The 57,671-nt window shown below is 49.8% G+C and carries 59 protein-coding genes (2 of these 59 running past the window's edge); 30 read left to right on the forward strand and 29 right to left on the reverse strand.

The window, feature by feature from the left end; genetic code table 11:
* Positions 1-1,055: the 3' portion of a tyrosine-type recombinase/integrase gene (locus J1781_RS25535; RefSeq protein ID WP_217234399.1), read on the forward strand. 28 nt of this gene lie to the left of the window's left edge; the window shows 1,055 of its 1,083 coding nt (coding positions 29-1,083); its start codon lies beyond the left edge, outside the window; the stop codon is at positions 1,053-1,055.
* 323 nt (positions 1,056-1,378) lie between these two features.
* Here the strand turns inward: J1781_RS25535 and J1781_RS25540 are convergent, their stop codons facing one another.
* From J1781_RS25540 to ftnA, 4 genes are all read right to left on the reverse strand, one after another.
* Positions 1,379-1,714 carry a YebY family protein gene (locus J1781_RS25540; protein ID WP_129951771.1) on the reverse strand — a complete coding sequence of 112 codons (336 nt, stop codon included), beginning with the start codon at positions 1,712-1,714 and terminating at the stop codon, positions 1,379-1,381.
* A 49-nt stretch (positions 1,715-1,763) separates the two neighbouring features.
* Positions 1,764-2,648, reverse strand: a complete 885-nt coding sequence (gene copD, locus J1781_RS25545; protein ID WP_129990496.1) for a copper homeostasis membrane protein CopD — start codon at positions 2,646-2,648, stop codon at positions 1,764-1,766.
* A gap of 3 nt (positions 2,649-2,651) precedes the next feature.
* Positions 2,652-3,038, reverse strand: coding sequence for a copper homeostasis periplasmic binding protein CopC (copC, locus tag J1781_RS25550; RefSeq protein WP_205951570.1), 387 nt, complete (start codon positions 3,036-3,038; stop codon positions 2,652-2,654).
* 138 nt (positions 3,039-3,176) lie between these two features.
* Positions 3,177-3,683: a non-heme ferritin gene (gene ftnA / locus J1781_RS25555; protein ID WP_015697874.1), complete on the reverse strand. Its 507-nt coding sequence runs from the start codon at positions 3,681-3,683 to the stop codon at positions 3,177-3,179.
* 405 nt (positions 3,684-4,088) lie between these two features.
* Here ftnA and J1781_RS25560 point away from each other — a divergent pair, with 405 nt between their 5' ends.
* A complete protein-coding gene (locus tag J1781_RS25560; protein WP_013576177.1) occupies positions 4,089-4,319 on the forward strand; it encodes a DNA polymerase III subunit theta in 231 nt (76 codons plus the stop codon).
* 20 nt (positions 4,320-4,339) lie between these two features.
* Here the strand turns inward: J1781_RS25560 and pip are convergent, their stop codons facing one another.
* The 4 genes from pip to dbpA form a co-directional block, all read right to left on the reverse strand.
* The gene (gene pip, locus J1781_RS25565) at positions 4,340-5,296 is read right to left on the reverse strand and encodes a prolyl aminopeptidase (protein ID WP_217234400.1); all 957 of its coding nucleotides are present in this window, start codon (positions 5,294-5,296) and stop codon (positions 4,340-4,342) included.
* A 437-nt stretch (positions 5,297-5,733) separates the two neighbouring features.
* The gene (locus J1781_RS25570; protein ID WP_217234401.1) at positions 5,734-7,782 is read right to left on the reverse strand and encodes a S9 family peptidase; all 2,049 of its coding nucleotides are present in this window, start codon (positions 7,780-7,782) and stop codon (positions 5,734-5,736) included.
* A gap of 133 nt (positions 7,783-7,915) precedes the next feature.
* On the reverse strand, positions 7,916-8,281 hold the full coding sequence (gene yebF, locus J1781_RS25575; RefSeq protein ID WP_129951776.1) for a protein YebF: 366 nt from the start codon (positions 8,279-8,281) through the stop codon (positions 7,916-7,918).
* Positions 8,282-8,442: 161 nt separating this feature from the next.
* On the reverse strand, positions 8,443-9,825 hold the full coding sequence (gene dbpA, locus J1781_RS25580; RefSeq protein WP_129951777.1) for an ATP-dependent RNA helicase DbpA: 1,383 nt from the start codon (positions 9,823-9,825) through the stop codon (positions 8,443-8,445).
* Between the two features lie 258 nt (positions 9,826-10,083).
* Between dbpA and purT the strand changes: the two genes are divergently transcribed.
* Positions 10,084-11,262, forward strand: a complete 1,179-nt coding sequence (gene purT / locus J1781_RS25585; protein WP_129951778.1) for a formate-dependent phosphoribosylglycinamide formyltransferase — start codon at positions 10,084-10,086, stop codon at positions 11,260-11,262.
* Positions 11,263-11,352: 90 nt separating this feature from the next.
* On the opposite strand, the gene J1781_RS25590 is transcribed toward purT, so the two are convergent.
* On the reverse strand, positions 11,353-11,532 hold the full coding sequence (locus J1781_RS25590; protein ID WP_129951779.1) for a YoaH family protein: 180 nt from the start codon (positions 11,530-11,532) through the stop codon (positions 11,353-11,355).
* 161 nt (positions 11,533-11,693) lie between these two features.
* Here J1781_RS25590 and pabB point away from each other — a divergent pair, with 161 nt between their 5' ends.
* The 4 genes from pabB (at position 11,694) to J1781_RS25610 (ending at position 17,290) form a co-directional block, all read left to right on the forward strand.
* Complete coding sequence (pabB, locus tag J1781_RS25595; protein ID WP_217234402.1) at positions 11,694-13,073, forward strand: aminodeoxychorismate synthase component 1; 1,380 nt, start codon at positions 11,694-11,696, stop codon at positions 13,071-13,073.
* The gene (locus J1781_RS25600; RefSeq protein ID WP_129951781.1) at positions 13,070-13,672 is read left to right on the forward strand and encodes a CoA pyrophosphatase; all 603 of its coding nucleotides are present in this window, start codon (positions 13,070-13,072) and stop codon (positions 13,670-13,672) included. Before pabB ends, J1781_RS25600 begins: the two co-directional genes overlap by 4 nt.
* Before the next feature lie 207 nt (positions 13,673-13,879).
* A complete protein-coding gene (locus J1781_RS25605; protein WP_129951782.1) occupies positions 13,880-15,244 on the forward strand; it encodes an L-serine ammonia-lyase in 1,365 nt (454 codons plus the stop codon).
* Positions 15,245-15,697: 453 nt separating this feature from the next.
* Positions 15,698-17,290, forward strand: a complete 1,593-nt coding sequence (locus tag J1781_RS25610; RefSeq protein WP_217234403.1) for an EAL domain-containing protein — start codon at positions 15,698-15,700, stop codon at positions 17,288-17,290.
* Between the two features lie 76 nt (positions 17,291-17,366).
* Here J1781_RS25610 and J1781_RS25615 read toward each other — a convergent pair whose 3' ends face one another.
* On the reverse strand, positions 17,367-18,926 hold the full coding sequence (locus J1781_RS25615; protein WP_129951784.1) for a TerC family protein: 1,560 nt from the start codon (positions 18,924-18,926) through the stop codon (positions 17,367-17,369).
* Positions 18,927-19,518: 592 nt separating this feature from the next.
* Between J1781_RS25615 and manX the strand changes: the two genes are divergently transcribed.
* From manX to mntP, 5 genes are all read left to right on the forward strand, one after another.
* Positions 19,519-20,481, forward strand: a complete 963-nt coding sequence (manX, locus tag J1781_RS25620) for a PTS mannose transporter subunit IIAB (protein ID WP_129951785.1) — start codon at positions 19,519-19,521, stop codon at positions 20,479-20,481.
* A gap of 90 nt (positions 20,482-20,571) precedes the next feature.
* The gene (locus J1781_RS25625) at positions 20,572-21,369 is read left to right on the forward strand and encodes a PTS mannose/fructose/sorbose transporter subunit IIC (protein ID WP_101077145.1); all 798 of its coding nucleotides are present in this window, start codon (positions 20,572-20,574) and stop codon (positions 21,367-21,369) included.
* A gap of 11 nt (positions 21,370-21,380) precedes the next feature.
* A complete protein-coding gene (locus J1781_RS25630; RefSeq protein ID WP_129951786.1) occupies positions 21,381-22,223 on the forward strand; it encodes a PTS mannose transporter subunit IID in 843 nt (280 codons plus the stop codon).
* A gap of 108 nt (positions 22,224-22,331) precedes the next feature.
* A complete protein-coding gene (locus J1781_RS25635; RefSeq protein ID WP_129951787.1) occupies positions 22,332-22,790 on the forward strand; it encodes a DUF986 family protein in 459 nt (152 codons plus the stop codon).
* Positions 22,791-23,002: 212 nt separating this feature from the next.
* On the forward strand, positions 23,003-23,575 hold the full coding sequence (gene mntP / locus J1781_RS25640; protein WP_217139225.1) for a manganese efflux pump MntP: 573 nt from the start codon (positions 23,003-23,005) through the stop codon (positions 23,573-23,575).
* Here the strand turns inward: mntP and rlmA are convergent.
* On the reverse strand, positions 23,567-24,388 hold the full coding sequence (gene rlmA, locus J1781_RS25645) for a 23S rRNA (guanine(745)-N(1))-methyltransferase (RefSeq protein WP_217234404.1): 822 nt from the start codon (positions 24,386-24,388) through the stop codon (positions 23,567-23,569). The genes mntP and rlmA overlap by 9 nt on opposite strands.
* Positions 24,389-24,535: 147 nt before the next feature.
* Between rlmA and pgeF the strand changes: the two genes are divergently transcribed.
* Positions 24,536-25,237, forward strand: coding sequence for a peptidoglycan editing factor PgeF (gene pgeF, locus J1781_RS25650; RefSeq protein WP_129951790.1), 702 nt, complete (start codon positions 24,536-24,538; stop codon positions 25,235-25,237).
* Positions 25,238-25,296: 59 nt separating this feature from the next.
* On the opposite strand, the gene cspE is transcribed toward pgeF, so the two are convergent.
* From cspE to J1781_RS25665, 3 genes are all read right to left on the reverse strand, one after another.
* Positions 25,297-25,506, reverse strand: a complete 210-nt coding sequence (cspE, locus tag J1781_RS25655; protein WP_002221949.1) for a transcription antiterminator/RNA stability regulator CspE — start codon at positions 25,504-25,506, stop codon at positions 25,297-25,299.
* Positions 25,507-25,547: 41 nt separating this feature from the next.
* Positions 25,548-25,664 (reverse strand): DUF2627 domain-containing protein, encoded by a 117-nt coding sequence (locus J1781_RS25660; RefSeq protein WP_071823629.1) that lies wholly within the window; start codon positions 25,662-25,664, stop codon positions 25,548-25,550.
* Positions 25,665-26,779: 1,115 nt separating this feature from the next.
* Positions 26,780-27,769 (reverse strand): MBL fold metallo-hydrolase, encoded by a 990-nt coding sequence (locus tag J1781_RS25665; RefSeq protein ID WP_129951791.1) that lies wholly within the window; start codon positions 27,767-27,769, stop codon positions 26,780-26,782.
* A gap of 186 nt (positions 27,770-27,955) precedes the next feature.
* Here J1781_RS25665 and J1781_RS25670 point away from each other — a divergent pair, with 186 nt between their 5' ends.
* Positions 27,956-28,246, forward strand: coding sequence for a hypothetical protein (locus tag J1781_RS25670; RefSeq protein ID WP_217234405.1), 291 nt, complete (start codon positions 27,956-27,958; stop codon positions 28,244-28,246).
* Positions 28,247-28,307: 61 nt separating this feature from the next.
* Here the strand turns inward: J1781_RS25670 and J1781_RS25675 are convergent, their stop codons facing one another.
* From J1781_RS25675 to mgrB, 4 genes are all read right to left on the reverse strand, one after another.
* Positions 28,308-28,544, reverse strand: coding sequence for a DUF4060 family protein (locus J1781_RS25675; RefSeq protein ID WP_013576199.1), 237 nt, complete (start codon positions 28,542-28,544; stop codon positions 28,308-28,310).
* A 135-nt stretch (positions 28,545-28,679) separates the two neighbouring features.
* Positions 28,680-28,982 carry a phage protein NinX family protein gene (locus tag J1781_RS25680; protein WP_129952136.1) on the reverse strand — a complete coding sequence of 101 codons (303 nt, stop codon included), beginning with the start codon at positions 28,980-28,982 and terminating at the stop codon, positions 28,680-28,682.
* A 148-nt stretch (positions 28,983-29,130) separates the two neighbouring features.
* Positions 29,131-29,403, reverse strand: coding sequence for a YebO family protein (locus tag J1781_RS25685; protein ID WP_129951793.1), 273 nt, complete (start codon positions 29,401-29,403; stop codon positions 29,131-29,133).
* A gap of 117 nt (positions 29,404-29,520) precedes the next feature.
* On the reverse strand, positions 29,521-29,649 hold the full coding sequence (gene mgrB / locus J1781_RS26575; protein ID WP_455567032.1) for a PhoP/PhoQ regulatory lipoprotein MgrB: 129 nt from the start codon (positions 29,647-29,649) through the stop codon (positions 29,521-29,523).
* A gap of 785 nt (positions 29,650-30,434) precedes the next feature.
* On the opposite strand from mgrB, the gene J1781_RS25695 reads away from it, so the two are divergent.
* The gene (locus tag J1781_RS25695; protein ID WP_217234406.1) at positions 30,435-33,128 is read left to right on the forward strand and encodes an autotransporter YaiT-related protein; all 2,694 of its coding nucleotides are present in this window, start codon (positions 30,435-30,437) and stop codon (positions 33,126-33,128) included.
* Positions 33,129-33,314: 186 nt separating this feature from the next.
* Positions 33,315-33,551 (forward strand): YobH family protein, encoded by a 237-nt coding sequence (locus J1781_RS25700; RefSeq protein WP_129951795.1) that lies wholly within the window; start codon positions 33,315-33,317, stop codon positions 33,549-33,551.
* Positions 33,552-33,614: 63 nt separating this feature from the next.
* On the opposite strand, the gene J1781_RS25705 is transcribed toward J1781_RS25700, so the two are convergent.
* Positions 33,615-33,860 (reverse strand): DUF2766 family protein, encoded by a 246-nt coding sequence (locus J1781_RS25705; RefSeq protein WP_015697897.1) that lies wholly within the window; start codon positions 33,858-33,860, stop codon positions 33,615-33,617.
* A 201-nt stretch (positions 33,861-34,061) separates the two neighbouring features.
* Between J1781_RS25705 and J1781_RS25710 the strand changes: the two genes are divergently transcribed.
* The 3 genes from J1781_RS25710 (at position 34,062) to J1781_RS25720 (ending at position 36,380) form a co-directional block, all read left to right on the forward strand.
* Positions 34,062-34,253, forward strand: coding sequence for a YdfD/YebW family protein (locus J1781_RS25710; RefSeq protein ID WP_217157223.1), 192 nt, complete (start codon positions 34,062-34,064; stop codon positions 34,251-34,253).
* Positions 34,254-34,380: 127 nt separating this feature from the next.
* Positions 34,381-36,021 carry an ABC transporter substrate-binding protein gene (locus J1781_RS25715; protein WP_217234407.1) on the forward strand — a complete coding sequence of 547 codons (1,641 nt, stop codon included), beginning with the start codon at positions 34,381-34,383 and terminating at the stop codon, positions 36,019-36,021.
* Positions 36,022-36,164: 143 nt separating this feature from the next.
* On the forward strand, positions 36,165-36,380 hold the full coding sequence (locus J1781_RS25720) for a DUF2767 family protein (RefSeq protein ID WP_129951798.1): 216 nt from the start codon (positions 36,165-36,167) through the stop codon (positions 36,378-36,380).
* A 65-nt stretch (positions 36,381-36,445) separates the two neighbouring features.
* On the opposite strand, the gene J1781_RS25725 is transcribed toward J1781_RS25720, so the two are convergent.
* Entirely contained in the window at positions 36,446-36,736 is a 291-nt protein-coding gene (locus J1781_RS25725) for a hypothetical protein (RefSeq protein WP_129951799.1), read from the reverse strand.
* 334 nt (positions 36,737-37,070) lie between these two features.
* On the opposite strand from J1781_RS25725, the gene J1781_RS25730 reads away from it, so the two are divergent.
* Entirely contained in the window at positions 37,071-37,268 is a 198-nt protein-coding gene (locus J1781_RS25730) for a hypothetical protein (protein ID WP_129952137.1), read from the forward strand.
* Between the two features lie 44 nt (positions 37,269-37,312).
* Here the strand turns inward: J1781_RS25730 and J1781_RS25735 are convergent, their stop codons facing one another.
* From J1781_RS25735 to icd, 3 genes are all read right to left on the reverse strand, one after another.
* Complete coding sequence (locus J1781_RS25735) at positions 37,313-38,821, reverse strand: GGDEF domain-containing protein (protein WP_217139548.1); 1,509 nt, start codon at positions 38,819-38,821, stop codon at positions 37,313-37,315.
* Between the two features lie 377 nt (positions 38,822-39,198).
* Positions 39,199-39,684, reverse strand: a complete 486-nt coding sequence (locus J1781_RS25740) for an anti-virulence regulator CigR family protein (protein ID WP_217234408.1) — start codon at positions 39,682-39,684, stop codon at positions 39,199-39,201.
* Between the two features lie 191 nt (positions 39,685-39,875).
* Positions 39,876-41,129, reverse strand: a complete 1,254-nt coding sequence (gene icd, locus J1781_RS25745; RefSeq protein WP_015697904.1) for an NADP-dependent isocitrate dehydrogenase — start codon at positions 41,127-41,129, stop codon at positions 39,876-39,878.
* Between the two features lie 132 nt (positions 41,130-41,261).
* Between icd and rluE the strand changes: the two genes are divergently transcribed.
* The 9 genes from rluE to J1781_RS25790 all read left to right on the forward strand — a co-directional run bounded on the left by rluE (position 41,262) and on the right by J1781_RS25790 (position 50,446).
* Complete coding sequence (gene rluE, locus J1781_RS25750; RefSeq protein WP_129951801.1) at positions 41,262-41,888, forward strand: 23S rRNA pseudouridine(2457) synthase RluE; 627 nt, start codon at positions 41,262-41,264, stop codon at positions 41,886-41,888.
* On the forward strand, positions 41,881-42,327 hold the full coding sequence (locus tag J1781_RS25755) for an NUDIX hydrolase (RefSeq protein WP_129951802.1): 447 nt from the start codon (positions 41,881-41,883) through the stop codon (positions 42,325-42,327). Before rluE ends, J1781_RS25755 begins: the two co-directional genes overlap by 8 nt.
* A 247-nt stretch (positions 42,328-42,574) precedes the next feature.
* Positions 42,575-43,684 carry a tRNA 2-thiouridine(34) synthase MnmA gene (gene mnmA, locus J1781_RS25760; protein ID WP_129951803.1) on the forward strand — a complete coding sequence of 370 codons (1,110 nt, stop codon included), beginning with the start codon at positions 42,575-42,577 and terminating at the stop codon, positions 43,682-43,684.
* Positions 43,685-43,876: 192 nt separating this feature from the next.
* On the forward strand, positions 43,877-44,503 hold the full coding sequence (gene hflD, locus J1781_RS25765; RefSeq protein ID WP_015697908.1) for a high frequency lysogenization protein HflD: 627 nt from the start codon (positions 43,877-43,879) through the stop codon (positions 44,501-44,503).
* Between the two features lie 23 nt (positions 44,504-44,526).
* Complete coding sequence (purB, locus tag J1781_RS25770; RefSeq protein ID WP_217139230.1) at positions 44,527-45,897, forward strand: adenylosuccinate lyase; 1,371 nt, start codon at positions 44,527-44,529, stop codon at positions 45,895-45,897.
* 206 nt (positions 45,898-46,103) lie between these two features.
* Positions 46,104-46,778, forward strand: a complete 675-nt coding sequence (gene phoP / locus J1781_RS25775) for a two-component system response regulator PhoP (protein ID WP_129951805.1) — start codon at positions 46,104-46,106, stop codon at positions 46,776-46,778.
* A 26-nt stretch (positions 46,779-46,804) separates the two neighbouring features.
* A complete protein-coding gene (gene phoQ, locus J1781_RS25780; RefSeq protein WP_217157217.1) occupies positions 46,805-48,262 on the forward strand; it encodes a two-component system sensor histidine kinase PhoQ in 1,458 nt (485 codons plus the stop codon).
* Positions 48,263-48,421: 159 nt separating this feature from the next.
* Entirely contained in the window at positions 48,422-49,543 is a 1,122-nt protein-coding gene (locus J1781_RS25785) for a ribosomal protein uL16 3-hydroxylase (RefSeq protein ID WP_129951807.1), read from the forward strand.
* Between the two features lie 189 nt (positions 49,544-49,732).
* Positions 49,733-50,446, forward strand: coding sequence for a hypothetical protein (locus J1781_RS25790; RefSeq protein WP_217234409.1), 714 nt, complete (start codon positions 49,733-49,735; stop codon positions 50,444-50,446).
* 12 nt (positions 50,447-50,458) lie between these two features.
* On the opposite strand, the gene J1781_RS25795 is transcribed toward J1781_RS25790, so the two are convergent.
* The 6 genes from J1781_RS25795 to lolC form a co-directional block, all read right to left on the reverse strand.
* Positions 50,459-51,088, reverse strand: a complete 630-nt coding sequence (locus J1781_RS25795; protein ID WP_217139231.1) for a hypothetical protein — start codon at positions 51,086-51,088, stop codon at positions 50,459-50,461.
* A 198-nt stretch (positions 51,089-51,286) separates the two neighbouring features.
* A complete protein-coding gene (pepT, locus tag J1781_RS25800; protein ID WP_129951811.1) occupies positions 51,287-52,516 on the reverse strand; it encodes a peptidase T in 1,230 nt (409 codons plus the stop codon).
* 146 nt (positions 52,517-52,662) lie between these two features.
* Positions 52,663-53,490 carry a Sir2 family NAD+-dependent deacetylase gene (gene cobB, locus J1781_RS25805; RefSeq protein ID WP_129951812.1) on the reverse strand — a complete coding sequence of 276 codons (828 nt, stop codon included), beginning with the start codon at positions 53,488-53,490 and terminating at the stop codon, positions 52,663-52,665.
* A gap of 48 nt (positions 53,491-53,538) precedes the next feature.
* Entirely contained in the window at positions 53,539-54,789 is a 1,251-nt protein-coding gene (gene lolE / locus J1781_RS25810) for a lipoprotein-releasing ABC transporter permease subunit LolE (RefSeq protein ID WP_129951813.1), read from the reverse strand.
* A complete protein-coding gene (lolD, locus tag J1781_RS25815) occupies positions 54,789-55,493 on the reverse strand; it encodes a lipoprotein-releasing ABC transporter ATP-binding protein LolD (protein ID WP_129951814.1) in 705 nt (234 codons plus the stop codon). The genes lolE and lolD overlap by 1 nt, the downstream gene beginning before the upstream one ends.
* Positions 55,486-56,688 carry a lipoprotein-releasing ABC transporter permease subunit LolC gene (gene lolC, locus J1781_RS25820; RefSeq protein WP_129951815.1) on the reverse strand — a complete coding sequence of 401 codons (1,203 nt, stop codon included), beginning with the start codon at positions 56,686-56,688 and terminating at the stop codon, positions 55,486-55,488. The genes lolD and lolC overlap by 8 nt, the downstream gene beginning before the upstream one ends.
* Positions 56,689-56,926: 238 nt before the next feature.
* Here lolC and mfd point away from each other — a divergent pair, with 238 nt between their 5' ends.
* Positions 56,927-57,671, forward strand: partial view of a transcription-repair coupling factor gene (mfd, locus tag J1781_RS25825; protein WP_217234410.1) — the beginning only. The gene runs 2,699 nt beyond the window's last position; the window shows 745 of its 3,444 coding nt (coding positions 1-745); the start codon lies at positions 56,927-56,929; its stop codon lies off the right edge, out of view.

Here is a 57,671-nt window from a genome sequence, read left to right on the forward strand (position 1 = left end):
CAAATCTCCCGAAGAACCTGACCTATCGCCGCCACTACAAGTCATATTACTGGCGTAACCCGCTTACCAAGAAAGAATTCTCGCTCGGACAGATTTCGCGCAGGGATGCGATCTCTCAGGCCATAGAGGCAAATAACTTCATTGAACAGAGCTTCTCACCCATCGCCCTACTAGAGCGGCTGAAGGGCACCAACGAGTACACGATGAAATCTTGGCTGGAGCGTTATGACGTCCTATTTAAGCGGCGGAAACTGGCTGATAACACCTACAAGGTACGAAAGGGTCAGATTGCCATTATTGAAGAAAAAATGGGGGGAATGGTGTTAGGGAAAATCACAACAAGGCATATCGCTGATTTTCTCGAGATCTGGGTCGCACAGGACAAAAAAACGATGGCGGCCACCATGCGGTCGGTGTTGTCAGATATTTTCCGAGAGGCAATAGTCGAGGGGCATATTGAACAGAATCCAGTAACGTCAACGCGTGCCGCAAAGCCTGTAGTAAAGCGCGAACGGTTGGAATTAGATCAATACCTCGCAATAAGACGGAGTGCCGATTTGCTGCCGACATGGTTTGGTTTATCTATGGACTTAGCCCTTATCACCGGCCAGAGGCGAGAGGATATTGCGCTGATGCGTTTTGACCAGGTTGTGGATGGGAGGTTACTGATAGACCAGGGTAAAACTGGCGCAATGATATCCCTACCTCTTGACCTTGAATTACAAAGCGTTGGTTTGCGGTTGGGGACGGTAATTGATCGGTGCCGGCTGGCAAGCAGCACAGATTTCATGGTCAGCGCAGGAAGAAGGAAAAACAGTCCTGATGGATCTCTTCATCCTGACGGGTTAACAAAAAAGTTTGTGACAGCGCGTAGTTCTGCAGGAATAGAGTTCGAGGATAGCCCCCCGACATTTCATGAGATCCGGAGTCTGGCGGGTCGGTTGTACGAGAGGGAGAAAGGGAAAGAGTTTGCGAGGAAATTACTGGGGCATAAATCGGAGAAAATGACGGACAAATACCTTGATGCGAGAGGGAAAGAGTACGCGATGTTGTAAAAGACCGAATACAGGATTTCGTGTAATTTTCGTGTATTTTCGTTTTTACTGAAAATTTATCTTATAAATCAATAACATAAAAAAAGACCGAATACGATTCCTATATTCGGTCTAGGGAAATGGCTCTTGGGAGAGAGCCGTGCGCTAAAAGTTGGCATTAATGCAGGCGGTTAAGCCGTACAACTTAAAGCGTAGACGACAGATGGCTATTTTCCACCCAGTTTGAAACATAGTGATAATAACAATGATGTATTATTTTCATTGTGTGACAACATACGCAAAACATGGAAGTTACATCAGTCATTTATCGTCGGCACGGCCATTCAGCAAAGTGATCTCGCTTTGGCAATAAAGGGAGCCAGACTCATTTTCTGTCCCGGATTCTGCGGGTCATCAAGCCAGATTTTCTCCAACGGCACGGCCTGGACCTGATGGTTTTTGACCTGCTCTTTCGCCACATCATTCAGAGGATATTGCGCCAGCGTACTGTCGTTAATCACATACAGCGCATTACCGGGGCGGCATTGCAGCATCACTTCTTCACGGGTAAAAGCCCAGGTTTTACCGTATTGCAGACGGCTGATCGTTTCCAACTGGGGTGCCGCGAAACTGCTGGCAGATAAGGTCAGCAGCACGCAGGCTAGCAGTGTTTTCCTCATGATTTTTCCTCGATGATATTTAATTCCTGATACCTGTCAGATAACCCGTTCAGCGCGGTGCCAGTGTGGCAAACACACTCACCAGCAGTAAAACACCCAGCGCCAACCCCCATTCGAGCCAGGTCATCATGACAAAATAATGTTGTGCCCTGTCGGGATCTTTACTCATTAATGGCACCAGCCGGTAACGGTTAAACACAGCCACGGCCACCATCATCCCGACCATCAACACTTTGACCACCAGAAGGCGCTGGTAAAGTGATGTCATATCAGTCGGCCAGCGCTGTAAAATAATGGTCGTATTGATGATGCCGGTAAGGATAACCAGCGCGACGGCAGCCTGTCCCCAGAGCGAAAAACGGATAAGTGTGGCAAGCGCATACGGCCTTGCCGCAGGCTGTCGGGTATACCACATGCAAGTCAGTAACGGCAGTAGACACCCGAACCAGTAAGCCGCGCTGAGCAGATGCACCACATGATTGCTTCGCTGGATAACCCCAAGTATACCTTCATGCATCGCGGCATGGCCGACCAATGCCTGGCTCATCAGTAAACCGAATGAGCATAGGAAAATCAGCATATTCCGCACAGGCAGCCAGTCCATCAGAAGCACCAGCAACAGCGCGGCCGTCAGTAATAAATGCCAGCGCCAGACTTCACCAAATGCCGTTGTTAACACCAGCAACCAGACATTCAGGTTCAGCGCATCGCCCCATCCGTTGCCCATCAGCGCAGCCTGAATCGCCAGCATACCGACCGAAGTCACAGCCGCGACAAAAGCAGAGCAGATCATCAGGGTCTGGTTTTTGCGCAGCAACACAGCTGAGAAACCGGCAGGTGTCAGCAGCGAACAAAAAACACTCAACCCAAAGATTTGCATCAGCGAAGCAAAATGCGCAAAACGACACAGAACGAAAAGTACAGTCAGGCTCATCGCTTATTTAACAGTGAAGCTGTACTGACCGTGCGTTTTATGACCATCGACGGAGACAACGTTCCACGAAACAATATATTTTCCCGCATGCAACGCATCGGAGAGTGGCAGAACGGCCTGAGTATTATCATTCGCTGCCAGCGCCATTTTACCGGTTTTAACCGCTTTCTGGCTGGCATCCGTCAGGGTGATCTTGCTGAAATCAGGCTCGATGCCTTCACTGAATCCGAGAGACAGTTCAGTCGGGCTGACGGTTAAAACCGAATCTGCCGCAGGGGTTTCCGTTTTCAGATGAGCATGAGCAGAAGCTTGCTGTGAGATAAATCCGCTCAGCATAACGGCTGAGACTGTCAGGACACGGCAAAGAGAAGTGGTTTTTTTGAACACGATGATTCCTTGGCTTGCTTAACGATGAATTTATAACGCCGTCACTTTAGCGCAAACTGCCGTAAAACGTTTGCCAAAAAGACATAAAAAAACGCAGAGGCGGAAGCACTCTGCGTTTTTGTGGACACCCCTGATCGGAAATTAGCCTGCCGGGGTTTGTGCCACCATATTTTTGAGATCTTTATCAACGAAGAACAAACCGTTACCGGTATTGCTGACCAGTGCCAGTTTATCAAGGACAGATTTGAACAGCGTCTCTTCTTCATGCTGCTCAGCAACGTACCATTGCAGGAAGTTGAAGGAAGAATAATCTTTCAGCGTCATGGACAGATCAGCCAGTTCATTGATTTTCTGCGTGATCAGTTGCTCATGTTCGTAAGTTTGCTTGAACAGATCGGTCAGGGATTCAAAGGCAACCGGCGGAGCGGCAATCGCCCCCAGCAAAGGCAGAGCACCGGTATCGCTGACGTATTTGAACAGGCGATGCATATGGTCCATTTCTTCCATTGAATGCTGTTTCAGGAAAGCAGCGGCACCTTCGTAACCTTTGTCGCTGCACCATGCACTCATCTGCAAATATAAATTGGCAGAATAAAACTCGAGGTTCAGCTGTTCATTAAGCTGATCAATCATTTCTTTTTTAAGCACGGCACGGCTCCATAAATTAAATTAAAGCAGGTGGGGGATTTATTTATCTGCATTATGCCCGTATCAATACAAAATAAAAACACCCGATTCACATTAATATTCACCGCAATAACAATTTAATTTAAACCACTGATTTAATGAGTGTTTTTAAAAAATAAAATATCCAAAAATGATAATCATTAACATACAGAAGCGTATTAAAAAGGAATCATTCTTATTTGGGATATTAATTACCCCGCCTTATTGTAGATATTTATCATTTACCTTTTGTGAATGGTTCTTATTCACTCATTAGAATTATCCGCATTCTTTGTTAGCTGCGCGGAAATAAAAGCAAAATCGCAATATTCACGCTGACCCCAGCCTCGGGTACAATGTGGCAAAATCGATCATCAGGAAGCAGTTATGAGCATCAATCTGGCTGAAATCAGCAAAGAAGAAATGGATCGTATCAACGTCGATCTTGCGGCCTCCGCGGTGGCCTTTAAAGAACGCTACAACATGCCGGTTGTCGCTGAGATGGCTGAACGCGAGCAGCCTGCGCATCTGCGCACCTATTTTCGGGAACGGGTGATGTTTTATCGCGGGGAATCACATAAGTTCTCCCGCTTACCTTATGAGCCAAAGCAAAAGTAAACGGGAGTCGCAGGGGAAGGTTAGCGCCGCGCGGCGAAACGCTGGTTGGTACGGATCAGTTGATCGAGAATGCCGGGCTCGTCGAACGAATGCCCTGCCCCCTCAATGATGTGCAACTCCGCTTCCGGCCATACCTGCGCCAGATCCCACGCATTTTGCACCTGGCATGCCATATCATATCGACCATGCACAATGACGGCCGGAATGTGGCGAATACGTTCGACATTTTTCAACAACTGGTCATCACTTTCCAGAAAACCCAGATGCGTAAAATAGTGGTTTTCAATACGGGCAAACGCCAGCGCGAAATTGTCCTCACCAAAGGATGCCGCACCTTCCGCAGGCAGCAGCGTCACGGTTTCCCCTTCCCACAGGCTCCAGATTTTAGCGGCCTCAAGCTGAACAGCGCGATCGCCGGATGTCAGACGGGCCCGGTAAGAAGCAATCACGTTTTTACGTTCTTCTTGCGAAAGAATCGACAAAATACGTTGCCACTTTTCCGGGAAGAAACGGGAAGCCCCGTCCTGATAATACCAGGACAGCTCCTGCTTACGTAACGTGAAGATCCCACGCAATACCATCTCGCTGACATGTTCAGGATGCGTCTGAGCATACGCCAGCGCCAGCGTTGAACCCCATGAACCCCCAAACACCAGCCATTGGTCAACGCTGGCCATTTTACGCAAACGCTCAATATCTTCGACCAGATGCCAGGTTGTATTGTTTTCCAGACTGGCGTGCGGTTTTGAGCGTCCGCATCCACGCTGGTCAAACAGCATGACGTCGTAATCATTGGGATCAAACAATTGACGGTGTACCGATGAACAGCCGCCACCGGGCCCGCCGTGGAGAAATACTGCTGGCTTGCCTTTCGGGTTTCCGCTGCGCTCCCAGTAAATTTGGTGACCATCCCCCGTATCAAGCATGCCACTGGCATAAGCTTCCCTGGGCGGATACAACCCTTTTAATTTTGGCATGACATTTCCTGTTCTATTTGGCCAGTGTATTGATTGATGTGCATTCATCTTCATAACAGCGCATCGGCTAGCCCACGACAAGATGTTATGAGCAAAAATCGTTATTTTGCATGCCGTTCGCATACTTATCGTGCAGTTTCACTTACCGCCCCGGCCGTAACATCGATAAAGCAGCCAGGCAGGAGCGAAGAAAATTCACAAAGACGCTTGCAACCGGAGCGGTTTAAGCAGTAAATAGCAGAGCAACCCAATCCACCAGCTTTAAGAGAGGCGAATATGAGTAAAGGAATGGATAGCAAAAAAAATGCGAAGAAAAAGCCACTGAAGACCCCGGCCGAAAAAAAGGCTGAGAAAAAAGCCAAGAAAGCTTCTGCTTAACAATGGACTTCGTAGAATAAACCCGCCGAGAGCGGGTTTTTTTATTTCCCCTTCATACTTCAGCCCACAGAGGCGTTGTCTGCCAGGGCGAGCACAAAAGCATATTCCAGCGCGATATCTTCGTAAGCTTTGAATCGTCCGGATTTCCCGCCGTGGCCGGAATCCATATCGGTATGCATTAACAACAGGTTATCGTCGGTTTTGAGCTCGCGTAATTTTGCTACCCATTTTGCTGGCTCCCAGTATTGTACCTGCGAATCATGCAAGCCGGTGGTGACCAGCATATGCGGATAGGCCTGTGCGCGAACCTGATCATACGGGCTGTATTGCAGCATATAATCATAATATGCTTTGTCGTTCGGGTTGCCCCACTCGTCATATTCACCGGTGGTCAGGGGAATGGATTCATCAAGCATGGTGGTCACCACGTCAACGAACGGCACCTGCGCTACAATGCCGTGATACAACTCTGGCGCCTGATTAACGATCACCCCCATCAGCAATCCACCCGCACTGCCACCCATGGCGTAAACCTGTCCGGCGTCACCGTAGCCTTCCGCGACCAGTTCTTTGGTCACATCAATGAAGTCATGGAATGTGTTAAGTTTATTGAACAGCTTGCCATCGTCATACCATTGCTGGCCCAGTTCTGCGCCACCGCGGATGTGCGCCAGTGCGAAAACAAATCCTCTGTCGAGTAAACTCAGGCGGCTCCCGCTGAAAGCCGGATCCATACTGCTGCCATAGGATCCGTAACCGTAAACCAGTAACGGGTTTTCATTCGGCTTGAACAGTTCACGGCGATACACCAGTGACACCGGGACTTTCACTCCGTCACGGGCCGTAACCCAGACACGTTCGCTACGATAATTTGCCGCATCAAAATCTTTCACTTCCTGCTGCTTGAGCAACGTACGGTCATGCGTATCCAGATCGAGTTCAAACAGTGAGCTCGGCATAGTCATTGAAGAATAACCATAGCGCAGCAATACGGTGTCCGGATCGGGGTTATACGCCAGCCAGGTGGTATAGGTCGGATCGTCAAATGCCAGCGATTTTTCTTCCCCTGTTTTCCAGTGAATCTGACGCAACTGCGTCAGTCCCTGATGGCGTTCTTCCACCACCAGCCAGTCACGGAACAGGCTGAAGCCTTCAAGCATCACTTCGATACGCGGCGCAATCAGCGTTTGCCAGCGGGCTTCGACACCGTCTTCGCTTTTATATAAGCCGAAGTTTTTGCCATCTTTATTAGAGCGGATGTAAAAATGCCCGAGGTAATGATCGAGAGCATATTCATGATCTTTACGGCGCGAGAGGAATACCTGTGGTTTAGCCTGCGGATCATCGGCATCGAGCAGCAGTATCTCTGAGGTTGTGGTGCTGTCCAGATGGATCAGGATATATTTTTCTGACGTGGTTTTATCCAGTCCGACGTAAAACGTATCGTCTTTTTCTTCATATACCAGCTTGTCAGTTTTCGGATCGGTGCCGATCACGTGCCGGTAAACCTGATACGGCAACAGGGTTTTCTTATGTTTGCGGACGTAATACAGCGTTTGTGAATCGTTCGCCCACTCACTGCTGCCGGAGGTGTTTTTCAGCAGATCCTCCGTCCAGGTTTCATCATCGAGCTTTTTGATGCGGATGTCATACTGGCGGCGGGAAAGAAAATCTTCCGCCACCGCCATCAGCTGATTATCAGGGCTGATATCGAGACCGCCCAGCGTGTAAAACTCGCTGTCTTTGGCCCGCTCATTACCATCGATCAGCGTGCTCCAATTTTCATATTCTGCTGCAGGCTGGCGCAGATAAATGGCGTATTCGTTGCCCGGCTCATAACGGGTCTGATAGCGGTAACGATGTTTGACGTAGGGAACGGAATGATCCTGTTGCGCGATGCGTGCAACCATTTCGCCGTACAGGGTTTCGCGCAATGCCTGATGCGGTTGCATGGCCAGCCCGGTAAATTCGTTTTCGGCCGTCAGATAAGCCAGAACCTGAGGATCGGCGCGGTCATCATCACGCAGCCAGTAATAATTATCGACACGGTCATCGCCGTGGACGCTCAAAATTTGCGGGCGTTTTTCAGCCTTTGGAGGTGTCATCATCTCGGGATCTCTTTGTCCTCTTTGTGGTGTGATAAGAGTGACAGGTTTAGACGGGGAAACCAAGAGACGTCGATGCAGGGGAAATAATGCGTCCGCGAAGAAATCACGGACGCAATCAGAGCCTTAATACCGGCTATAACGGCGCGCTATAGCTGATTTCGCCTATCTGGCAGTTAAGGGTTACCTGGTAGGTTTTATCTGTGTGATCACCGCGCACGGTTAACGGGACATTCCATTTTGCATTACTGCCGCTGATGCTGTCAGTCACCACCCAGGCCACCGGCGTGGACGTCCCAAGCGCTTTTTTATCTGCATCCCAGCGCGGGATACGGTTTTGCAGGAAATCACGTTTAACCAGAGCAGCCACATCCTCTTTGGTTGCCGTGGAACAAGGCGTTACGGTTGCCGTTCTCACTTCAGGCTCATCAGCCTGCGCAATCTGGCTCAGCCCGCTCATGCCTGCCGCTGCGACCACAACGCCCAAGATTATCTTTTTCATCGTTCGTCTTCCCAGTCTTTGTCGTTCATTCAGTTGACCCTGCCGGACAATATCCCTACATAACGCATGGTCATAATGTGCGTTAGTTAATATAATCCTCAACAAGGCAATAACACAACATTAACAATAAGACGCCCGACATAAAGCGAAAAGAAACGCTGTTAACGCAAGATAATGGCTTTGCAGTTTTTGCCTTTGATCTTCCCTTCCTGCAAACGTTGCAACGCCTTCTTCGCGCTCTTCTGACGAATCGCAACGTAAGCGTGAACTGGGAACATATCAATTTTTCCTACTTCAGCGGCGGTCAGCCCGGCATCACCGGTCAGCGCGCCCAAAATATCACCGGGGCGGATTTTGGCTTTACGGCCACCGTCAATGCATAACGTTGCCATTTCAGGGTCAAGCGCCACCGGGGCCGCGGCCAGGGCCTGAGCGGCTGGCTGCCAGGTAAAGCGCTGACGCGTATAATCTTCCAGCGCTGTCACACGCGGCATCTCCTGCGGCGTGACCAGGCTGACTGCCAGTCCGCGGGTGCCTGCACGGCCGGTACGGCCCACGCGGTGAACATGAACTTCCGGGTCGAAAGACAGTTCGTAATTAATGACCAGACCCAACTGTTTGATATCCAGCCCGCGCGCGGCAACGTCTGTCGCCACCAGTACGCGGCAACTGCCGTTGGAGAACCGCACCAGTACGCGGTCGCGGTCGCGCTGCTCAAGGTCGCCGTTCAGCGCCAGGGCGCTGATGCCTTTCGCTGTCAGGGCGTCACACACCTCCTGACAGTCGCGTTTAGTGTTACAGAACACTACGCAGGAAGCAGGCTGATGCTGATACAGCACGGCGGCCAGCAGCAATAAACGCTGATGTTTGTCGGCTTCGATGAAAATCTGCTGGATATCCGCAATGTCATCTTCGCCTTCGATTTCTACTTTCAACGGCTGACGCTGGAATTTAGAACTGATACGCTCAATACCGTCGGGATAGGTAGCTGAAAACAGCAACGTCTGACGATCCTGCGGTGTATAACTGACCACATCTTCAATATCTTCGCTAAAACCCATATCCAGCATACGGTCCGCTTCATCCAGCACCAGCACTTTCAGTTCGTCCAGTTTCAGCGTGCCTTTACGCAGGTGCTCCTGAATACGGCCCGGCGTACCCACCACAATGTGTGGCGGATGGACCAGCGATTCAAGCTGTGGCCCGATAGCCTGACCGCCGCACAGAGTGAGGATTTTGATGTTTTGGGTAAAACGCGCCAGACGGCGTAATTCTTTGCTGACCTGATCGGCCAGTTCACGTGTCGGACACAGCACCAGCGCCTGAGCAACAAACTGCGAAACAATAATGCTGTTCAGTAAACCGATACCGAAAGCGGCTGTTTTACCGCTGCCGGTTTTGGCTTTGGCGCGGACATCCTGCCCCTGCAGGATGGCGGGCAATGATGCTTCCTGAATCGGGGTCATTTCGGTGTAACCCAGTTCATTCAGGTTAGAAAGTTGCTCAGCGGGCAATGTCAGGGCAGAAAAGGAATGCGTGCTCAAGGCGATAACTCTTTATGTGAGGCAAAAATCGGGGCAGCGGCAGGAAGCCTGGCGCCATGGTTTGGCTAAATGATAACAGAGACGCCCGCCGGCTGCCTTAACCGACAGAAAATGGCTAAAAAAATCCTGTAAATTCCGCTTTTATTCCACGCCTGAATCAATCAATGGCACTGCGCAATCGTTTTCGCTGGCAATAATTTCAGATATACTTTGCACCGAAATTCTTATTTTCCCTCACACAGATCTGGGTACGAAGCTATGTTAACCATTGGTACTGCACTGCGCACCGGCGCCACCCGCGTCATGTTATTAGGCTCTGGCGAACTGGGCAAAGAAGTGGCAATTGAATGCCAGCGTCTTGGTCTGGAAGTGATTGCAGTTGATCGCTACGCCGATGCACCTGCGATGCAGGTTGCCCATCGCAGCCATGTTATTAACATGCTGGACGGCGATGCACTGAAACAGGTTATCGAAAGCGAACGCCCTGATTTTATCGTGCCAGAAATCGAAGCGATTGCCACCAGCATGCTGGTCGAGCTGGAAAAACGGGGCCACAACGTCGTGCCTTGTGCTGAAGCAACCCGCCTGACCATGAACCGCGAAGGCATCCGTCGTCTGGCAGCCGAAACGCTGAATCTGCCCACCTCCACTTATCAGTTTGCTGATGATGAAGCCTCTTTCCGTCAGGCGATCGACGCCATCGGCTACCCGTGTATTATCAAACCGGTAATGAGTTCTTCAGGCAAAGGTCAGAGCCTGATCCGCGGGGCTGATCAGTTGCAGCCGGCGTGGGATTACGCCCAGCAAGGCGGCCGTGCAGGCGGCGGACGTGTCATTGTTGAAGGTCTGGTGAAATTTGATTTTGAAATCACCCTGCTGACTATCAGCGCCGTGGACGGCATTCATTTCTGTGCTCCTATCGGACACCGTCAGGAAGACGGCGATTACCGCGAATCCTGGCAGCCGCAGCAAATGACAGATCTGGCATTGCAACGCGCCAGGGATATCGCCGAGAAAGTCGTAAAAGCGCTGGGCGGTAAAGGTCTGTTTGGCGTTGAACTGTTTGTATGTGGCGATGATGTGATCTTCAGCGAAGTATCCCCCCGTCCGCACGACACCGGTATGGTGACGCTGATTTCTCAGGATTTGTCAGAGTTCGCCCTGCATGTGCGCGCATTCCTCGGCCTGCCGGTGGGCCATATCCGCCAGTTCGGCCCTTCCGCTTCTGCCGTTATTCTGCCGGAACTGACCAGCAGCAACGTGACGTTTACCGGCCTGGAAAATGCACTGACCGGTTACAACCAGATCCGTCTGTTCGGTAAGCCGGAAATCAGCGGCAAGCGTCGTCTGGGTGTGGCGCTGGCAATTGCGGACAACGTTGAGGACGCCGTGGAACAGGCCAAACAGGCTGCGGCTGCGGTAGTCGTTAAAGGCTAAGCCATTTCCGACGCTGAGATGAAAAAAAACCGGACGCCTGAAAAGGGTCCGGTTTTTCTTTGCGGGAAAGAAGCTCCCCCGGCTCAGTACTTATTCGTCTTCGTCATCAAAAATGACGGTCACACGGTCGCCTTTATGCGTTTCGCGAATTTCTTCTGCTACGGTCGCAATGGCTTCGCCGCTGCTCATACCGGTTTCCATTAACTGGCGGATACGATCGGCGGCCTGTTCTTGTTCATGATGTGATAATGAAGGCATACCTGTCAGCATGGGAGTGTCCTGTTGTACGGGTGATAATGAAAGCCCGCGCAGGGCGGGGTTGCACAGTATACGCCTTATTAACGCAAATCGCCTGCGCTGCTTTCAGGCAGGCCGATCTGTGTTAGGATCCGAGAAAATACGTCATTGCGCCAGAGAAACCCGTATCCGTCATGCAATCCGCTCAGCCCGTTGTTTTCCATTCACTACCCTATCAGCCCGACGCATTAACTGAAGGGTTTGCGCCGCTTTCAGTTTTGCCATGGGCCATGTTGCTGCATTCCGGTTCGGCACAGCATCAGCATAATCGTTTCGATATTCTGGTCGCCGATCCGCTGATCACGCTCACCACACGTGGCGCGATAACACAGATTGAGCACAACGGCATGACCGAAACGCGGGAAGAAGATCCGTTTGCATTACTGGAAGAGCAACTGACGGTAGCCGGTTTACAGGCAGAACGTACCGCAGATTTTCCTTTTCTGGGCGGTGCACTGGGCCTGTTTGGTTATGATCTGGGACGTCGTATAGAAACACTGCCGGAAACGGCTGCGCGGGATATTAACCTGCCGGATATGGCGGTGGGGATTTATAACTGGGCCCTGATTGCTGATCACCATTTACAGCGTCTGACGCTGATTTGTCACGGTGACATTTCTGAACGTTTAGGTTGGCTGACAGAGTATCAGCGCCCCGCTGCTCCCCGGGCATTTTTCCGTTTACATGCGCCATGGCGGGCGAATATGTGCCGTGAGGAATACGGTGAAAAATTCCGTAAGATTCATGAATACATTCACAGCGGTGATTGCTACCAGATTAACCTGGCGCAACGGTTTTCAACAGAATACAGTGGCGACGAATGGCAGGCTTTCCTGCGCCTCAGTCAGGCTAACCGTGCCCCTTTCTCCGCATTTCTGCGTCTCGCGGAAAATGCCGTTCTTTGCCTTTCACCTGAGCGTTTTATCTGGCTTAAAGACGGGCAGATCCAGACCCGGCCAATTAAAGGTACTATGCCCCGCTGCGCAGATCCGACTGAGGATGCACGGCAGGCAGAACGGCTGGCCGCATCGGAAAAGGATCGCGCCGAAAACCTGATGATTGTCGATTTGCTGCGTAATGATATTGGTCGCGTGGCGATACCCGGCAGTGTAAGGGTCCCGGAACTGTTCGTAGTCGAGCCCTTCCCCGCCGTACACCATCTGGTCAGCACTGTCACCGCACGTTTGCCGGAAACCTGTCACGCCAGCGCCTTGCTGCGTGCCTGTTTCCCCGGCGGCTCGATTACCGGTGCACCCAAAGTACGCGCCATGGAAATCATTGAGGAACTTGAACCACAACGGCGCAACGGCTATTGCGGCAGCATTGCGTATCTGAGCTGCTGCGGCACGATGGACAGCAACATTACCATCCGCACGCTGCTCACCGCGCAGGGTAAAATTTACTGCTGGGCGGGCGGCGGGATCGTCGCAGACAGTCAGGAACAGGCGGAATATCAGGAAACTTTTGATAAAATCGCCCGTATTCTGCCCGAATTAGGAGACATACAGCCGTGACGCTGCAGGCACAACACACGCCCTTACCGACGTTTTCACCTGCTGTGGAAGATTTCATTCTGCGTTTTCAGTTGCAGCCGCCGCGCAGGCCCGCTGCAGCCTTGCGCGGAACCCGCCATGCTGCTGTGTTGATACCGATTATCTGCCGTCCGGAACCCACCCTTTTACTGACGCGCCGCGCCGATCAGTTGCGTAAACACCCTGGTCAGGTAGCGTTTCCGGGGGGTGCAGCAGATGCGACCGATGCATCCATTATTGCGACCGCATTACGTGAAGCACATGAAGAGGTCGCGATCCCGCCTGAACAGGTTTATGTATTAGGAACATTATCACCGCAGGACAGCAGCAGCGGTTTCCAGGTCACACCGGTTATCGGACTGCTGCCTGTGGATGTTCCGCTACATCCGGCTGAAGATGAAGTTGCCGAATTGTTTGAAATGCCGTTGCGGGAAGCGTTTGATCTGACACGTTATTACCCTCTGGATATTCACCGCCGAGGCATTCATCACCGGGTGTATCTATCCTGGTATCAGCAGCAATTTGTCTGGGGACTGACGGCGGGAATCATTCGTCAGTTGGCCCGGCAGGTTGAAGCCTGAGCCCGCTGATTACATTTCGATCACACTTTTGCATCAAATAAGTTTATTTCATGCGAAAAATGAAACTTTTGCCTCTCAGCCCTTTTAAACTATAAGTCTATCCATAGGAATAAGAGACCCGTCCATAAAGACAGTCTCTGATGTTTTTTCATTTATGGAAGCCAGGGATCCCGTTCCCTGCCGCAATCTATTACAGGAGTATTCGACGTGATTAGCGTTTTCGACATGTTCAAGGTCGGGATTGGCCCTTCCAGTTCCCACACTTTGGGCCCGATGAAAGCAGGGAAACAGTTCGCTGATGATCTGCTGGAAAAGGGCATGATGCCTGCCGTTACGCGTGTCGCCGTGGACGTTTTTGGTTCTTTGTCACTCACCGGTAAAGGCCACCACACTGATATCGCCATTATTTTAGGTCTGGCGGGTAACCAGCCAGATACCGTCGACATCGACGGCATTCCCCATTTTATCCGCGACGTTGAGCAACGAGAGCGCCTGCCGCTGGGCGGAACCCACCATGAAGTCGATTTCCCACGCGATACCGGTATGGTGTTCCGCGGGGAGAATTTGCCACGCCATGAAAACGCCATGCAGATTCACGCTTTTGCTGGCGACAAAATGATTTACAGCAAGACCTATTACTCAGTCGGCGGCGGCTTTATCGTTGATGACGAGCATTTCGGTCAGCCGGTGCTGGATGAAGTGACCGTGCCCTACAGCTTTAATTCGGCCAGCGAAATGCTGGCAAAATGTAAAGAAACCGGATTGTCATTATCCGGTCTGATGATGAAGAATGAGCTGGCGCAGCACAGTAAGCAGGACATTGAGCAGTATTTTGAGAAAATCTGGCACACCATGCAGGCCTGTATTGATCGCGGCCTGAACACCGAAGGCGTTCTGCCCGGCCCGCTGCGGGTACCGCGTCGGGCTTCTGCCCTGCGCCGGATGCTGGTGTCTAACGATAAACTCTCCAGTGATCCGATGAACGTGATCGACTGGGTGAATATGTTTGCCCTCGCGGTTAACGAAGAAAACGCGGCAGGCGGACGTGTCGTGACGGCACCAACCAATGGCGCATGCGGCATTGTGCCTGCGGTGCTGGCGTATTATGACCAGTTCATTCAGTCGGTCAGTCCGGACATTTATCTGCGCTATTTCCTGACTTCCGGCGCTATCGGTATCTTGTATAAAATGAACGCATCGATTTCAGGCGCAGAAGTCGGCTGTCAGGGTGAAGTCGGGGTAGCCTGTTCAATGGCGGCGGCAGGCCTGACGGAATTGTTGGGCGGCAGCCCGGAACAGGTGTGTGTCGCGGCCGAAATTGGTATGGAACATAATCTGGGATTAACCTGTGACCCGGTTGCCGGACAGGTTCAGGTGCCCTGCATAGAACGCAATGCTATCGCGTCAGTAAAAGCCATTAACGCTGCCAGAATGGCGTTACGCCGTACCAGTGAGCCGAGAGTTTCACTGGATAAAGTCATTGAGACGATGTATGAAACCGGTAAGGATATGAATTCCAAATACCGGGAAACCTCACGCGGGGGTCTGGCGATTAAGGTTCAGTGCGACTGATTCGGTCAAAAATGAGATTTTCCTGCGGTATGTTCAGGTTGTATAATTTTCGACCTGCTTACCACAGGAAATACCCCCTGGCGGGTAGCCAGCAGCAATAAAACCTTCGCTAACAACAACCCGTTGTATTATCAATAAAAAAGGGTAGTGAGACTTGCATTATACCCTGCAGGTACGGCATGCTGATTTCCGCCTGTTTTTCCCAGTCCGAACCTCTTCTTATTACATCTGCTAAATGTCGGAAATGGCCAGGAAAAACCCAAGTGACACTGTCACCTGCACTATTTTTTTGATTTGAACAGAGAAATATACGGAGTTTGCTGCAACTCAGGCCGGGCGGCAGACGATTTACAGCGACTCTCTATAAAAACGAAATGGCTGTTACGCATCGGTAACCCTTTAAAAATAATAATTTTGAGCCTGCATTTAACACGGGATAAAAGGATTAGAACGATGCTGTTCTCCCAGACCGGACTTGCGAAATATCGTTACTATCGCATTGCGCTCGCCAGTGCGATGGGAATATGTACGCTGCTTCTCACGCTGGGCATTCGTATCTACGAACAAGCTCAGGTTATCGCCAAAGATCAGCAGCGGGTAGCGTTTCACACCGTTGAAAAACTGGAAAAATTGCTTGAGCCCGCATCTCCGGCCGGCAAAGTAATGCCTTTCGATACCACGCTCAGCTGTAACGTGCTGCAGCCCTTGTTGCAACAAACCGTTGCACGGATGCAAACATTGCGTTCAATCAGTCTCGTCAGCAACGGCATTATTACTTGTTCAAGCCTGGTAGGTTCGCTGGATCTGAATTTTAACGACACCCTGCCTGCGTTCGCACAAGGCAAAACCCAGCTTGAGTTACGCGCGTCGAAATGGAGCCGTGTCGATACACCGACGCTGGTTTTATGGCATCCGGCGGCACCGGATAATCTTAACGGCGAACTGTTTATCTATAACATCGGCATCTTGTCGAATTTCCTGCTGGAACCCCAACCGCCTTATGCCAGCCACATAGTCCTCAACGTCGGGCAGCGAAATCTCGAATACGGCAAAAAGGCCATCGCCAGTTCCAGCGCCTTGCCGCAACCGCCTCTGCTGAGTGTCCGCTCGGGAAAATATGATTTTTCGGTCTCTATTTATGGAGATCAAGCCAGCACCCTGGCATGGAAGGAACTCTTTTCACATCTGCCGCTGTCAGTTCTGATAAGCCTGCTGACAGCAACAGCCGTTTATCTGTTCTCAGGCAGCCGCATCAGCCTGGCTTATCCGATCAGCCACGGCATTTCCAAGCGCGAGTTTAAAGTCTATTGCCAGCCCATTATCAACAGCACGGACGGCCGCTGTATCGGGGTGGAAACGCTGATGCGCTGGAAGAACCGCCGTCAGGAATGGGTATCGCCTGACGTATTTATCCCTCTGGCTGAACAGCACGGCTTAATCATTGCGCTGACACGCTATCTTATTAAGACAGTGGCTGAAAATTTGTCAGTCTTTCCTGCAACGCCGGGTTTTTACGTCAGTATCAATGTTGCAGCACAGCACTTCACGAATATGGAAATTGTTGATGACATCCGAAAGCTGTGGCTTCCGGCGCAGCCATCAGTTTCTCTCATGCTGGAACTGACGGAGCGGACACGGTTACAGGAATTACGTGCTGCCGAAATTTCACAATTAAAAGAAATGGGAATTCTGCTGGCCATTGATGATTTCGGGACAGGCCACAGTTCACTGAGCTATTTAAAAACCCTTAATCCCGATGTGCTGAAAATCGATCAGGCTTTTACGGCTTCAATTGGCACGGATGCGATTAACGCAACCGTCACGGATACCATCATCACGCTGGCGCAGCGCCTCAATTTGAAGCTGATTGCCGAAGGTGTGGAAACCCGTGAGCAGGTGGATTATCTGCGTGAGCGCAGGGTTGACTCCTTACAGGGCTATTATTTTGCCCGCCCGATGCCTATTGATGTGTTCCCGATCTGGCTTGAGCGGTATAAAAAATCAAAGCAGAACATGGAATTGCAGGATAAGACAGATCCGACCTGAAGACGAAAAACAGTTTTATCCGACGCAAAAAAACGGCGACCTGAGTCGCCGTTTTACATCCCGAAATAAATCCCCGTTACTGGTCTTCATCCCATTTTTCGTCGGATGTCAGATGCCTGATACGCACCCGTTCAATACGGTATTCCGACACTTCAAGGATTTCAAAGTGCAGTGATGCCATTTCAATCACTTCCCCCACAACCGGCATCTGGCCTGATTTCGACAGCAGCAGCCCGGCAAGAGAAGCAAAGTCGTCGTCCGCATTCACCAACGTTTTGACGTCCAGAATTTGTTGCAACAGGTGTAAATCCGTTCCGCCTTTAGCAATCCAGGCATCACCATCAGCCACGACGTCCGGTGTTTCATCTTCGTCCGGGAATTCGCCTGCGATAGCCTCCAGTACGTCCAGCGGCGTCACCAGCCCCTGAATTACACCAAATTCATTACTGACCATCACCAGAAGCCCTCTGGCTTTGCGCAAAACCGCCAGCAGTTTGATGACATCCATTGTTTCCGGCACCACAATCGGCGGCGTTCTTTCCGCAAAAGCAATAATGCTTTCACCGTTTTCCAGCGCCACCAGCAGGTCTTTCGCGCGTACCACACCGATCACATCATCCAGCGAATAACGGCAAATCGGAAACAAACTGTGCGGTGTATCGAGAAGCTGACTGCGGATTTCATCCGGCGACTTCTCGCAGTCTACCCAGGAAATTTCGGTACGTGGCGTCATGATACTGCGCAGGGAACGTGACGCCAGCGTCAGTACGCCGGTGATCATATGCCGTTCTTCTTCAGCAAAGGTTTCACTGACCGGCACGACATCGCCATCAGGTTCATCTTCATGCTCATGCCGGCGTTTTCCGCCCATCAGTCGTTGAATGGCTTCCGCTGTACGTTCACGCATCGGGCGACTGGACTGGCTTTTCAGGAAGTTACGGCGCGCAATCTGGTTGAACAATTCAATCAGGATGGAGAAACCAATTGCAGCGTACAGGTAACCTTTCGGAATATGGAATCCGAAGCCTTCAGCAATCAGACTCAGGCCGATCATCAGCAGGAAGCTGAGACACAGCACCACCACGGTCGGATGGTTATTCACGAAGCGAGTCAGTGATTTGGACGCCAGCAGCATCACGCCCATCGCGATCACTACCGCAGTCATCATCACGGCCAGATTATTCACCATACCCACCGCAGTGATCACCGCGTCCAGCGAGAATACCGCGTCGAGCACCACGATCTGCGCCACTACTGCCCAGAAACTGGCGTAGCCTCGGTTCGGTGTGCCCTGCCCGTCATGCCCTTCCAGCCGCTCATGCAGCTCGGTAGTGGCTTTAAAAAGCAGGAATATCCCCCCGACTAACAAGATCAGATCGCGGCCTGAGAAACTAAATTGCGCAATACTGAACAGCGGTGTGGTCAGTTTCACCATCCAGGAAATCAGTGACAGCAAACCTAAACGCATGACCAATGCCAGCGAGAGGCCGATAATACGGGCTTTATCACGCTGCTTCGGCGGCAGTTTATCGGCAAGAATCGCGATGAAAACCAGGTTATCGATGCCCAGAACAATTTCCAGCACGACAAGCGTCAGCAAACCGACCCAGATTGAAGGGTCCATCAAAAATTCCATATCAGACTCCGCAATGAGTTAAAGAAAAAAGACGCACGAAAACGCGATACACCAGGCTGTCAGATGACCGTCCGGAGGTATGGGCTGCATAAAAAGCAGATGAAAGCGGTTTCAGTGCGGCAGAAATCAGGCCCATCGGGGCAGATTTGCCAGTAAAAATGAGGTGAAAAAGCGAAGGATAGCGACGTCGGTGACAGTCCATAGGGTGGGCTGAGGCCCGGTACTCCTGTTCAATTATTCGGAAAATCACTCTATCAGGAATGATTATGTGAAGAAAGAGTGTTTTTTTACCTCCGGCATCAATTTGAAACATCTATGCTGTTTTAATGTGCAATGTGAAACCGTATTCACAATACGTCTTTCAATAACGGACAGTCGTCACAAAAATTATTTTTTCGCACACTAAAATAAATCACGTCGCACAACCCGATGAGGTTCTGCCATTTTACAGTTTTGCAGTCTTATCAGAAATTAAGGAAAGTCAGGAAGCAGGGAATGCCCTGTCCGCCTCAGGAATAAAAACGGGCGGATATCATCAGCACCATTACTTATGTGCATAACTCTTTCCGAGAGTTAACAGAGGAGGTAGCGAGTGAGTATTGCTATTATCATCGGCACGCACGGGTCAGCGGCTGAGCAGTTGCTGAAAACAGCGGAAATGATTTTAGGTGAACAGGATAATGTCGCCTTTATTGATTTCGTTCCCGGCGAGAACGCCGAAACCCTGATCGAAAAGTACACGGCAAAGTTGGGCGGTTTAGACACCAGCAACGGCGTCCTTTTCCTGGTCGACACCTGGGGTGGCAGCCCGTTCAATGCCGCCAGCCGTATTGTTGTCGATAAAGAAAATTACGAAGTTGTCACCGGTGTTAACATCCCGATGCTGGCAGAGACTTTCATGGCCCGCGATGACAACCCTTCTTTTGCAGAACTGGTCGCCATTGCAGTGGAAACGGGGCGTATCGGCGTAAAAGCGCTGAAAACACCGGAACCTGCAGCTCAAGCCCCTGCCGCCGCTCCGGCGCCGAAAGCAGCCGCTCCGGTGCAACCTGCCGGCCCGAACGATCATATGAAGATCGGCCTTGCCCGAATCGATGATCGTTTGATCCATGGCCAGGTCGCGACCCGCTGGACCAAAGAAACCAACGTGACCCGCATTATTGTTGTCAGCGACGAAGTGGCTGCCGATACCGTGCGTAAAACGTTGCTCACTCAGGTTGCCCCTCCTGGTGTTACCGCACACGTTGTCGATGTTGCGAAAGCTATCCGTGTTTGGGATAACCCAAAATACGCGGGTGACCGCGTTATGTTGCTGTTCACTAACCCGACAGATGTTTTACGTCTGGTTGAAGGAGGTGTGAACATTACCTCCGTAAATATCGGGGGTATGGCCTTCCGTCAGGGCAAAACTCAGGTGAATAACGCCGTGTCTGTCGACGAAAAAGATATCGAAGCATTCAGGAAACTGAATGAAAAAGGTATCGAACTTGAAGTGCGCAAAGTCTCTACTGACTCACGCCTCAAGATGATGGATCTCATTAATAAAATGAATTAATAAGCGCATTGCTGTTGGCAGATTCCCTCAACGTTATCTGTCTGGTGTGCCTGTTTATACTCAGCGTCCTTTGGTCATAGGAGAAGTGCAATGGAGATCACCACACTACAAATTGTGCTGATATTTATTGTTGCATGTATTGCCGGGATGGGTTCGATCCTGGATGAATTTCAGTTTCACCGTCCGTTAGTCGCCTGTACCTTGATCGGTTTTGTTCTTGGTGATGTGAAAACCGGGATCATCATCGGCGGTACTCTGGAAATGATCGCACTTGGCTGGATGAACATCGGTGCTGCTGTCGCGCCAGATGCCGCCCTCGCCTCTATCATTTCTACCATTCTGGTTATCGCAGGCGGACAATCCGTCGGCGCGGGTATCGCACTGGCGATCCCGCTGGCAGCAGCAGGCCAGGTATTAACCATCATCGTTCGTACCATCACCGTCGCCTTCCAGCACGCAGCGGATAAAGCGGCTGAAAAAGGGAATCTGAACGCGATTAGCTGGATCCACGTTTCAGCACTGGTTCTGCAGGCAATGCGTATCGCCATCCCTGCCGTGATTGTTGCTGTTTCCGTGGGTACTGCGATTGTTCATGACTTGCTGGCATCTATCCCGGAAGTGGTCACCAACGGTCTGAACATCGCCGGTGGTATGATCGTCGTGGTAGGTTATGCCATGGTCATTAACATGATGCGTGCTGGCTATCTGATGCCATTCTTCTACCTCGGTTTCGTGACTGCTGCATTCACCAACTTCAACCTGGTTGCACTGGGTGTGATTGGTGTGGTGATGGCGGTTCTTTACATCCAGTTGAGCCCGAAATACAACAAATCCGCGCAAGCGGCGGCGGCACCGGGTGTTAACGATCTCGATAACGAATTGGATTAAGGGTGAAGGACATGGTTGATAAAACTGAAGTTAAAAAACTCACGGCCAGCGATATTCGCGGTGTGTTTATGCGCTCCAACCTTTTCCAGGGGTCATGGAACTTCGAACGTATGCAGGCGTTAGGCTTCTGCTTCTGTATGGTGCCTGCAATTCGTCGTCTGTATCCTGAGAATAACGATGACCGTAAAGCGGCCATCAAACGCCACCTGGAATTCTTCAATACCCATCCTTACGTTGCTGCCCCGGTTCTGGGTGTGACGCTGGCGATGGAAGAACAGCGTGCCAATGGTGCACCTATCGACGACGCGGCCATCAACGGCCTGAAAGTCGGTCTGATGGGGCCTCTGGCCGGTGTGGGTGACCCGATCTTCTGGGGTACTGTGCGTCCGGTGTTTGCTGCATTGGGGGCGGGTATCGCCATGACCGGCAGTCTGCTGGGTCCGTTGCTGTTCTTCGTTCTGTTTAACCTTGTACGCCTGTTGACCCGCTACTACGGTGTGTCTTATGGCTACAAAAAAGGTGTCGATATCGTTAACGATATGGGCGGCGGCTTCCTGCAAAAACTGACTGAGGGGGCGTCTATTCTCGGCCTCTTTGTCATGGGGGCGCTGGTTAACAAATGGACGCACGTTAACATTCCGCTGGTGGTGTCGAAAATCACTGACCAGACGGGCCATACCACCGTCACCACGGTACAGAGTATTCTGGACCAACTGATGCCGGGTCTGGTGCCATTGCTGCTGACCTTCGGTTGCATGTGGCTGTTGCGTAAGAAAGTGAATGCGTTGTGGATCATCGTTGGCTTCTTTGCCATCGGTATCTTCGGTTACTGGATTGGCCTGTTAGGTCTCTGATAACCTTCAAAACCGGGGGAAATTTTCCCCCGGTTTTTTTATGTCTGCTATTGATGTCTTTGTGATTTTCATTTTGTTTTGGCCTGATGGCTGTAAGCCGGAGTTTTCATGTCTGTAACCGATATCGTCCTCGCCCTCTTTACCCTCCTGTTACTTGCCTACGCTATCTATGACGAATTCATCATGGGCACACGCAATGGCAAAACGCGCCTGCGGGTCAACCTGCGCCGCCGCAACAGACTCGATTCGATTATCTTCATCGGTCTTCTGGCTATTCTTCTCTATAATAATATCCATGCGAATGGCACCGCTATTACCAATTATTTATTGATCGGCCTGGGGCTGATTGCTTTTTATCTCTCTTTTATTCGCTGGCCAAAAATACTGTTCAAACCGGAGGGGTTTTATTTCGCCAACACCTTCATCACCTATGATCGGATCCGCAGTATGAATCTTTCGGAAGACGGCATCCTGGTATTTGAATTAGAACAGAAAAAGTTATTGATACGTGTAAACGAACTGGATGACCTTGAAAAAATATACAAAATTATGGTTAACAATCAATAAGTTACAATAAATACACGCATTGTTAACTATAGCACAATGCATACTTACGAGAGATTTAATTAACCTTACCCTTTAAAGTGTCGTTAATTACGCTGTCCCTGAAATTCTATTCCCCTCCAAACTACAGCGTTATTTAAAACCCTATTTTATTTGGTGTTGTCCCCGATAAAAAGAGTGTGGTAAGGTTTCGCCGTCATTTGGGGGCTACTCTCGTGAATATATCCGCTACGCTTATTCTTGCTTTTGGCATGTCTATGGACGCCTTTGCTGTGTCAGTCGGTAAAGGAGCTACCCTCGACCGTCCCTGCTTTCGGGAAGCCTTTCGTACGGGTCTTATTTTTGGTGTTATAGAAGCCATCACACCGCTGATTGGCTGGTCTCTGGGACTGGTAGCCAGCCGGTACATCATGCAATGGAGCCAGTGGGTCGCATTTACCCTGCTGTTGATTCTGGGTGTACGCATGATCATCGAAGGGCTGAAAAATAATCCGGAAGAGAACCTGACGACGGCAACCCGTCATAGTTTCTGGATCCTGGCGGCTACAGCTGTCTGCACCAGCCTTGATGCGTTGGCGATCGGTGTTGGCTTAGCCTTTCTTGATGTGAACATCATACATACTGCGCTGCTCATCGGTATGGCGACCACGGTGATGTCAACGCTTGGGATGATGCTCGGACGTTTTATCGGCCCGCTGCTAGGCAAATGGGCCGAAATTCTGGGAGGTGCAGTGCTGATCGCAATAGGATTAAACATCCTGCTGGAGCATCTGGGTTATTTACGCTGAGGGACGCTGATGTATTCTGATGAGAAAGTCTGTCTCGCATTCAAAGGCCGTCTGAGCCTTTAAGCTGGTCATCACTGCTTCTGTCGCCCGCCATGCGAATGGCGTCATCTGCAATAAATTAAATGCCTCTTCTCCGGAAAGCTTCATGCCATAGGCGAGTGTTTCAGTGCTTATCCGGTCAAAACCTTCCAGCCGTTCATCAAGATCAGTGTGCAGTTGTACATCCTGATAAATCAGCCCTTTCAGTTGGTATAAGTGACGCGGCCCTGGCGCCACCGTGATCACCAACCCGCCCGGTTTTATCGCCCGGTACAATTCCTGCGTCTTACAGGGTGCATAAATGCGAATAACTGCATCCAGCGAACCATCAGCAAAAGGCAAGCGATGGCTGGAGGCCACACAAAATGACACATCGCGATATCGTCTGGAGGCATAACGGATGGCAACTTTCGCCACATCCAGCCCGAAAACTTTCAACGCACGCTGCGGCATCAGCCTCTCAGCGAATGCTGCCGTGTAATACCCTTCTCCGCAGCCAATATCCAGCAATGTGTCTGCAGTTTGCGGGATGGCTTTATCAAGAATATCAGTCAGACGGTCCCGCAGAGGCTGATAGTGTCCGGCATCCAGGAATGCACGACGTGATACCATCATCTCTGTGCTGTCACCGGGCTGCTTTGAACGTTTATGCTGCACGGGCATCAGATTGACGTACCCCTCTTTCGCATTATCAAACTGATGATTAGCCGGACAACGCCATTGCTGACCGGTCAGCGTAAGCGGCTGGAAACAAAGCGGGCACTGATAAGTCATGCGGAAAACCTGCAAGAAAAGTCTGAGGGAGCGAAGATTCGCAATAGTGTTAAGTCTAAAGAAGGTGTTCCGGTGTTGCAACAGCTGGAAAATCCCGTTCAAAGGCGGCTACACTGGTTCCATAACATTTTTCTAACGAGAAACGAGATGAGTGACCACTCAGCTTTACTCCGTCAAATTCCCGGTATTGTGCATGGCTTCGGCGATAAACAGGCGCTACTCCCTGAGCATCTGCGCCGCTATGAAGCAACCCGGCCCGAAAAAAAACAGGTACACGGCACACGGATTGTGGATGTTACAGTCCCGGGCCAGCAATGCGGCGAAGCCGACGGTTTCATCACAGCAACACCAGGCATTCTTCTGGCCGTTTTCACTGCGGACTGTTTGCCGGTGATTTTCTGTCGTAAAGATGGCAAAGAAATAGCGGCAGTACACGCAGGTTGGCGCGGGCTGATCGATGGCATTCTGGAAAAGATGGCACAGCGGATTAATCAGTCGGGTGATACAGCACAGTGGGTTGCCTCTGTCGGCCCGGCGGCGGGGGCGTGCTGTTATGAGGTCAGTCAGGAACTGATTGATGCCTTTATACAACGTGTCGATTTACCTTCTGAACTCATCACACCATACCAACGTCATCTTGATCTGGCTGCCATTGCCGAAGCCAAATTGCGGGCGTTGGGGTTCGCAGACGTTGATCATACCGGCAGTTGTACAATTTGCTCGCCCGATTCGGCAGGAACCGGATTCAGGTATACCAGTTTTCGCCGTAACAGCCATCAGCGGGCACAAAACCCGACACATCCGGGTATCAGTGGCCGTAACCAACAGTCAGGAATTATGATCCTCTGAGCTTCAGCGGCAGACACAAAAAAACCCGCCTTGGCGGGTTTTTTTACAGCGAAGGCTGCTTAGATTGCAGTTACGTTAACTGCTGACGGGCCTTTCTGGCCGTCCTGGATTTCGAACTCTACGTTCTGGCCTTCAGCCAGAGTTTTGAAGCCGTTACCCTGGATTGCAGAGAAGTGTACAAACACGTCTTTGCTGCCATCAGCAGGAGTAATGAAACCGAAACCTTTAGACTCGTTGAACCACTTAACTTGACCTTTGATCTTTGCCATCTTGAGTATTTCCTTTGGATTGTTTAAACCGCCCAGCGGCGTTACATAGACAAACTAGAGTCGTTACTGCTTGAGGCACTAAGATTAGAATCGGCAGAGAAGCGGTATTCAACGTGAACGTCTTTACTCAGAACTTCTATACTGAAAATGCCACACATATACAGAACTGTACCTCGTTTTACCCAGATGCGTTATCACATACTCTGAATTCGATGGCAAGCCATTTTTAATCAGTGATGGACATGTCGCACATATTTGAGCCGGTTAAAGGCACTTCGTGTTCAGTTAAGCTGAAATATGTTGATAGACATGCTTTTTTCTGCTTTGCAGTTTTACCTGCATATCAAACAAAACAATAACGACCTGTTTTGATTATTGATCATTTAATGCAGAACCGTAAGCGTAAACCTCACCTTTATTTGAATTTTTATTGTCTGCGTCACCCCAAACTCTCCACGCCAGCCCCCACAGCGTATCGCTACACAGGCCTTACAGCACGGGGTAGCGCCGGTGGCGGCGCATCATGGAGCGCTTACGGAGACGTGTACAACACACAAGACCTATGCCGAAAGTCAATGCCTGCCAATATGACTGGTTATGCAATAATCAATTACGCCATAGATGGATAAAATGGTGCAAAACAAACGGTGAAAATCATTAAACGCACCTTTTGTGTGCACCTGTACTTCCTGTCCTGATAATAGTAAAACCCAGCTGACTTCAGGGAAAATGAATTCCAAATCCGGACGCCCTCTAATGGCGATTTTTTATAGTGTCGATTTTGACATTATAATGAATTAAAGTTTGCGACTTGGTTAAATTAACATAACAGTTTGCAAACACTCACCGCAGACTTATTCAGATATTAAATATCAATATGAAAAACTAATATTAATTACCGTGATCCAAATCCCATATTAGCCTTCTACTGATAAGCGGCTGAGTGCGTTACCTGCCCGAAGGCAGCAGCGGGGATGAAGCACAACCCGCAGCCCGGCAGGCTTAACAAAGAGCAAGCAAGCGATTGTTTTTAAAAGATAAATACCACCTTTACTCATGAGGGGAAATTTCTGATAGCCTCATAACAAGATATTGAATTTCGTTAAAATTGCCTTAGAAATGGGTATTTAACCCGCAGCAACCTGATAATTAACATTCGCATAACACCTACGGAATGTAAGTGCTATTTGAACCCTCGCATCAAGTGATAATACTTCTCATTCGATAAATAAAATGTCTGCTTACCTGTCTCTGATGACTAAGGAAATGATATTCAATCTTTAGAAATGCTTGCACCGATTTTTAAAGGTTTAAATTCGATTTCAGGCGATTTACTTTGACTTATGGCTTCGGCTAATTCAGCCAATGGCTGGTCCAGAGATTCATCGGCTAATTCAAAAACACCCCAATGAATGGGAACCGCTTTTTTACAACGCAGCTCTGTAAACACCGTAACAGCCTGCTGAGGGTCCATATGTTGCGCACTCATGAACCATCGTGGTGCATAGGCACCGACAGGAATTGCCGCTAAATCGAAAGGTCCCAGACGTTGTCCGATCACGTCGAACTGGTTGCTGTAACCGCTGTCGCCGGAAAAAAAGAACTGTAAACCGGGATGGCTGACCACCCATCCACACCAGAGAGACCGGTTTCGATCCCATAATGTCCGCATACTCCAGTGACGTGCCGGGACAGCCGTAATCGTCAGTTCGCCAAACTGATGCTCATCCCACCAGTCCAGTTCCTCGACATAATGCGCTCCGCGCCGCTTAAGCCACCGCTTCATGCCCAAAGGCACGATAAATTGCACATGCGGAAATCGTCGTAATAGCTTACGAACCGTTGCACGGTCAAGATGGTCATAGTGATTGTGAGATAACAGAACAACATCTATCGGCGGGAGTGCTTCTACCGTCGCCGCCACCGGTGTTTTTCGCTTAGGCCCGTAGAAACTCATTGGCGAAGCGCGATCAGACAGGGCGGGGTCCATCAGAATGTAGCGCCCGGCAACACGCAGCAGTAAACAGGCATGTCCTAAAAACCACAAACGATCATCAGACCCGCTAAAATCGGCAGTCTGCCACCACTGGCTGGTAAATTGTTCGTAACCTTTCTCAGGAGGCGCTGGCAGGCGGAGCGCCTTACGCTCTTTCCGCCAGCGTTTGAGATCACCCTCCTGACGGTTATGGGGCTCAGCATTGGTAAAACCATCTGGTGTGTGATGTGTTTTTGACGGATTGTAATAGGGGTTTTTAGCTGACATAAGGCTCCATGAGATCACTTTTTAGTGGCGGCAGCGTAAAGCCATGATACGGATCAATTAGCATATTTACTGAACACACTACAGAGCGAAAGTGAAAAATTATGTGGCAATTCAGGCACGCCGGGGGGTTAAGAAAATCTTAATAACTTCATGTTTCACTGTAGATGTTCAAAAAGGAGATGACTTATGATCACGAACACTAAGAGTGAACGTAAACACTTTGCGTCAAGGCTGACCCATATTATGCAGATCCAGACACAATATGGACGGTTATGGCTGCGTTCCCGCTTTCGCCGGATGACCGTTCCGGCATCAGTCAAACTCTTCCTGCTGGCCCTGCTGGGGCTGTCAGCTTTGGTTATCACGGGTACATTGCTGCTGATCTTCGATGCCATCGCACTGATGTCACATATTCTGAAACGGCCTTTCTATCGGGGCAACTTGCGGCAACGTTGTCTGATGAGAAAGCCTGTATAACGAAAAACCGTGGCGGATATCTCCGGCACGGTTTGAGGGAACGGGAACATTTGACTGACTGTCAGGCAGGCATACCGCAAAGTTTGGTCAGATTTCTGGCGCCGATCATGAGGGTAGCAACATAGGACTGTCTGCGGGTCACAACTTCGACCGCGACACGCGCATCTTTATATTTGATGAGATAGGTTGAAGGCCAGCCCTGCCGGCGTTTGCCGTAGGCTTTTTCATGACTGTCGATAGCTGCATGGGCAACCACCAGATGGGAGAGAGTTTTATCACCTTTAATGATGCGCTTCATAATGGACTCCGCCTTAGACACAACTGTCAAAATGAGGAAACATTAATCACTTGATACGCATCGCTTTATGCGACGCTTATTCGAATCACTTCTTTGCAAAACTTTGTCACTCTGTGAGTATCTCTGCGCTTTTGTTTATGCGCAAGTCTTACTAAGCAGGAAACACACCATAGCGGCACGAAGCGGCCGTTTGCTTTGCGCCTGCCACTGCCCCTGAGGACTGCTTATTTCAGCCAGCCAGAGAGGATCGCTTTGTAACTCTTTAAAATTAATACTGATTCTGTTGGCGCAAATGATCGGCCACGCATCGGAGGGGTTGTTGCAATAATCTTTGCCTTTCATTCCGCCATAGGGATACCACTTCTCAGGCTCCTCTCCGGTCAGTAAGGCTATGTTGTGGTTCACTTCGCTGTCATTTTCTTCAGACCATTTGATCATCAGTTGTTCCATCCTGCAAGGCACATGCGTGGAGACTACCGGAGAAATAAGACAGTTTTATGAAAGTGATGATGCAGAACGAGAAGGGAAAATAGGACCAAAGTGCATACGGGCAATACCCGCCGGGAGGCGGGTTAACAAAACCAAATTATCTTTCGGGAATAAAGCCACGCAGGCTGAGTGCAGAATCATCATCTGCCTCAACAGGAGACACGTTAGTCTTCACCTGTGCAGCCAGAATCTTAAGTAATTCTGTCTGCTGGCGTTGCTGCTCAGCGATCTCCTGTAACAGAGCAACCTGTTCATTTGCCCTGACACTGGCGCGGCTAATAAAAAACCATACCAATACAAACAACAGTGCTGAAAGTGCACACAGCACCAATGAAGCCAGGCTGTTTTGGCCCATTGCGAAATCAAACATTGACTACCCTACCACTGACTGTTCAGAGCGTTCATCTTACCATCCCCGACAGGTCAGGGAAGCCATTCGCAAAAAAACAGGGTTTTCTTACCCAACCGTAAGCCGTGCTGACATCCGTCAAAAAGGGATGAATGAGGTAATTGCACATACGCCCAGATCAAAGTTGCCCCCCTGATCACAGTAACTGTTTAGGGCCAGCAGATACAGGCCGATGCAAATGAGCAGGAAAAGAACGAACGTGACGATCCTCCGGACATTGAAAACAGGCTTTTTCAATTTAATGGCAGGTCTCTTTTGGTTTAAAAAACGTCTATCAGGGCTCAAAGGCGACGTCCGGCATTTGACTGAACAGGAGGACATAATACGACGAATATCCTAAACAACAATATAACGAAGCGATAGCTTTTACGTGCGATACAATGTGTAATAATCACATACGTAAATCAAACAATAAAATGTATAAGTTTTATCTATAAATAGAGCGACAATCCGTGTTTGATCTTGGTCAAGCAAAGTCATGTTTACGTGCCTGCGCTTCTGATAACTCACCTTTGATAATTTCTATAAAATAGACATCTTAATAAAACCCCCAGGCATTTTTATAAAGAAAGAACAGAACGTGAAATTATTAACGCATTCCCGGAAAATTTTAAAAACAAATATCTCCCCTAAACCTTACACTGACAAGATAGCCGGGCTTGTGCCTGGTGTTACATCCCAGAATCTGAGACAGGTAAGTCTTACCCAAGTCTACTCGCATGCGTGCTTTATCACTGCTATTTAGAAACAGATAAAGAAATTATTGGTTTTACAGTTGATTAATAAACCCAATAATATTGCGCTCATCTTTAAATAAAGTGACTTTTTGCGGATATTTCCAGGAACTTCCTTGTTGAATTATACCACCCGTTAAAATATCATCCCGCCGTCGAACAGTTCTTCTGTCTCTTCAGTTATATAAATGAAAGCATAATGGCTGAATTATTTTTCAGCTGATTCATGCTGACTATTTTTTGTTGAGGGATTAATAAATGCATGCATGGAATAAAAAGTTCTTCGTTTCTAAAATAGCGCTAGCCTGCGCTGTTGCAGTCGCGGCCCCCGTAGCAATGTCAGCCGATATTTCTGGCACCGTTTACGATACGTTCTATCATGACTCCACGCTGGCGGGTCATATCGGATATCGTGGGTATGTAGATAATGATGGGGCTGACACCCGCTATACTGGCGGAGACATCGACTCTTCTATCAATAATGCTGTCGTTAATGGTGTTATTTCCACTCATTATCTCGGTTTTGATAGCAATAACAGCAACACGTTGAATATCACCAATACCACGGTTAACGGCATGATCACCTCTGAGTGCATGACAAGTGATTGCGGCACAACCCGTAATGATTATGACCAGTCTCCTTTGCAATTGATCATTGATAACTCCACCATTAATGATACTTACGAACACTTCGATTATGACGTTACTGATGATAATAAAATTCGCGACCATGAATCCCTGAATACCTACGATATGGGTGTTGCAGTGACATTGAATCAGGAAAGTAACATCGTTATCGAAAATAACTCTCACGTCGCGGGCATTGCACTGACGCAAGGCTACGAGTGGGCTGATACAGACAGTAATAACAGTAATACTTTTGATAATACCCTGACGGTAAATGATTCCGTGCTGACTTCGGGTTCTTACACAGAATTACAAACCAGCGGTTTCTACGGCCAGTCGGATAAGCCAAGTGATTACGGTAATATCAGCGCGGCGGGTATTCCGGCTGATGATATTGCGTTATCTGTTGTTGCCAGTGCAACCGCTGATAATGCAATGAAAACCAATGCCATATTCAATAATTCAACCATTGCAGGTGATGTCGATTTTGTCAGCACCTTCGACGAAGGTTATTATGTCGGTGGTCATGACAGCAATACCGATGGCGTGCCGGATACCAATGGTTGGGATGATACAGATGAACTGAATCTGACGCTGGACAATGGCAGCAAATGGGTTGGTGCAGCCACTTCTGAAGTTCAGATGGATTCAGCCTTGTATGACCACAGCACTAACAGCATCTGGCCGGGCTCTGTCTTCAGCAGTACCACCGGCTATCTGACGGGTGATGATGTTTATCAAAGCGGTCTGTTTAATGTCGCGCTAAACAACGGTTCCGAATGGGACACGACTAAAACGTCAAATATTGACAACCTGACGGTTAATAACCGGTCTCAGGTCAATGTCGTTGAATCTGGCCTGCTGGCAGATCACATCTCTCTGACCAATGCATCAACGCTGAAAATTGCTGCACACGGCGATGTTAAAACAGATGTACTGAACCTGAACTCAGGCAGTCAGGCATCGCTGACTGAAGAAAGCGCCTCTCTTTATGCCAACACCATTGTAGTCGGTAGCGGTTCTGAGCTGAACCTGGATTTAGGGCAGATTGATACTCATAACATGGTTCTGACTGATAGCGGTACTTTCGATATCGGAAGTCGTGAGTATGTCCTTAACGCCGACATGAATAATGCACGTGACAAAACTGCCGCAGATTATATTTATGATCAGGGCACCCTCGGTATCAACTCCGATGGTCATCTGGCCGTGAATGGCGTAACAAACGGCAATTATCAGGTCCGTATCGATAACGCGACAGGTGAAGGCCAGGTTGCTGATTATCAAAATAAAGAGCTGATCCGTATCTACGGCGGCAATGCGACCTTTACTCATGCTAACACCGCTGATCTGGGTGCTTATCGTTATCAGGCAGAGCAGTACGACGATACCGTAGTACTGGCCAGGCAAGGTATTACCTCTACCGCTAATGCTGCCCTGAGCCTGCCTTCTTCCAATGCTGCAACCTGGCATATGGAACAAGACACGTTAGAAGCCCGCATGAACAGTTCACGTCACACCCAAGGCAATGATAAAGGAGGTGTATGGGTCAACTACTTCGGCGGTCAGCAAAACGGCGACAACGGCGTGATTGATTACGATCAGGACGTCAATGGCGTCATGGTTGGTTTGGATAAAGTCACCGAAGGGGGCGGCGAGCGGCAGTGGCTGGTAGGTATGGCTGCAAGCTTCGCGAAATCCAGCCTGTCTATGGATAATGCGGATGCGGATACTGACAGCCAGTCAGCACGTGTTTACGCCAGTCTGGACTTCAACACCGGCGCATTCTTTGATACTTCCCTGAGCTACAGCCACTTCAGCAACTCAACAGACAGCACCATGAGTAACGGTCAGCAAGTATCAGGTGATAGCTCCACTGATGCCTGGGGCTTTGGTCTGAAAGTGGGTTATGACTGGCAATTCGCACCTCAGGCTTATTTGACGCCTTACGCAAGTATGACTGGCGTGTTTATCGGCGATGATGATTACAGCATGAGCAACAATATGCATGTCAGTGATCAGGCTTATGACAGCATACGTTATGAACTGGGTGGTAATCTGGGTTATTCCTTCGATCTGGGTGCAGGTCAGGCAGTCAGCCCTTACGCCACGCTGGCGTATGTGTATGAGGATGCTAACAACGACGCAAACATCAATGGCGACCGTATCGACAATGGCGTTGATGGTTCCGCTGTCCGCGTTGGCTTAGGGGGGCAGTTCGACATGAGCAAAAACTTCACCGTTTACGCAGGGGCTAATTACCTTGGTGGCAGCGATGTTGACCAGCCGTGGGCAGCTAATCTGGGTATGAAATACCGCTGGTAATCTTCCCGGTCTGAATAGCATTCTTCAGTAATTTATTGGCCTCTTTTCAGGGGCCAATTTTTTTTTAGCATCTTCACGGTTTTGCTGATTAGGATTCTGCTGCAGTGACATTTTCCTGGAAATAAATTCTACTATGCTTATCAACCTCCTGAATCGTTCAGGACAAGGGATTTAGGGAGTTACAGAATGGGCATAATTAAAACCATCATCGTGCTGGCCGTCATTTACGCGATTTTTCTTTTCTCGGGTTATGGCGTGACAGTTGGCAGCAATGAGAATGCTGCAGGGCTGGGTCTGAAATGCCAGTACTTAACAGCAAGAGGAATTGTCAGCTCGCAATATATTCACTCTGACAGTGGCGTCATCGGCGTGGCAAACTGCCCCATTTTCAAGCGGGTGGGTGAAGTGGTCGACAATAAATAGGCCGGATATTTTTACGTTGTACAGCGTTGTCATGCCCGCAAATGCAGGCATGGCAACGATTTGTCAGCTATCGTGCTTCGTGAATTTCAGCTCGATCAAGGAAATGGCTTTCTCAATAGCACGCTTTGTCACAGGATCAGCTCCGGCAGGATGCTTGCTGAAATCAATACTTTTCAGCTGATGAGACATTTTCTCGCGCACTTCCGCTGGCGCAATAATTTCAATCACATCCAGTATTTGTTTAATTACCAGCTGGCATGCAACCAGATCGGATTCGATTTCCTGTTCTCTGTTCAAAGACTCGGACATGAGCTGCTCCTTTCATAACGGTCATTCATAAAAATTATGGCCGCGAGGATATCACGCTCTTTCCTGAAATTCTCTTTTCTGCATCGTTACGTTTTTGCGGTTAAACAATGCGGATAAATAAGCAGCAAACGCGCCTCGCCGGATGTTGCCAGGCGCATAATAGTTCTATGCTTAACAGGATGACAAAAAAGGAGAGGCGCTATGTTCGCACTTGTTTTGACTATTTGTTATCTGGGCGGAGGATGTGAAGAGTTAGTGGTTGATGCCTTTAATACTCAGAAACAATGCACGGTCGCTATGCATCAGCAAGGGCTGCGCCAGGCTGGCTGTTATCCCATCGAAGATTTTATCGATGGTTACTGGATCCCTGCCCATGAGAACGCTGACTACTGAACCTTTGTGTCAGCATTCACATGGCGAGACAAAAAATGTCTTAATCATTGCTAAAGTGCTCGAAGAAAGGTATGAATACCCTGTTACTCATTGATATTTAACCATATTGACAGGGCAGGAAATGGCAATGACGATACGTAAAACTTATGGGTGCTATAAAAAACTTCCTCTCGCACTCCTTCTATCCGGTACTTTCATGGCTTCATTCGCCACGCACGCTGCAAATGTTCCTGTAGGTGTCGAGCTGGCAGCCAAACAGGAAATTGTCCGTAATAATGGCAGTGAACCTGCATCCCTTGACCCGCATAAAGTCGAGAGCGATGTGGAATTTAATATCCTCAGCGATCTTTTTACCGGACTGGTCACTATCGATAATAAAGGCAATGCGCAACCTTCACTCGCGGCTAGCTGGGATACCAAAGATAACAAAACCTGGGTCTTCCATTTACGCCCCGGCATCGTCTGGTCGGATGGTTCGCCCATCACCGCGCAGGATGTCGTTTTCAGCTGGCAACGTCTGATCGACCCGAAAACCGCTTCACCTTATGAAAGCTATCTGGGCAGCATGCACGTGTTGAATGCCGGCGACATTATTGCCGGCAAAAAAACTGCCGACCAGTTGGGTATCAAAGCGCTGGATAAGCAGACGCTGGAAGTTACGCTTGATCAACCGCTTTCCTATTTTCTCGGCATGCTGGCGCACCCGTCTCTCTCCCCAATCAGTCAGGCGGATGTGGAAAAATACGGCGATAAGTGGACTCAGCCAGGCAATCTGATCAGCAGTGGTCCGTTTAAACTCGATACGTGGACGGTCAACGAACGTATCACTGCCGTACGTAACCCGAACTACTGGGATAACGCACATACTGTCATCAATAAAGTCACGTATTTGCCGATTGCTTCCGGTACCGCCGACGTTAACCGCTATAAGGCCGGTGAGATCGACATCACGTCTACCGTTCCTTCGCCATTGTTTGCTTCACTGAAAAAAGAGCTGGGCTCACAGGTTCATGTCAGCCCGTATCTGGCCGTTTATTACTATGCGATGAATACCCAGAAGCCGCCGTTTAATGATGTTCGCGTGCGTAAAGCGCTGAATCTGGCGATTGATAAGTCGATCATTGCCGGTAAAGTAATGGGTCAGGGGCAAACACCAGCCTGGCATCTTTCTCCGGATAACACCGGCGGTTTTACTTTTGCCAAACCTAAAGAAGCCAGCCTGACACAGGAACAGCGTAACGAAGAAGCTAAAAAGTTACTGACTGAAGCCGGTTTTGGTCCGAACCATCCGCTGAAATTCAACCTGCTGTATAACACTTCTGAAGCGCATCAGCGCATTGCCATTGCTGCGGCTTCAATGTGGAAAAAGAATCTGGGCGTCGATGCCGTTTTACAGAATCAGGAATGGAAAACCATGCTGGATACCATGCATCAGGGTACCTATGAAGTGGTGCGTTATGCGTGGATTGCAGACTATAACGAACCCTCCACTTTCCTGAATACCCTGCGCACGGGTAACAGTGAGAACACGCCAAAATTCAATAATGCCGCCTACGATAAGGCACTCGATGATGCGTTAAAAGCCACTAACAAAACGGACGTGGGCAAAGCTTATCAGCAGGCGGAACAGGTATTAACCGAGCAGTCGCCGGTCATTCCTTTGTACCATTACGTCAGTACTCGTCTGGTCAAACCGTACGTAGGGGGATTCAACGACAGCCTGCTTAATTACGTTTACACCAAAGATTTATATGTAATTAAGCATTAATCTGCCTTCCTCTCCTTACGGCAATGGATTGTCCGGGGAGAGGCATTTTCAAATGCTCCGCACCGCCCGTCTTTCCACTAACCCACTTGCCACGCGCAGCCCAGATGATAGATTGTACGTAAATCACACAAACGGGAGCTGTTATGAAATTCTCGGACAGTGAGATCCAACCGCTTTGGGATGAAGTGGCGCGTATTATCGGTGATGGCGTCATTCAGATGCGCCACAGAGGTGAGCCTCTGAGTGCCGATGCGCTGATTGGCTATCTCGACGAGCAACTGACCCGCGCGACAGGTGTCCAGCGCCGTATCATGCTGGGCGCAGCAATTAATATGCTAAAAGCCGACCGGCGTTGCTGATCCTGCGGCACTACAAAACCTCGCAGCCTTTTCGGGCAACGAGTCATTCATTTATGATCTGTCCTTCACTTCCTGGATTGTGCCGCACGCCCCTGCGCAAATAAGAAAATGCGCTGGGTAATATCATCAGCACCCAGAATATTCCCTTTCTGCTCCAGATTAGCTCTGGCATAAGCTACGTCATGGGCCTGGTCGACCATACTGATCACCCGGTCACGAGTCGGTTTATCCAGTATTCCCAGTAATGTCGTCAAAATCGCCTGATAGGCATTAGAAGCATACGTCAGGTGTCTTTCACGTTGTTCCAGCGCGTCAATGCGAACCATCAGGGCCTGCAATTGTTCTTGATGCGTCATAGCGGCATCCTTCTTCACGGGTGGAAAATAACCGGAGACAGCGGAGCGAGCAGACCTCCGCAGGTTACTTGCCTATAAGTCTAGCAGATGTAATAAAAATAAAGCCCTTCCCTTTCAACGTATAAAGTAAACCTTTATTCAATGTGCCGTTAACCGCTTCGCCAGTTGTAACCGCAATAAGTCGCCAATAGCCGCCGGCAAACGGTTTATCTTCTCTGAGAAGTAACAGCGGCAGTACCTGCTTACAGATAGCAAAATGACAAACCGCAGGGGTTATGACATTTTCTGTGACAGCATTATTTGTTCATTGGGGAGAATTGAGTTGAAAAAAACGATGTTGGGTATAGCCATTTTCAGCATGATGTTAGTAAGTTCATTTGCTCAGGCGGAAGGATGTCTTAAAGGCGCAGTGGCGGGAGGCGTTGTCGGTCATCTGAAACATCACGCTGTACTCGGCGCGGTGGCAGGATGCGCTGTCGGGCATCATCTCGCAGCGCAGGCCAAAAAGCAGCAGGTTGCAGCGGCTAAATAAACAGCATCAGGGCCGCCGGGTGCCCTGATGAGATGAATTTCTACTTATTCATGAATAACAATCATGCGATTACGTCCATCCTGCTTGGCTTTATATAACGCCTCATCGGCTTTCTTCAGCGAAGCGTCAGGTTCACCCGATAGCTGATTGCAATGTGCTACGCCTAACGAAATGGTAATCGGGCGAATACCCGGCAAGGACATTTTTTCCACATTAAGACGCAAACGTTCTGCAATGATTTCAGCTTCGGCAAGCCCTGCCCCCGGCAGTAAAACCAGGAACTCTTCTCCGCCAACGCGGCAGAGAATGTCACTTTCACGGGCATTATTGCGGATTTGCTCTGCCAGAGATTTAATCACTTCATCACCGATGTTATGCCCGTACGAGTCATTAATGGATTTAAAATGATCAATATCCAGCGCAATAACCGAAAACTGCTGGCGTTGCTGAATCACTGATTCCAGTGTCATCGCCAGCCCGCGCCGGTTGAACAACCCTGTCATCGGATCCGTCTGCGTTTCAAACTTGAGCTTGCCAATCTTTTTCTGCAGCAAGTTAATACCCATCAGCAAGGCACGCTTGAGCTGGGTTGATTCAAAATACCATGACGGAATTTCACGGATATTCGTCGAAATATCCGGCTTATCCATTTCATTGGCACTTCGTGCCAGCAGCCAGAGCGGATGCGCAATCATACGCGAGCATAGCCAGACGCAAATCAGCGTCAGTAATGCCAGGGGTGTCAGATGCTTGAGCACCTTGATCATTAACCCTTCCAGCGGCTTGAGCGTCGCATCGGTCGGCCTCTGGGTAATGATTTCCCAACCAGACGACGGCACTACCGCATAACCGGCCAGCATCGCTTCTCCGGCCAGATTGGTGACCATCAGGCTACCATTGGTATGTTGTTTTACCACTTCCGTCACCGGACGCGGTTTCAGCACTTCCCCGATACGAAACGCATCCGGATGATAGAGAATGCGGCGCTCGTTATCGAGTACGGCAATATAGGAACCATCGCGGTAATAATGCTCGCCGAGTAACTCATTCAGAATGCTTTTCTGCCGCAGATAAATGGTGCCGGCAATATAGCCGAGGTATCTGCCGTCGCGGTGGAAAATAGGTGCCGATATCACAATCACCAGATTCTGAGCGGCAGAAATATAAGGTTTACTGATCAGCGGGCGGCGCTCTTTCAGTGCTTCAAGAGCACCGGGCGTATTCAAAATACGGCCGACCATCTGCAGGCTGTCAGGAGAAGTGGCCAGAATTTTGCCTTGCGCATTGGTCAGCACGACAGAGTTAAAACTGTCTGTCTGGTATTTCAGTCGAGCCGTTTCCGCCTGCAGGATTTCACGATCGTCAAAATGGCCCGCCGCAATTGTACTGCTGTAAGCGAGCTGTTTTTGCATGTTTTTTAGAAACTGTTCCGTGCTGGCAGCCAGTTTCGTCGCATAAACACGGTTCTCTTCAAGCGTATTGTCGATCAGTAACTGGCGCTGTACACGATAACTGGCATAAAAGCTGTTGGCCAACGTCACAAAGGCACTCATCACAGCTAAAATCAGAATCAGGCGTCGCAGATCAATACGGAACAGAGAGCTGGAAAGGAGTGAGCGCAACAAAAAGTCATACCTGTGGTAGAAAGTGGCTCATATTTATCACCACCGCCCCACATGCACAATAAGGCAGGAAAAATAAACCATTATCTGCCTGAATCTGTAGCGAAAAAAGTTCACTGGCAAGCGGAACATTCTTCAGATAATGATTGATTTAGCCTTAGTAGGATTTAATGCGTAAACCCTTTACGGGATATCCCCTCATAGTCACCTTCATCGTGGTGCGCATAAAAAACTGCACCTTACTCAGTTGGGTGTCCAACTTTTGGGGTGCAGTCCAATACGGGGCTTAAAAGCGTGTTATGTCAATTTTAATCGAATACGCCATTAATAATCGAAGTAACAATTGCCGTACTCAGAGCAACCAGAACTAAATCATCACCCACGGCCCGCCATTCATAACCAGGGTAATATGGCAACTCGTTCAGCATTGCGGCAGGAACCGCTTTCCTGGCGATTCCCGGCGGCAGGGGTTTGCCGCGCATCAGGTTTTTTGCGATTCCTGGCGGTAGTGACTGATATCCGGTCAGTCCATAATTTATTGCGAGTGAACGGGCACGTGAGAAGCTGATATCTGACGAGACATGGTCCGGCTTACCGTAATTTTTACGATTCCCCGTGTGCTCGGCTGATTTACCATTTCCCTGAGCTTTATTGCCGTGGTTATTGCCATTGCTATTACCGTGGCTATTGCCGTTGCCATTGCCATTGCCGGGATTAGCAAAAACCGGCGCTGTAAGCACTGTCAGAGAAATAACCGCCGCCAGAGCAATCCGGAATGTGCGACGCGTAAACATGATGGTTTTTCCTTGAGGTGAATGACACTTTTAAAGCTATGTTAGAAACCTCACTTCCACAATCTCACGTATTCTTATTTATATTTTTAAAGCGATGGAAAACTTAAGAAGAGTTTTGCAGAAGAACTTTAGGCGGGATGAAAAACAAAGGGGGCGCGATGCCCCCGATATCTACTTCAACAATATCGCAATTACATATTGGCGATCATGTCGTCGGCAAACTCGCTACATTTGCGCAGCTTAGCGCCTTCCATTAAACGTTCAAAATCGTAAGTCACCGTTTTGTTGGCGATAGCGCCTTCCATGCCTTTAACGATCAGGTCTGCGGCTTCGAACCATTCCATATGACGCAGCATCATTTCTGCGGAAAGGATGATTGAACCCGGGTTCACTTTGTCCTGACCGGCATATTTCGGTGCAGTACCGTGAGTCGCTTCAAACAGCGCGCAATCAGAACCGATGTTAGCGCCCGGTGCGATACCGATGCCGCCAACCTGCGCCGCCAGGGCGTCGGAAATGTAGTCACCGTTCAGGTTCATACAGGCGATCACGTCGTATTCAGCAGGGCGCAGCAGGATTTGTTGCAGGAATGCATCAGCAATCACGTCTTTAATGATGATGTCTTTGCCGTTGTTCGGGTTCTTGATTTTCACCCAAGGACCGCCGTCGATCAGCTCACCGCCAAACTCTTCACGCGCCAGCTGATAGCCCCAGTCCTTGAAGGCACCTTCGGTGAACTTCATGATGTTGCCTTTATGAACCAGCGTCAGTGAATCACGGTCATTGGTGATGGTGTATTCAATCGCCGCACGAACCAGACGTTTGGTGCCTTCTTCGGAGCAAGGTTTGATACCGATACCACAATCTTGTGGGAAACGGATTTTCTTCACGCCCATTTCGTCTTGCAGGAACTTGATCACCTTATCGGCTTCAGCAGAACCGGCTTTCCACTCGATACCTGCATAGATATCTTCGGAGTTCTCACGGAAGATCACCATGTCAGTATCTTCAGGACGTTTAACCGGGCTTGGCGTGCCGGTGTAATAACGTACCGGACGCAGACAGATATACAGGTCGAGTTGCTGGCGAAGTGCCACGTTCAGGGAGCGAATGCCGCCGCCAACAGGTGTGGTCAGTGGCCCTTTGATAGCAACACGATAATCGCGGATCAGATCAAGGGTTTCTTCTGGCAGCCAGACGTCTTTACCGTACAGTTCTACGGATTTCTCGCCGGTATAGATTTCCATCCAGGAGATTTTACGCTCGCCTTTGTAAGCTTTCTCTACAGCCGCATCAACGACTTTGATCATGGCTGGCGTTACGTCAACACCGATACCATCACCTTCGATAAACGGGATAACAGGATTATTAGGAATGACCAGTTTACCCTGAGCGTCTACTGTAATCTTTTTACCTTCAGCCGGAACCACTACTTTGCTTTCCATTAACCTCTCCTTCGAGCGCATTTTTGTTAAAAATTTGTAAGATGCCGGTCGATATTACTCGAATATTTCTCGCTAGCCAATCCGAAACATTTTTCAAGTATAATGCGCTAATTCTCTCTAACTTCAATGCCTATGAACCCGCTATCTTTTAAAAATCACAACGTTAAACGTTTCAGCAAAAGGCCTGCCAAAGAACAATCTGCCTCAAAAGGGCCCAGAAAGGTGATTCTTTTCAATAAACCGTTCGATGTGTTGCCACAATTCACTGATGAGGCGGGTCGGGCAACACTTAAAGATTACATTTCATTAACAGAAGTTTATGCCGCAGGCCGTCTGGATCGGGACAGCGAAGGTTTACTGGTGCTGACCAACGATGGCAAACTGCAGGCTGCACTGACCCAACCGGGTAAACGCACCGGTAAGATTTACTTTGTCCAGGTCGAGGGCGAACCGGATGACACAGCAGTGAAAGCATTACGCGAAGGCATTACGCTTAAAGACGGGCCGACACTCCCCGCCGGGGCAGAAATTGTCGATCAACCAGCATGGCTGTGGGCACGTAATCCGCCGATCCGCGAGCGCAAATCTATTCCGACAACGTGGCTGAAAATCACGTTATACGAGGGAAGAAATCGTCAGGTGCGTCGCATGACGGCCCATATCGGTTTTCCGACGCTGCGTCTGATCCGCTATAGCATGGGCGAGTTTACCCTCGGCGATTTACAACCCGGCCAATGGAAGGAAATTCCACATGTTTAAACCGCACGTTACTGTCGCCTGCATCGTTCAGGCACAGGGAAAGTTTCTGGTTGTCGAGGAAACCATTCACGGCAAAGTCACCTGGAATCAGCCTGCCGGCCATCTTGAAGCCAATGAAACCTTAGTCAGCGCTGCAAAACGCGAACTGTACGAGGAAACCGGCATCCACGCCGAGCCGCAGTCTTTCCTGGGATTACATCAGTGGCAGGCACCGGACGGCACGCCTTTCCTGCGTTTCGCCTTTGTGATTGATTTACCTGAAATTAGGGAAACGGCGCCGCAGGACGATGATATCGATCAGTGCCGCTGGGTTACTGCTGAAGAAATTATCGCGTCTGCGCAACTGCGCTCCCCGCTGGTGGCGGAAAGCATCCGCTGTTACCAGCAATCGCCACGTTATCCGCTGGAAATCCTCCATAATTTCAACCTGCCGGAATAACTCCCCTCGTCCGGTTGTTGTCACGCGCTTAATCAGCGGTGCAGCAACCGGCCCGACGTGATAAAATTTCGCGCTTCACGATTTCCCTCGTGGGAAACCGTTGAAAAGCAGTATCTCTCTGTTCGGGTTTCTGTGGTGTTCGGATTTTTGTGATGTTTTAGTTGCGCGCGGCCTTCATCCTCGTGGGACAAGCATCCGAAAAACACCGTCAGTACCGGGCAATTAATTCATGTGTTTCGGGACTATTATGTCTGACAACAGCCAGAAAAAAGTGATCGTCGGGATGTCCGGCGGTGTCGATTCCTCTGTCTCTGCCTACCTTCTCCAACAGCAAGGTTATCAGGTCGAGGGCCTCTTCATGAAAAATTGGGAAGAGGATGACGACGAAGAGTATTGCACAGCAGCCACAGACCTTGCCGATGCGCAGGCCGTGTGCGACAAGCTTGGCATTGAATTGCACACTGTGAATTTCGCGGCGGAATATTGGGACAACGTGTTCGAATTATTCCTTGAAGAATACAAAGCCGGACGTACACCAAACCCGGATATTCTGTGCAATAAGGAAATAAAATTTAAAGCCTTCCTGGAATTTGCGGCTGAGGATCTGGGCGCCGATTACATCGCGACCGGTCACTATGTTCGCCGCCAGGATATTGACGGTGTCAGCCATTTGCTGCGCGGCGTTGATAGCAATAAGGATCAGAGTTATTTCCTCTACACGCTCGGTCATGAACAGGTCGCACAAAGTCTGTTCCCGGTCGGTGAGCTGGAAAAACCGGAAGTCCGCCGCATCGCCGAAGAACTGGATTTAATCACCGCAAAGAAAAAAGATTCTACGGGGATCTGCTTCATCGGTGAGCGTAAATTCCGTGATTTCCTCGGGCGCTATTTACCGGCGCAACCGGGGGTTATCAAAAGCGTTGACGGCCAGGTAATGGGACAACATCAGGGTCTGATGTACCACACGCTCGGTCAGCGTAAAGGTCTGGGCATCGGCGGGCAGAAAGACGGCAGCGAAGAGCCCTGGTACACCGTTGAGAAGGATGTCGAAAACAACATTCTTTACGTCGCACAAGGCCATGAGCATCCGCGCCTGATGAATGTTGGTCTGATTGCCCAACAGTTACACTGGGTGGACCGCAAAACGCTGACCGCCCCGCTCACCTGCACGGTGAAAACCCGTTACCGCCAGGAAGATATCCCGTGCACAGTCACGCCGCTCGGTGATGACCGCATCGAGGTACGTTTCAATGCACCGGTTGCCGCTGTCACGCCGGGTCAGTCCGCAGTGTTTTACCTCGGTGACGTGTGTCTCGGCGGGGGCGTGATTGAACAGCGCCTGCCGCTTCAGGTCTGATATTTCACGATTATGTGATTGAATACGGGACGCTTTCAGGCGTCCCGCTTTATTTCTGCCCGACAGTGACGCTCCGCGCTGATTCCGAACTGTGTTTAGGGCCAGTTTTATGGCATGATCTGTCGCCATGAATTCGGACTATTTTCTTTGTCACCGCGTCTCATCGTTTCAAAAACGCTTACAGGAGTAAACGTGGCTAAAAATTATTATGACATTACGCTGGCTTTGGCGGGGATCTGTCAGGCAGCACGCCTGGTCCAGCAACTGGCACATGAAGGTCATTGCTCACAGGAAGAAATGTCAGTTTCACTGCGCAGCCTGCTGGAGATGAACCCGGCATCTACGCTGGCGGTGTACGGTAATAATGAAGCCAATCTGAAGATGGGACTCGAGACATTACTGGGCGTGCTGAACGCCAACCGTCAGGGGCCTGGCGCTGAATTAACACGTTACGCATTAAGCCTGATGGTGCTTGAGCGCAAGCTCTACGCCAACAAAGCCGCCATGAATCAGCTCGGTGAACGTATCGATCAGCTCGATCGCCAGCTGGCACATTTCGAACTGGAATCTGAAACGATGATAAGCTCTCTGGCCTCGATTTATGTCGATGTGGTCAGCCCGGCCGGTCCCCGCATTCAGGTGACCGGTTCACCGGCCATTTTGCAAAATTCACAAGTGCAGGCAAAGGTCCGCGCCATTTTACTGGCCGGCATTCGCTCCGCGGTGCTGTGGCACCAGGTGGGCGGTGGTCGTCTGCAACTGATGTTTTCCCGTAATCGCTTGTTTGAACAGGCGAAGAATATTCTCGCTCATTGTTAATAAGATCCCAGGAGTTGCTACCGATGGAATTATCCTCACTGACCGCCGTTTCCCCCGTTGATGGACGCTACGGTGATAAAGTCAGCGCGCTGCGTACTATTTTCAGCGAATTTGGCCTGCTGAAATTCCGTGTGCAGGTTGAAGTACGTTGGCTGCAAAAACTGGCAGCCTGTGCAGAAATCAAGGAAGTTCCTGCTTTTGATGCCGACGCAAACGCTTTCCTCGACAAGATTGTGGCAGACTTCGATGTTAATGACGCACAACGCATTAAAGATATCGAAAAAACTACCAACCATGATGTGAAAGCGGTTGAATATTTCCTGAAAGAAAAGGTGGCAACGGTCCCGGCCCTGCACGCGGTATCGGAATTCATTCACTTCGCCTGTACTTCTGAAGACATCAATAATCTGTCCCATGCGCTGATGTTGCAAACCGCCCGTCAGGATGTGGTGCTGCCCTACTGGAAGCAAATTATTGATGCCGTAAAAGACCTGGCACATAAATACCGCGACATTCCGCTGCTGTCCCGTACCCACGGCCAGCCAGCAACGCCATCGACCATTGGTAAAGAACTGGCTAACGTCGCCTACCGTATGAACCGTCAGTTTAAACAACTGCAAAATGTCGAAATCCTCGGCAAAATCAACGGTGCTGTCGGCAACTACAATGCCCACATCGTGGCTTACCCGGAAGTTAACTGGCATCAGTTTAGCGAAGAGTTCGTGACTTCTCTGGGGATTACCTGGAATCCGTACACTACTCAGATCGAGCCGCATGATTACATCGCCGAGCTGTTTGACTGCGTGGCACGTTTCAACACTATCCTGATCGACTTTGACCGCGATATCTGGGGTTACATTGCCCTGAACCACTTCAAACAACGTACCATCGCGGGTGAAATCGGTTCGTCCACGATGCCGCACAAAGTAAACCCGATCGACTTCGAAAACTCCGAAGGCAACCTCGGTCTGTCCAATGCTGTATTACAGCATCTGGCCAGCAAATTGCCTGTATCACGCTGGCAGCGTGATCTGACGGATTCCACGGTACTGCGCAACCTCGGTGTCGGTCTGGGCTATGCACTTATCGCTTATCAGGCGACCATGAAAGGCGTCAGCAAGCTGGAAGTAAACGAAGCAAATCTGGCAAACGAACTGGATCACAACTGGGAAGTGCTGGCTGAGCCAATCCAGACCGTGATGCGCCGTTATGGCATCGAAAAACCTTACGAGAAGCTGAAAGAACTGACACGCGGTAAACGTGTTGATGCCGCCGGCATGCAGGCATTTATCGATTCACTTGACTTACCGGAAGACGAGAAAGTACGTCTGAAAGCCATGACGCCGGGTAACTACATTGGTCGCGCCACCACCATGGTTGACGAACTGAAGTAAGTTTTTAAAGTGTTGTACCAGAGGCGGCCTGCGGGCCGCCTTTTTTAATCCCGTTCCTGCACAAAGCTGCTTATAATTCGTTTAGGTTTTGTTGATGTTCGGCACACCTGTGTTGACCTGAGGTTGATTAAAGTGTTTCTGAATCATTTACAATCGCATGCAGAATATTTAAACCATTTTTCGCGCTGTCAGGATAAGGAATTACCATGCGGATTTTAGTCATTGAAGATAATGCACTGTTACGTCATCACCTCTCCGTACAGTTACGGGAAATGGGCCATCAGGTCGATGCGGCGGAAGATGCCAAAGAAGCAGACTATTTCCTGCATGAGCATGCGCCCGATATCGCCATTGTTGACCTTGGTTTACCAGGCGAAGACGGCCTGAGCCTGATCCGCCGCTGGCGCAGTCATCAGACCAATCTGCCGATTCTGGTCCTGACCGCCCGCGAAAGCTGGCAGGATAAAGTGGCAGTGCTGGAGGCCGGTGCGGATGATTACGTCACTAAGCCATTCCATCTGGAAGAGGTCCTGGCGCGTATGCAGGCGCTGATGCGCCGTAACAGCGGCCTCGCTTCTCAGGTGATCACGCTGCAACCTTTCCAGATCGATCTGTCACGTCGCGAACTGACCGTAAATGAACAGCCAATTAAACTGACCGCTTTCGAATACACGATTATTGAAACGTTGATCCGCAATGCAGGGAAAGTGGTCAGCAAGGATTCGCTGATGCTTCAGCTTTATCCGGATGCCGAGTTGCGTGAGAGTCATACTGTCGATGTTCTGATGGGCCGTCTGCGTAAAAAATTGCAGGCAGAACATCCGGTTGATGTGATAACGACCGTGCGCGGTCAGGGTTACCGTTTCGACATCAGGTCATAATCATCGACATATTCAAAGGACGCTTCATGAAAGGACGTCGTACCCGGAACCCCTTCTCCCTTCGCGTCCGCTTTATGATGGCAACCGCGGCGGTGGTGCTTACCCTGTCGCTGGCCTACGGGCTGGTGGCAGTGGTCGGTTATATGGTGAGTTTCGACAAAACCGCCTACCGTCTCCTGCGCGGCGAAAGTAACCTTTTCTTCAGCCTTGCGCAGTGGCGCGACGGCAAACTGACTATCAATGTTCCGCCTGATCTCGACCTTAACACGCCAACGCTGGTGTTTATTTACGACGACGAAGGGAAATTATTGTGGGCTGAGCGCCGCATCCCTGAACTCGAAGCGCATATTGATAAAGCATGGATGAACAAACCTGGCTTCTATGAGCTGGATACCGATACACAAATCAGCAGTGAAGTACTGGGGAATAACCCGAAAGCGCAGGATAAGCTGAAGGATTATGACGATACCGACGCCAACGCGATGACCCACTCCATTGCGGTCAATACCTACAATGCGACATCTCGTCTGCCGGCACTGAACATCGTGGTGGTCGATACCATTCCGCAGGAACTGCAGCGCTCTGATCTGGTCTGGGAATGGTTCAGTTATGTATTACTGGCGAACCTGTTGCTGGTTGTGCCGCTGTTATGGCTGGCCGCTTACTGGAGCCTGCGGCCTATCAAAGAGCTGATTCATCAGGTCGCCGAACTGGAAACTCACGAGCGTGAGTCGCTTGATGAAAACCCGCCACGCGAACTGCGCGGTCTGGTGCGTAATCTGAATATTTTGCTGCATGGCGAACGCGGCCGTTATGATCGTTACCGCACCACGCTGGCGGACCTGACGCACAGCCTGAAAACACCGCTGGCCGTATTGCAGTCTACCCTGCGTGCACTGCGAAATGGTAAACAGATGACCATCGAAGATGCTGAGCCGGTCATGCTTGAGCAAATCAGCCGCATCTCGCAGCAGATTGGTTATTACCTGCATCGTGCGACATTGCGCTCTGAACAAAACCTGCTGATCCGTGAAGTTCACTCCGTCCCGGCGATCCTTGACGGATTATGTTCAGCACTGAATAAGGTTTATCAGCGTAAAGGGGTGGTGATCACAGTGGATATTTCACCGGAAATTACCTTTGTGGGCGAAAAAAATGACTTCATGGAAGTCATGGGCAACGTCATTGATAACGCCTGCAAGTACTGCCTTGAGTTTGTCGAAATCAGCGCCGTGCACACCGAAAATCAGCTGGTGATCCTGATTGAGGACGATGGCCCGGGCATTCCGGACAGCAAACGCGAAGTGATTTTCCAACGCGGGCAGCGTGCCGATACCTTGCGTCCGGGACAAGGTCTGGGGTTATCGCTCGCCAACGACATCATTGAACAGTACGACGGCAAAATTATCATCGGTGACAGCCCGCTTGGCGGCGCCAGCATGCGCGTCTGTTTTGGTCTGCAACAAGGCATTGAACTGGAGTAACGTTCTCCCCGACTACTTTGCCAGCAAATTTCGGCGCAATCTTATCCATTGTGCAAAATTTGCTGGCAATTGCCCCACTCAGCTGCAACACCTTCCGTTATAATCATTTACAGACTCCGCACTTCTTTATCACCCTCCATTTAATGCAAGGGAAATACTATGGATTACCAACTCGACCTAGACTGGAATGATTTCCTGCAGCGTTACTGGCAAAAGCGCCCGGTCGTATTAAAGCGCGGCTTTAAAAATTTCGTCGATCCGATTTCTCCGGACGAGCTGGCCGGTCTGGCAATGGAAAATGAAGTGGACAGCCGTCTGGTGAGCAATCAGGACGGTAAGTGGAATGTCAGCCACGGGCCCTTTGAGAGTTATGATCATCTGGGGGAAACAGGCTGGTCGGTGCTGGTGCAGGCTGTCGATCACTGGCATGAGCCCTCTTCTCATCTGATGACGCCATTCCGCCACATTCCTGACTGGCGCATGGATGATTTAATGATTTCCTTCTCGGTGCCTGGCGGTGGCGTAGGCCCCCATTTGGATCAGTACGACGTATTTATCATTCAGGGTACCGGCCGCCGTCGCTGGCGTGTAGGCGAAAAAGTCGCGATGAAACAACATTGCCCGCATCCTGATTTATTACAGGTTGAACCCTTCGATGCCATTATCGATGAAGAACTGGAACCCGGCGATATCGTTTATATTCCGCCGGGCTTCCCTCATGACGGCTATTCACTGGAAAACTCCCTCAATTATTCTGTGGGTTTTCGCGCACCAAACGCCCGTGAGATGGTCAGCGGTTTTGCCGATTATGTGCTTTCCCGTGAACTGGGCAGCCACCGTTACAGCGATCCGGAACTGGTTGAACGTGAGCATCCGGCTGAAGTACAGCCTGCCGAACTGAATAAACTGCGTTCCATGATGCTGGATTTGATTGGTAATCCGGCGCATTTCAATAACTGGTTCGGAGAATTTATTTCCCAGTCTCGTCATGAACTGGATCTGGCGCCACCGGAGCCTCCTTATCAGGCCGGGGAAATTTATGAACTGCTGGAGTCAGGTGAAACCCTGGAGCGTCTGGGGGGCCTGCGCGTCCTGCGCGTGGGGGATACCTGCTACGTTAACGGTGAAGCAATAACCACAGAACATATCGGTGCGGTAGATGCCATTGCACGCCATAAAACCGTAACGAAAGAAATGCTCGGCAATGCGCTGGACGACCCGTCCTTCCTCGCCCTGCTGTCTGCACTGGTCAACAGCGGTTACTGGTATTTTAACGATTGATATCAACGGACATTTATCATTAAGATACATACAGGGTACCCGGTATCCTGTATGTATTAATGAAGTTAACATTTCCATATTAATATAGTTTAACCGATGAATAAGGAGTTGGTAATAGTCACAGGTTACTTTTAATTTTATACTGCCTTTACAGACCCTCTATTCCCCTATAATGACGAAAGGCAAACCATGTTTTTTACAAAATTTTTCGAGAAAAATAAAGTTCATCCTATCCCATCACATTTTTCCGGAAATAAAATCACCACACACCCATTACAACACACTGATTGCAACCTGACGCTTAACATATCTCCTGAAATCACGCATAAATTCTTCAATACCATCAACGGAAACATTGCCAGGGATATAAGTAAGTTTGGAAAATCAGTAATGAACCCCAGTATGCTGGCTGATATTTCCCGTATGCATTATTATATTAATAATAAAAAAATATCGGTACCCGGCAATGAGATTAAATCAAAATTAAACTTCTCAGCTCAGATCCTTGAACCGCAAAACGAATGGATTCAGGAGCATATTGGTTCACTTTCCTCTTTCTTACATCAGGGCATTTTTCCGGATTTTTTTGGTGCCGTCGACGACTGGAAGGCCAGTGATAGCACTAAATGGAAAATCGCCATGGTTTCTCTGGACAGAAATAAAACCGATACACGTTTCTATATCTCCAGCAATGGCATGATCAGACTCATTACTCAGGCAAATATTACAAATATCATTCTCAGAAATAACGATATTTTGATGGTGGATAAAAATCGCAGCATTTTTACCCTCCAACTTTCGTTCCGTGCGGTGAAGATGCCTGACAGATGTATCATCACCACACAGGGTAACGAGGCAGATGGAAGCCAGATGGTTTTACACGGAATTGAACGATTAAAATAATTCCCGGTCAGTTCATCTAAGCCGAAAAATGAATTTTAAAGGATTAAGGTTCAGTGACTTGGCATGCAAACTTATTTTTACAGCCATATTTTTATCTCTAAGATAATTACAAGCTATCCCTATGCGCTTAGGCGTACAGGGTAAAAACCCTCCCTGCATGTAGTCAAAGGCCTTTGCACGTAACGATGAACCGACCAGCCCTGCATTAATAACCCGACCAACTATATCGGCACAATTCTTCCCCACAGTACGAAATGAGGATCCCCCTTGTTTATGGCAAATGTCATACCAGGCCATTTTCATCATGTGCTCATTCAGATTCATTAATCCGTAAATCACATCGGGGAGCCCGCCTTCAGCATAGGCATCAGATCGGTAAGTGGTTAAATCGGCATTTCCATGAGCGCTTATTCTGGAAGGAAATTTACCGAACAAGACTTTTTTAGCGTCTCCTGCCTCTGGCCACCAACTGACATAAAGGCTGGTTTCTAAAATATCACCAATAAACATTGACGCATGACCTGCACTCCCTGCATGCGGATACCAGATTAATACCCAGGCACTATATCGTGAGCTTGTTTCTGGTGTGAAGGTGCGTATTTTCACAAAATCTCGTAATTCTCTTATATCCGTTGCGTCCATTGCTTTAAATCCTTAAAAATAAAAGCGTATCTTACAGGCATGGGATATGAGAAAAAAATACAAATTAGACATGCAATCTCAAAATATATTTAGATAATTTATATTTCGCCATAATGACAAGGAAACCAGAGGGGATAATCAAGAAAAGAAAAACAGCCTTATATTGTTAAAATTTATAACTCAAAGGCTGACCTGAACTTATTGAGATTTATTCGCCGTCAGTTCCGCAATACGCATAATCACCGAGACGGCTTTTTCCATCCCTTCGAGCGTAACAAATTCATGTTTACCGTGGAAATTATATCCACCGGTAAAAATATTCGGACAAGGCAAACCGCGGAAAGAAAGTTGGGCGCCATCAGTGCCGCCGCGGATTGGCTTCATGACTGGCTCAATATCGCAATCTTTCATCGCCTGCTGTGCCAGCGCAATAATGTGCGGATGCCCGGCCACTTTGTCGCGCATATTGTAATAGTGATCGTCGAGCGTCACTTCAATATAGCAGTCGCGGTGCAGGCCTTTGCCGACCACATGTGCGATATCGATAATTTTTTGCTTACGGGCTTCGAACTGCGTCTTGTCAAAGTCACGGATGATGTAATGCATTTCTGCGCGTTCAACATTGCCCTTGATGGTCGTCAGGTGATAAAAACCCTCGTAACCTTCAGTATGTTCAGGTGTTTCTTCCACCGGCAGTTCGTTGTGAAAACGGGTTGCCAGTGATAATGCATTTACCATCACCCCTTTGGCGCTGCCCGGGTGTACGTTGTTGCCGACAATTTTAATAGTGGCCGAGGCCGCGTTAAAGTTTTCAAACTCCAGTTCGCCCACGCCACCACCATCGACGGTGTAAGCCCACTGCGCGCCAAAGGCCGAAATATCAAAACTCTGCGCACCTTTGCCGATTTCTTCATCCGGCGTAAAGGCAATGCGTACCGGCCCGTGGGGAATATTGCTGTTTTTCAGCCGGACCATCGCGGTAATAATTTCAGCAATACCGGATTTATCATCAGACCCCAGCAACGTTTTGCCATCCGTAGTAATAATCGTATGGCCGAGAAGCTGGTGTAATACCGGGAACATCACCGGCGATAATATTTCATCGCCATTACCCAGCGCGATATCTCCGCCACGGTAATTTTCTACAATCTGTGGATTGACATGTTTCGCTGTGAAATCAGGTGCGGTATCCAGATGGGAAATAAAACCGATTACCGGCACATTCCAGGCGACATTGCCCGGCAAGGTGGCCATTACACAACCTTTATCACTGAGCGTAACCTGCGAAAAACCCAGTTCAGTCAGCTCATTACGCAAGGCCTGGGCCAGCCTGAGTTGCCCTTCAGTACTGGGCGTGTGCTTAACATTGGGCTTAGACTGAGTATCGAAAGAAACATAATGAAGAAAACGATCAAGCAACTTATTCATTGGGATATCCTCTGGCGGCTGGGTTTTATTATGCGCAGCATGAAAACCCTGAATATTGCGTCAGGTCATTTTTCACCAAGTTTAACGAGATATGTCTTTGGGGCAGGCGCAATTTTTTGGCGGGAACAGTAAAAAAAGCCTGGTGTTCACCAGGCCTGGTCTTTCTTAGTCAGGAACTTATGGACAAATTCCGGGACGATCTGGCTCGCCAGTCCGTAGTGCTTCATATCAAATTCACTTTCAACCTGACTCGGCTCAAGATTCAGCTCAACAGCACAGGCCCCCCCAATGCGCGCCTCATGAACAAATCCGGCAGCCGGATAAACGTGGCCTGACGTACCGATAGCGACAAAGAAATCGGCCTTAGCCAGTGCATCGTAAATTTCGTCCATACCAAAAGGCATTTCCCCAAACCAGACTATGTGCGGGCGCAGTGGTGCCGGAAACTGACAGCAATGGCAGCGGTCATCCACAGTCAGGTCGCCTGGCCAGTCCAGCACCTGCCCTGACTGTGTACAACGCACTTTCAGTAATTCACCGTGCATGTGAATAACACGTGAACTGCCCGCGCGTTCGTGCAGGTTATCGATATTTTGTGTGACCAGCAGGAAGTTGTCGCCGAGTGCTTCTTCCAGCGTGGCCAGCGCGGAATGTGCGGCGTTAGGTTTGAGATCTTCAGCCTGCAACTGGCGGCGGCGCTCATTATAAAAACGCTGCACAAGTTCAGGATCACGGCGATAACCTTCCGGCGTCGCCACATCCTCGACACGGTGTTCTTCCCACAACCCGTCGGCAGCGCGGAAAGTACGAATGCCCGATTCGGCGGAAATCCCTGCGCCGGTCAGCACCACAACAAACGGTTTCTTCAGCGATGCAGCCGCCATCGAATCCCGGTGGAAGATATTTGACCGGAATCGCTGATGGCGAATACGCTTATTTTTGCGAAACCGACACAGACGATGACGTGTGCGCATGAAATGCTCCTTACTCTCTGTGTCTGATTAAAACTTCGTTTAAATAGATTACTGGCCGCCACTGAGTACGCGGGCAGGATCGATACGACTTGCACGGCGTGCCGGATACCAGCTTGCCAGCAGACTCAGTACCAGCGCAGTGAGCAGTACACCCGCCACATCCAGCCAGTGAACTTCAGAAGGCAGGAAGTCAATGAAGTAAATATCGCCCGACAGGAACTGATGACCGGTCAGTTTTTGCAACGCATTGACGATATTCGTCAGCTGGAAAGCTGCGATCACGCCGATCACCACCCCCGCCACGCTGCCCACCAGGCCTGCCAGTAAACCGTACCAGATGAAGACCGCGCGGATAAGGCCGTCTTTTGCACCCAAAGTGCGTAAAATTGCGATATCACTGCTTTTATCTTTTACTGCCATCACCAGCGTCGAGACGATATTAAAACAGGCAACGCCAATCACCAGCACCATCGCCATATACATGATAGCGCGCACCATCTGGATGTCCCGGTACATATAGCCATACGTCCCGATCCAGCTGCTGATATAAACGTAAGCCTGCGTCACTTTCCCGGCATCATGCACCAGTTTCTGGGCGGCAAAGACATCGTTCACTTTGATATCAATACCGGTCACGCTGCTGCCCATATCCTGATATTGCTGGGCATCGGCCAGAGGCACCATGCCAAGGCTGTGATCAAGTTGTCCGCTGAGCTGCAAAATACCAGCTACCTGCAGGCGAATACGTTTTGGCTGTAACAGCTTCATCTCCGGGTCGCTGTTCGGGATCATCACCGTCACCCAGTCGCCCTGTTTCACGCCCACGGCATCCGCCACGCCTTTGCCAAGGATCAGCTGCTGCTGACCGGCTTTAAAACTCTGCCAGGCATTATTCTGCACAAATTTCGGCGCAGCACTGACGCGCGGTTCACTCTGTGGGTCAACGCCTTTCAGCTGAATGGCACGCAGTTTGGCTCCGTGCTCAATCAGGCCGTTGAACTGGATATAGGGCGCTGCCGCCACTATTCCCGGCACTTTCTCCACACGATCCAGCACATCCTGCCAGTTGTTGAACGGCTGATTGACCGGGCGGATCTCGCCGTGCGGCACGACCGCCAGGACACGTTCTTTCAGCTCACGTTCAAAACCATTCATGGCACTGAGGCCGACGATCAGCACTGCCACACCCAGCGCAATGCCTAAGGTTGAAATCACCGAAATCAGCGACACCATGCCGCTGCGACGGCGGCCACGGCTAAACCGCAGACCAATCAATAATGAAAACGGGATGCCTGACATTACTTCGCTCCCAGCAACATCGAATCCTGTTGCAGCTTGCCGTCACGCATTTCCAACTGACGCGTCAGGCGGTTTGCAAGTTGCAGATCATGCGTCACCACCAGAAATGCTGTTCCCTGACGCATATTCAGTTCGCCGAGCAGTTCGAAAATGCTGTCGGCATTACGCTGATCAAGGTTACCGGTGGGTTCATCGGCCAACACCAGCGACGGATTATTCACCAGCGCACGGGCAATCGCCACGCGCTGGCGTTCACCGCCGGAAAGCTCGGAAGGACGGTGATTGCTACGATGTTGCAAACCCACCGCTTCGAGCATCGCCATCGCCCGCTCCTGAACTTCTGCGGGTTTCTTTTTGCCGATCAGCAGCGGCATCGCCACGTTTTCCAGCGCGGTGAAATCCGGCAGCAAATGGTGGAACTGATAGATGAAGCCCAGTTCACGGTTGCGCAATTCTGATTTCGCCGATGAAGACATGCCGTTCAGCGACTGACCTTTGAAAATCACTTCACCGGACGTCGGGGAATCCAGCCCGCCCAGCAAATGCAGTAACGTACTTTTGCCGGAACCGGACGTCCCGACAATCGCCATCATCTCACCTGGCTGCATGGCAAAACTTACGTCACGCAGCACATCGGTGTGCATTTTGCCTTCCTGATAAGTCTTACAGAGGTTTTCACACTGCAATAATAAAGAATTACTCATAACGTAAAGCCTCTGCGGGATGGGTGGCAGCAGCGCGCCAGGAAGGATAAAGCGTAGATAATAAAGCGATGACCATCGCGACGAGCGCAATGACCACTACCTGAACCGGTTCGATATCGACCGGCAGCGATGCGCCATCAAGCATCAGCCCGATAGCGGGCATAATCGTATTCAGCTGAGTGGCAAGCACCACACCCAGCACGGCCCCGAGCAATGCGCCAATCACACCTGCACTGGCACCCTGCACCATAAACAGCGCCATAATCTGGCGGCGGCTTAAGCCCTGCGTTTGCAAAATGGCTACTTCGGCTTGTTTCTCCATCACCAGCAGTCCCAGTGACGTAATAATATTAAACGCAGCGACGGCGACGATCAGGCTCAGCAGCAGCCCCATCATATTTTTCTCCATGCGCACCGCCTGGAACAATTCGCCGCGACGTTCCCGCCAGTCTTTCCAGCTGGCACCGTCAGGCAGTTTTTGCGTACTCAGACTGTCGACATCCAGTGGTTTGTCGAGGAACAAACGCCAGCCGGTCACGTTACCTTTCGGATACAGCATCAGCCGGGAGGCATCCTGAATATTGACCAGCATCTGGTAACCATCCACTTCGCTGTTGGCGGAGAAGGTGCCGATAACATTGAACAAGCGCTGGCTCGGGACGCGACCGACCGGTGTAAACTGGCTGACGCTGGTGACCATCAGACGTAACTGATCGCCGCGACGCACTTTTAACTGCTGCGCCAGTTGATCGCCAAGAATCACGTTGTATTTACCGGGTTGAAGTTCCTGCTGGGCAACCCCAATTAAGTATTTTGCCAGCGGATCTTTCTGGTCAGGATCCACACCGAGCATTACCCCCACCGCGACGCTGCCGGGACTTTGCAGCACGACATCACCGGTGGTCAGTGGCACAGCGCTATTAACGCTTTTCAGCGCCGAGACTTGTTCATGCGTGATTTTTTGAGGGTCGAGAGACCCTCCCGGCGTGGTGATTAACGCCTGTGGCATCAGACCCAGAATGTTACCTTCCAGATCTTTCTCAAAACCGTTCATCACTGACAGCACGGTCACTAACGCCATCACCCCGAGGGTAATGCCAATAGTGGATAACCAGGAGACAAACCGCCCGAAGCGGTCCGAAGCACGTCCGCGCATGTAGCGCAGACCGATAAATAACGCGACAGGTTGATACATAACATCCGTTTTAAATGCTTGGCCGCAAATAAGTGCGTGGCGCAGACTAAAGTGATCAAGGATAATAAAGGCTAGCACCGCTTTATGGAACCATTAACCCAAAGTAATCGGTTTAACTTTGTGACGCCGTTGACCCTTTTATACCGTCAACGGGTTGACCGCGATTACTTCTGCAAAGCAAGATAAGGTCTGCTAATTGGCCTCCGACAGCCGCCAAAACGAGAACTCAAAACAGCCTATGTCTCAAGATTATCGTTATTCGTTGCCTGAACGTCCGGGCGACACCCGCCTGTTAGGCCAGCTTACGGGCTCCGCCTGTGCGCTGGAATGTGCACAAATCAGTGAACGCCATACAGGCCCGGTTCTGCTGATTGCCCCTGATATGCAAAATGCCCTGCGCCTGCGCGATGAAATTCAACAGTTTACTGATAACAAAGTCCTGAGTATTGCGGACTGGGAAACGCTGCCTTACGACAGTTTTTCACCACATCAGGAAATTATTTCTTCCCGTCTTTCCAGTTTGTATCAGCTTCCAGCTATGAAGCGCGGCATCATTATTTTGCCGGTGAATACGCTGATGCAGCGAGTCTGCCCGCACGAATTCCTGCACGGCCACGCACTGGTGATGAAGAAAGGTCAGCAGCTCTCGCGGGATAAACTGCGTGCACAGCTGGAACAGGCCGGTTATCGCAGTGTGGATCAGGTGATGGAGCACGGTGAATTTGCGACCCGTGGCGCCCTGCTTGATTTGTATCCGATGGGTAGCGAAGAACCCTATCGTATTGATTTTTTTGACGATGAAATCGACAGCCTGCGCATTTTTGATGTGGACACTCAGCGCACGCTGACTGAAGTCGAACACATCAATCTGCTGCCTGCACACGAATTTCCAACCGATAAAAATGCCATCGAGCTGTTCCGCAGCCAGTGGCGCGAGAAATTTGAAGTGCGCCGCGATGCAGAACACGTTTATCAGCAGGTCA

It is taken from the genome of Rahnella perminowiae, assembly GCF_019049695.1.
In the GTDB taxonomy this organism is placed as follows: domain Bacteria; phylum Pseudomonadota; class Gammaproteobacteria; order Enterobacterales; family Enterobacteriaceae; genus Rahnella; species Rahnella perminowiae.

What these genes read in the sequence shown, in the direction of transcription:
- J1781_RS25705 (WP_015697897.1), bottom strand. Translation starts at nt 33,860, where the DNA reads ATGTCCGAGTCTTTGAACAGAGAACAGGAAATCGAATCCGATCTGGTT.
- J1781_RS25740 (WP_217234408.1), bottom strand. Translation starts at nt 39,684, where the DNA reads ATGTTTACGCGTCGCACATTCCGGATTGCTCTGGCGGCGGTTATTTCT.
- J1781_RS25725 (WP_129951799.1), bottom strand. Translation starts at nt 36,736, where the DNA reads ATGACGCATCAAGAACAATTGCAGGCCCTGATGGTTCGCATTGACGCG.
- J1781_RS25660 (WP_071823629.1), bottom strand. Translation starts at nt 25,664, where the DNA reads ATGTGTGGCATTTTCAGTATAGAAGTTCTGAGTAAAGACGTTCACGTT.
- J1781_RS25695 (WP_217234406.1), top strand. Translation starts at nt 30,435, where the DNA reads ATGCATGCATGGAATAAAAAGTTCTTCGTTTCTAAAATAGCGCTAGCC.
- J1781_RS25710 (WP_217157223.1), top strand. Translation starts at nt 34,062, where the DNA reads ATGTTCGCACTTGTTTTGACTATTTGTTATCTGGGCGGAGGATGTGAA.
- pip (WP_217234400.1), bottom strand. Translation starts at nt 5,296, where the DNA reads ATGCCAAAATTAAAAGGGTTGTATCCGCCCAGGGAAGCTTATGCCAGT.
- J1781_RS25685 (WP_129951793.1), bottom strand. Translation starts at nt 29,403, where the DNA reads ATGTTTGATTTCGCAATGGGCCAAAACAGCCTGGCTTCATTGGTGCTG.
- rlmA (WP_217234404.1), bottom strand. Translation starts at nt 24,388, where the DNA reads ATGACTTATCAGTGCCCGCTTTGTTTCCAGCCGCTTACGCTGACCGGT.
- J1781_RS25715 (WP_217234407.1), top strand. Translation starts at nt 34,381, where the DNA reads ATGACGATACGTAAAACTTATGGGTGCTATAAAAAACTTCCTCTCGCA.
- J1781_RS25630 (WP_129951786.1), top strand. Translation starts at nt 21,381, where the DNA reads ATGGTTGATAAAACTGAAGTTAAAAAACTCACGGCCAGCGATATTCGC.
- J1781_RS25665 (WP_129951791.1), bottom strand. Translation starts at nt 27,769, where the DNA reads ATGTCAGCTAAAAACCCCTATTACAATCCGTCAAAAACACATCACACA.
- copD (WP_129990496.1), bottom strand. Translation starts at nt 2,648, where the DNA reads ATGAGCCTGACTGTACTTTTCGTTCTGTGTCGTTTTGCGCATTTTGCT.
- J1781_RS25755 (WP_129951802.1), top strand. Translation starts at nt 41,881, where the DNA reads ATGTTTAAACCGCACGTTACTGTCGCCTGCATCGTTCAGGCACAGGGA.
- J1781_RS25735 (WP_217139548.1), bottom strand. Translation starts at nt 38,821, where the DNA reads ATGAGTGCCTTTGTGACGTTGGCCAACAGCTTTTATGCCAGTTATCGT.
- purB (WP_217139230.1), top strand. Translation starts at nt 44,527, where the DNA reads ATGGAATTATCCTCACTGACCGCCGTTTCCCCCGTTGATGGACGCTAC.
- J1781_RS25635 (WP_129951787.1), top strand. Translation starts at nt 22,332, where the DNA reads ATGTCTGTAACCGATATCGTCCTCGCCCTCTTTACCCTCCTGTTACTT.
- J1781_RS25625 (WP_101077145.1), top strand. Translation starts at nt 20,572, where the DNA reads ATGGAGATCACCACACTACAAATTGTGCTGATATTTATTGTTGCATGT.
- icd (WP_015697904.1), bottom strand. Translation starts at nt 41,129, where the DNA reads ATGGAAAGCAAAGTAGTGGTTCCGGCTGAAGGTAAAAAGATTACAGTA.
- J1781_RS25675 (WP_013576199.1), bottom strand. Translation starts at nt 28,544, where the DNA reads ATGAAGCGCATCATTAAAGGTGATAAAACTCTCTCCCATCTGGTGGTT.
- J1781_RS25680 (WP_129952136.1), bottom strand. Translation starts at nt 28,982, where the DNA reads ATGATCAAATGGTCTGAAGAAAATGACAGCGAAGTGAACCACAACATA.
- J1781_RS25670 (WP_217234405.1), top strand. Translation starts at nt 27,956, where the DNA reads ATGATCACGAACACTAAGAGTGAACGTAAACACTTTGCGTCAAGGCTG.
- J1781_RS25720 (WP_129951798.1), top strand. Translation starts at nt 36,165, where the DNA reads ATGAAATTCTCGGACAGTGAGATCCAACCGCTTTGGGATGAAGTGGCG.
- cobB (WP_129951812.1), bottom strand. Translation starts at nt 53,490, where the DNA reads ATGCGCACACGTCATCGTCTGTGTCGGTTTCGCAAAAATAAGCGTATT.
- J1781_RS25610 (WP_217234403.1), top strand. Translation starts at nt 15,698, where the DNA reads ATGCTGTTCTCCCAGACCGGACTTGCGAAATATCGTTACTATCGCATT.
- phoP (WP_129951805.1), top strand. Translation starts at nt 46,104, where the DNA reads ATGCGGATTTTAGTCATTGAAGATAATGCACTGTTACGTCATCACCTC.
- J1781_RS25790 (WP_217234409.1), top strand. Translation starts at nt 49,733, where the DNA reads ATGTTTTTTACAAAATTTTTCGAGAAAAATAAAGTTCATCCTATCCCA.
- lolE (WP_129951813.1), bottom strand. Translation starts at nt 54,789, where the DNA reads ATGTCAGGCATCCCGTTTTCATTATTGATTGGTCTGCGGTTTAGCCGT.
- J1781_RS25615 (WP_129951784.1), bottom strand. Translation starts at nt 18,926, where the DNA reads ATGGAATTTTTGATGGACCCTTCAATCTGGGTCGGTTTGCTGACGCTT.
- cspE (WP_002221949.1), bottom strand. Translation starts at nt 25,506, where the DNA reads ATGGCAAAGATCAAAGGTCAAGTTAAGTGGTTCAACGAGTCTAAAGGT.
- phoQ (WP_217157217.1), top strand. Translation starts at nt 46,805, where the DNA reads ATGAAAGGACGTCGTACCCGGAACCCCTTCTCCCTTCGCGTCCGCTTT.
- J1781_RS25570 (WP_217234401.1), bottom strand. Translation starts at nt 7,782, where the DNA reads ATGATGACACCTCCAAAGGCTGAAAAACGCCCGCAAATTTTGAGCGTC.
- lolD (WP_129951814.1), bottom strand. Translation starts at nt 55,493, where the DNA reads ATGAGTAATTCTTTATTATTGCAGTGTGAAAACCTCTGTAAGACTTAT.
- purT (WP_129951778.1), top strand. Translation starts at nt 10,084, where the DNA reads ATGTTAACCATTGGTACTGCACTGCGCACCGGCGCCACCCGCGTCATG.
- mnmA (WP_129951803.1), top strand. Translation starts at nt 42,575, where the DNA reads ATGTCTGACAACAGCCAGAAAAAAGTGATCGTCGGGATGTCCGGCGGT.
- J1781_RS25730 (WP_129952137.1), top strand. Translation starts at nt 37,071, where the DNA reads ATGTTGGGTATAGCCATTTTCAGCATGATGTTAGTAAGTTCATTTGCT.
- J1781_RS25700 (WP_129951795.1), top strand. Translation starts at nt 33,315, where the DNA reads ATGGGCATAATTAAAACCATCATCGTGCTGGCCGTCATTTACGCGATT.
- J1781_RS25590 (WP_129951779.1), bottom strand. Translation starts at nt 11,532, where the DNA reads ATGCTGACAGGTATGCCTTCATTATCACATCATGAACAAGAACAGGCC.
- rluE (WP_129951801.1), top strand. Translation starts at nt 41,262, where the DNA reads ATGAACCCGCTATCTTTTAAAAATCACAACGTTAAACGTTTCAGCAAA.
- pabB (WP_217234402.1), top strand. Translation starts at nt 11,694, where the DNA reads ATGCAATCCGCTCAGCCCGTTGTTTTCCATTCACTACCCTATCAGCCC.
- pgeF (WP_129951790.1), top strand. Translation starts at nt 24,536, where the DNA reads ATGAGTGACCACTCAGCTTTACTCCGTCAAATTCCCGGTATTGTGCAT.
- pepT (WP_129951811.1), bottom strand. Translation starts at nt 52,516, where the DNA reads ATGAATAAGTTGCTTGATCGTTTTCTTCATTATGTTTCTTTCGATACT.
- J1781_RS25540 (WP_129951771.1), bottom strand. Translation starts at nt 1,714, where the DNA reads ATGAGGAAAACACTGCTAGCCTGCGTGCTGCTGACCTTATCTGCCAGC.
- J1781_RS25795 (WP_217139231.1), bottom strand. Translation starts at nt 51,088, where the DNA reads ATGGACGCAACGGATATAAGAGAATTACGAGATTTTGTGAAAATACGC.
- yebF (WP_129951776.1), bottom strand. Translation starts at nt 8,281, where the DNA reads ATGAAAAAGATAATCTTGGGCGTTGTGGTCGCAGCGGCAGGCATGAGC.
- lolC (WP_129951815.1), bottom strand. Translation starts at nt 56,688, where the DNA reads ATGTATCAACCTGTCGCGTTATTTATCGGTCTGCGCTACATGCGCGGA.
- J1781_RS25560 (WP_013576177.1), top strand. Translation starts at nt 4,089, where the DNA reads ATGAGCATCAATCTGGCTGAAATCAGCAAAGAAGAAATGGATCGTATC.
- J1781_RS25785 (WP_129951807.1), top strand. Translation starts at nt 48,422, where the DNA reads ATGGATTACCAACTCGACCTAGACTGGAATGATTTCCTGCAGCGTTAC.